General features: G+C 56.1%; 45 protein-coding genes and 2 pseudogenes (1 of these 47 running past the window's edge). 25 read left to right on the top strand and 22 right to left on the bottom strand.

Going from position 1 to position 51,373, the window contains the following annotated elements; genetic code table 11:
* Window positions 1-51: 51 nt before the first annotated feature.
* Window positions 52-123, bottom strand: a pseudogene (locus KUF73_RS31400) (hypothetical protein); the annotation flags it as partial.
* A 334-nt stretch (window positions 124-457) separates the two neighbouring features.
* On the opposite strand from KUF73_RS31400, the gene dksA reads away from it, so the two are divergent.
* From dksA to KUF73_RS15250, 16 genes are all read left to right on the top strand, one after another.
* Window positions 458-898, top strand: a complete 441-nt coding sequence (gene dksA / locus KUF73_RS15325) for an RNA polymerase-binding protein DksA (RefSeq protein ID WP_218438907.1) — start codon at window positions 458-460, stop codon at window positions 896-898.
* A gap of 232 nt (window positions 899-1,130) precedes the next feature.
* Window positions 1,131-2,018: a tRNA glutamyl-Q(34) synthetase GluQRS gene (gluQRS, locus tag KUF73_RS15320; protein WP_218438906.1), complete on the top strand. Its 888-nt coding sequence runs from the start codon at window positions 1,131-1,133 to the stop codon at window positions 2,016-2,018.
* Window positions 2,019-2,095: 77 nt separating this feature from the next.
* A complete protein-coding gene (locus tag KUF73_RS15315; RefSeq protein WP_003176118.1) occupies window positions 2,096-2,272 on the top strand; it encodes a hypothetical protein in 177 nt (58 codons plus the stop codon).
* A complete protein-coding gene (locus tag KUF73_RS15310; RefSeq protein ID WP_218438905.1) occupies window positions 2,256-5,210 on the top strand; it encodes a sensor histidine kinase in 2,955 nt (984 codons plus the stop codon). Before KUF73_RS15315 ends, KUF73_RS15310 begins: the two co-directional genes overlap by 17 nt.
* Window positions 5,211-5,232: 22 nt before the next feature.
* Window positions 5,233-6,669, top strand: a complete 1,437-nt coding sequence (locus KUF73_RS15305; protein WP_218438904.1) for a sigma-54 dependent transcriptional regulator — start codon at window positions 5,233-5,235, stop codon at window positions 6,667-6,669.
* An 819-nt stretch (window positions 6,670-7,488) separates the two neighbouring features.
* Window positions 7,489-8,889: a polynucleotide adenylyltransferase PcnB gene (locus KUF73_RS15300; protein WP_218438903.1), complete on the top strand. Its 1,401-nt coding sequence runs from the start codon at window positions 7,489-7,491 to the stop codon at window positions 8,887-8,889.
* A gap of 3 nt (window positions 8,890-8,892) precedes the next feature.
* Complete coding sequence (gene folK / locus KUF73_RS15295; RefSeq protein WP_218438902.1) at window positions 8,893-9,378, top strand: 2-amino-4-hydroxy-6-hydroxymethyldihydropteridine diphosphokinase; 486 nt, start codon at window positions 8,893-8,895, stop codon at window positions 9,376-9,378.
* A 386-nt stretch (window positions 9,379-9,764) separates the two neighbouring features.
* Entirely contained in the window at window positions 9,765-10,565 is an 801-nt protein-coding gene (gene panB / locus KUF73_RS15290; protein WP_218438901.1) for a 3-methyl-2-oxobutanoate hydroxymethyltransferase, read from the top strand.
* Window positions 10,562-11,422 (top strand): pantoate--beta-alanine ligase, encoded by an 861-nt coding sequence (gene panC / locus KUF73_RS15285; protein WP_218438900.1) that lies wholly within the window; start codon window positions 10,562-10,564, stop codon window positions 11,420-11,422. Before panB ends, panC begins: the two co-directional genes overlap by 4 nt.
* Window positions 11,423-11,571: 149 nt before the next feature.
* Entirely contained in the window at window positions 11,572-11,952 is a 381-nt protein-coding gene (panD, locus tag KUF73_RS15280; protein WP_008153310.1) for an aspartate 1-decarboxylase, read from the top strand.
* A 246-nt stretch (window positions 11,953-12,198) separates the two neighbouring features.
* Window positions 12,199-13,863 carry a glucose-6-phosphate isomerase gene (gene pgi / locus KUF73_RS15275; protein WP_218438899.1) on the top strand — a complete coding sequence of 555 codons (1,665 nt, stop codon included), beginning with the start codon at window positions 12,199-12,201 and terminating at the stop codon, window positions 13,861-13,863.
* A gap of 228 nt (window positions 13,864-14,091) precedes the next feature.
* A complete protein-coding gene (gene acs / locus KUF73_RS15270; protein ID WP_218438898.1) occupies window positions 14,092-16,029 on the top strand; it encodes an acetate--CoA ligase in 1,938 nt (645 codons plus the stop codon).
* Window positions 16,030-16,133: 104 nt separating this feature from the next.
* Window positions 16,134-17,006, top strand: a complete 873-nt coding sequence (locus tag KUF73_RS15265; RefSeq protein WP_218438897.1) for an oxygenase MpaB family protein — start codon at window positions 16,134-16,136, stop codon at window positions 17,004-17,006.
* A 161-nt stretch (window positions 17,007-17,167) separates the two neighbouring features.
* On the top strand, window positions 17,168-18,184 hold the full coding sequence (locus KUF73_RS15260) for a class I SAM-dependent rRNA methyltransferase (protein ID WP_218438896.1): 1,017 nt from the start codon (window positions 17,168-17,170) through the stop codon (window positions 18,182-18,184).
* Window positions 18,185-18,279: 95 nt separating this feature from the next.
* Window positions 18,280-21,234 (top strand): DUF748 domain-containing protein, encoded by a 2,955-nt coding sequence (locus KUF73_RS15255; protein WP_218438895.1) that lies wholly within the window; start codon window positions 18,280-18,282, stop codon window positions 21,232-21,234.
* Window positions 21,234-21,530, top strand: coding sequence for a DUF2845 domain-containing protein (locus KUF73_RS15250; protein WP_218438894.1), 297 nt, complete (start codon window positions 21,234-21,236; stop codon window positions 21,528-21,530). Before KUF73_RS15255 ends, KUF73_RS15250 begins: the two co-directional genes overlap by 1 nt.
* Before the next feature lie 229 nt (window positions 21,531-21,759).
* Here the strand turns inward: KUF73_RS15250 and KUF73_RS15245 are convergent, their stop codons facing one another.
* The gene (locus KUF73_RS15245; RefSeq protein WP_218438893.1) at window positions 21,760-22,113 is read right to left on the bottom strand and encodes a BON domain-containing protein; all 354 of its coding nucleotides are present in this window, start codon (window positions 22,111-22,113) and stop codon (window positions 21,760-21,762) included.
* A gap of 307 nt (window positions 22,114-22,420) precedes the next feature.
* Entirely contained in the window at window positions 22,421-22,837 is a 417-nt protein-coding gene (locus tag KUF73_RS15240) for a pilin (RefSeq protein ID WP_218438892.1), read from the bottom strand.
* Between the two features lie 224 nt (window positions 22,838-23,061).
* Between KUF73_RS15240 and pilB the strand changes: the two genes are divergently transcribed.
* The 5 genes from pilB to yacG are packed head-to-tail and all read left to right on the top strand — an operon-like array spanning window position 23,062 to window position 27,673.
* A complete protein-coding gene (gene pilB, locus KUF73_RS15235) occupies window positions 23,062-24,762 on the top strand; it encodes a type IV-A pilus assembly ATPase PilB (RefSeq protein WP_218438891.1) in 1,701 nt (566 codons plus the stop codon).
* Window positions 24,763-24,764: 2 nt separating this feature from the next.
* Complete coding sequence (locus tag KUF73_RS15230) at window positions 24,765-25,982, top strand: type II secretion system F family protein (protein WP_218438890.1); 1,218 nt, start codon at window positions 24,765-24,767, stop codon at window positions 25,980-25,982.
* A 1-nt stretch (window position 25,983) separates the two neighbouring features.
* The gene (locus tag KUF73_RS15225) at window positions 25,984-26,856 is read left to right on the top strand and encodes an A24 family peptidase (protein WP_218438889.1); all 873 of its coding nucleotides are present in this window, start codon (window positions 25,984-25,986) and stop codon (window positions 26,854-26,856) included.
* A complete protein-coding gene (coaE, locus tag KUF73_RS15220) occupies window positions 26,853-27,476 on the top strand; it encodes a dephospho-CoA kinase (protein WP_218438888.1) in 624 nt (207 codons plus the stop codon). The genes KUF73_RS15225 and coaE overlap by 4 nt, the downstream gene beginning before the upstream one ends.
* Window positions 27,473-27,673, top strand: a complete 201-nt coding sequence (gene yacG, locus KUF73_RS15215) for a DNA gyrase inhibitor YacG (protein WP_056855639.1) — start codon at window positions 27,473-27,475, stop codon at window positions 27,671-27,673. The genes coaE and yacG overlap by 4 nt, the downstream gene beginning before the upstream one ends.
* A 21-nt stretch (window positions 27,674-27,694) precedes the next feature.
* Here yacG and KUF73_RS15210 read toward each other — a convergent pair whose 3' ends face one another.
* Complete coding sequence (locus KUF73_RS15210) at window positions 27,695-28,393, bottom strand: energy-coupling factor ABC transporter permease (protein WP_218438887.1); 699 nt, start codon at window positions 28,391-28,393, stop codon at window positions 27,695-27,697.
* Between the two features lie 137 nt (window positions 28,394-28,530).
* Between KUF73_RS15210 and KUF73_RS15205 the strand changes: the two genes are divergently transcribed.
* Genes KUF73_RS15205 through KUF73_RS15190 form a run of 4 tightly spaced genes read left to right on the top strand, consistent with a single transcriptional unit; the run spans window position 28,531 to window position 31,266 of the window.
* Entirely contained in the window at window positions 28,531-29,157 is a 627-nt protein-coding gene (locus KUF73_RS15205; protein ID WP_218438886.1) for a DUF1780 domain-containing protein, read from the top strand.
* Window positions 29,154-29,681 (top strand): MOSC domain-containing protein, encoded by a 528-nt coding sequence (locus KUF73_RS15200; RefSeq protein ID WP_218438885.1) that lies wholly within the window; start codon window positions 29,154-29,156, stop codon window positions 29,679-29,681. The genes KUF73_RS15205 and KUF73_RS15200 overlap by 4 nt, the downstream gene beginning before the upstream one ends.
* Before the next feature lie 52 nt (window positions 29,682-29,733).
* The gene (locus KUF73_RS15195) at window positions 29,734-29,907 is read left to right on the top strand and encodes a DUF3094 domain-containing protein (RefSeq protein ID WP_085718464.1); all 174 of its coding nucleotides are present in this window, start codon (window positions 29,734-29,736) and stop codon (window positions 29,905-29,907) included.
* Between the two features lie 60 nt (window positions 29,908-29,967).
* Window positions 29,968-31,266 carry an NAD(P)/FAD-dependent oxidoreductase gene (locus tag KUF73_RS15190; RefSeq protein WP_218438884.1) on the top strand — a complete coding sequence of 433 codons (1,299 nt, stop codon included), beginning with the start codon at window positions 29,968-29,970 and terminating at the stop codon, window positions 31,264-31,266.
* A 115-nt stretch (window positions 31,267-31,381) separates the two neighbouring features.
* On the opposite strand, the gene KUF73_RS31725 is transcribed toward KUF73_RS15190, so the two are convergent.
* From KUF73_RS31725 to KUF73_RS15105, 18 genes and pseudogenes are all read right to left on the bottom strand, one after another.
* Entirely contained in the window at window positions 31,382-32,245 is an 864-nt protein-coding gene (locus KUF73_RS31725; RefSeq protein WP_371135483.1) for a methyl-accepting chemotaxis protein, read from the bottom strand.
* Window positions 32,237-33,007: pseudogene (locus tag KUF73_RS31720) on the bottom strand (MCP four helix bundle domain-containing protein); the annotation flags it as partial. The pseudogene KUF73_RS31720 and the gene KUF73_RS31725, both read right to left, overlap by 9 nt.
* A 215-nt stretch (window positions 33,008-33,222) precedes the next feature.
* On the bottom strand, window positions 33,223-35,220 hold the full coding sequence (locus KUF73_RS15180; RefSeq protein WP_218438882.1) for a nucleoside-diphosphate sugar epimerase/dehydratase: 1,998 nt from the start codon (window positions 35,218-35,220) through the stop codon (window positions 33,223-33,225).
* A gap of 51 nt (window positions 35,221-35,271) precedes the next feature.
* Entirely contained in the window at window positions 35,272-36,234 is a 963-nt protein-coding gene (locus KUF73_RS15175; protein WP_218438881.1) for an SDR family oxidoreductase, read from the bottom strand.
* Window positions 36,235-36,241: 7 nt separating this feature from the next.
* Window positions 36,242-37,369 (bottom strand): non-hydrolyzing UDP-N-acetylglucosamine 2-epimerase, encoded by a 1,128-nt coding sequence (gene wecB, locus KUF73_RS15170; protein WP_218438880.1) that lies wholly within the window; start codon window positions 37,367-37,369, stop codon window positions 36,242-36,244.
* Window positions 37,362-38,372 carry a polysaccharide biosynthesis protein gene (locus KUF73_RS15165; protein ID WP_218438879.1) on the bottom strand — a complete coding sequence of 337 codons (1,011 nt, stop codon included), beginning with the start codon at window positions 38,370-38,372 and terminating at the stop codon, window positions 37,362-37,364. The genes wecB and KUF73_RS15165 overlap by 8 nt, the downstream gene beginning before the upstream one ends.
* 18 nt (window positions 38,373-38,390) lie before the next feature.
* On the bottom strand, window positions 38,391-39,248 hold the full coding sequence (locus tag KUF73_RS15160) for an SDR family oxidoreductase (protein ID WP_218438878.1): 858 nt from the start codon (window positions 39,246-39,248) through the stop codon (window positions 38,391-38,393).
* 117 nt (window positions 39,249-39,365) lie between these two features.
* Window positions 39,366-41,879, bottom strand: coding sequence for a hypothetical protein (locus KUF73_RS15155; RefSeq protein WP_218438877.1), 2,514 nt, complete (start codon window positions 41,877-41,879; stop codon window positions 39,366-39,368).
* 64 nt (window positions 41,880-41,943) lie between these two features.
* A complete protein-coding gene (locus tag KUF73_RS15150) occupies window positions 41,944-42,363 on the bottom strand; it encodes a hypothetical protein (protein WP_218438876.1) in 420 nt (139 codons plus the stop codon).
* A gap of 50 nt (window positions 42,364-42,413) precedes the next feature.
* A complete protein-coding gene (locus tag KUF73_RS15145; RefSeq protein ID WP_218438875.1) occupies window positions 42,414-43,625 on the bottom strand; it encodes a glycosyltransferase family 4 protein in 1,212 nt (403 codons plus the stop codon).
* Window positions 43,626-43,630: 5 nt separating this feature from the next.
* Complete coding sequence (locus tag KUF73_RS15140) at window positions 43,631-44,785, bottom strand: glycosyltransferase (RefSeq protein ID WP_218438874.1); 1,155 nt, start codon at window positions 44,783-44,785, stop codon at window positions 43,631-43,633.
* Window positions 44,782-45,738, bottom strand: coding sequence for an NAD(P)-dependent oxidoreductase (locus KUF73_RS15135; RefSeq protein ID WP_218438873.1), 957 nt, complete (start codon window positions 45,736-45,738; stop codon window positions 44,782-44,784). The genes KUF73_RS15140 and KUF73_RS15135 overlap by 4 nt, the downstream gene beginning before the upstream one ends.
* A gap of 30 nt (window positions 45,739-45,768) precedes the next feature.
* Entirely contained in the window at window positions 45,769-46,713 is a 945-nt protein-coding gene (locus KUF73_RS15130) for a glycosyltransferase (RefSeq protein WP_218438872.1), read from the bottom strand.
* Window positions 46,714-46,775: 62 nt separating this feature from the next.
* Window positions 46,776-47,885, bottom strand: a complete 1,110-nt coding sequence (locus KUF73_RS15125; protein WP_256345648.1) for a glycosyltransferase family 2 protein — start codon at window positions 47,883-47,885, stop codon at window positions 46,776-46,778.
* A gap of 34 nt (window positions 47,886-47,919) precedes the next feature.
* Window positions 47,920-49,416, bottom strand: coding sequence for an oligosaccharide flippase family protein (locus KUF73_RS15120; RefSeq protein WP_218438870.1), 1,497 nt, complete (start codon window positions 49,414-49,416; stop codon window positions 47,920-47,922).
* 15 nt (window positions 49,417-49,431) lie between these two features.
* Complete coding sequence (locus KUF73_RS15115) at window positions 49,432-50,211, bottom strand: cephalosporin hydroxylase family protein (protein WP_218438869.1); 780 nt, start codon at window positions 50,209-50,211, stop codon at window positions 49,432-49,434.
* Window positions 50,198-50,920, bottom strand: a complete 723-nt coding sequence (locus KUF73_RS15110) for a WbqC family protein (protein ID WP_218438868.1) — start codon at window positions 50,918-50,920, stop codon at window positions 50,198-50,200. Before KUF73_RS15110 ends, KUF73_RS15115 begins: the two co-directional genes overlap by 14 nt.
* Before the next feature lie 7 nt (window positions 50,921-50,927).
* On the bottom strand, window positions 50,928-51,373 hold the 3' portion of the coding sequence (locus KUF73_RS15105; protein WP_218438867.1) for a GNAT family N-acetyltransferase. The gene runs 67 nt beyond the window's last position; 446 of the gene's 513 nt are visible here — the last part of the coding sequence; its start codon lies off the right edge, out of view; the stop codon is at window positions 50,928-50,930.

Here is a 51,373-nt window from a genome sequence, read left to right as displayed (position 1 = left end):
ACCCGTTATACCGCCGCGCGCGGTATTCCAGAACTGCGTGAGGCCATTTCAGGCYYKYRYCAGCAACGCCATGACATGGAAAGGTTCGATCGCGCGACTGCGAGCACTGTAGGACTGAGCCATTGGCCTTCCTTCAACGGGGAAAAGAATCAATTCTACCCAAGCTCAGGAACGAGCGAGAAGCTAAAGCGGTCAGAGGCGTTATAACCCAGACCGAAAACGACTCAGGCGAGTACCCAAGGTTTGACTAAAATCAATAATTGAGCAGCGCTCCAGAGCCACCAGACGGCGCTTTGCCACTCTTTGCAAGCGTCGCGGGCCGCAGGCTCGACATCCGGGAGTAGCGCGGTCCGATTTGATCTGGTAAGTTCGCCCGCTTGCAGCCGCAGGGCCGGCAGGTGTCGGTGATGGAGCAATCCTGCGCAGATGGATTACAAGAGTAGAGGCGGTCCATTTCATGCCCACCCAAGCAAAGCAGCAACAGCCGACGATCAGCGGCTTCGAACCCTACAAAGAAGTGAAGGGCGAGGAGTACATGGGCAAGCCCATGCGCGCGCACTTCACCAAGGTCCTCAACAAGTGGAAACAGGACTTGATGCAGGAAGTCGACCGCACGGTTGATCACATGAAGGATGAAGCGGCCAACTTCCCGGACCCGGCAGACCGTGCCAGCCAGGAAGAAGAGTTCGCCCTCGAACTGCGAGCCCGCGATCGCGAGCGCAAGTTGATCAAGAAAATCGACAAGACGCTGCAATTGATCGAAGACGAAGAGTACGGCTGGTGCGAGTCCTGCGGCGTCGAAATTGGCGTCAAGCGACTGGAAGCCCGTCCTACGGCCGACATGTGCGTCGACTGCAAGACCTTGGCGGAAATCAAGGAAAAGCAAGTCGGCAAGTAATCGCGACTTGAACGAAAAACGGAGCGTGCGAACGCTCCGTTTTTGTTTCTGTAATCCACCGATACCTGTAGCGTCTATGAAATCGCCATCACTGTAGGAGCGAGCTTGCTCGCGATGAACCTGAGGACGCCGCAGGACATCAGGCTTACAGCGTTGTCGCTGACGACCATCGCGAGCAAGCTCGCTCCTACAAGGTGTTTGGCGCCAGCCCGGAAAAAGTAACATTACCTCCATGACCTCCTCTCCCTACATCGGGCGGTTCGCCCCCACGCCCAGTGGCCATCTGCATTTCGGTTCGCTGGTCGCAGCATTGGCCTCGTACCTCGACGCGCGCTCGGTGGGTGGTCGCTGGTTGATGCGCATGGAAGATCTCGATCCGCCCCGCGAGGAACCTGGTGCTCAAGCAGCGATCCTCAAGGCCCTGGAGAGCTATGGCTTTGAGTGGGATGGCGAAACGGTCCGCCAGAGCGACCGCCACGACGCCTATGCCGAAGTCCTCAATCGCCTGTTCAATCATGGCCTGGCGTATGCGTGCACCTGCTCGCGCAAGCAGCTGGAGCCGTATCACGGCATTTATCCGGGGCTGTGCCGCAATGCCGGGCATGGCACCGAAGACGCCGCCATTCGAGTGCGCGTTCCTGAGCTGGACTATCACTTCAATGACCGGGTGCAGGGCGAATTCCACCAGCACCTGGGCCGGGATGTCGGTGATTTCGTGATTCGCCGCCGCGACGGGCTCTACGCTTATCAACTGGCGGTGGTGCTGGACGATGCCTGGCAAGGCATCACCGATATCGTCCGTGGCGCCGACCTGCTCGACTCCACGCCGCGCCAGCTCTACTTGCAGGAATTGCTTGGCCTGCGGCAACCGCGCTACTTGCACATCCCGCTGATTACCCAGCCCGATGGCAACAAGCTCGGCAAGTCCTACCGCTCGCCGCCGTTGACCGAAGATCAGGCCACACCTTTATTGCTACGGGCCTTGCGCGCACTGGGGCAGAACCCGGGCACCGAACTGGCTTATGCCACGCCACGGGAAGTCCTGAACTGGGGAATCGCCCACTGGGATGCCCTGCTGATCCCGCGCACACTGAACCTGCCCGAGGCGCAGCTACAGTGATCGTACTTGCAGTGGCGCGCCCATCCGTTACCATCGCCGCACGTTTTCGGGCACGCGCATAAAAAAGAGAGGCCGGGATGTACATCTATCGCTTGGTCCTGCTCCTGGTAGTGGGGATTTATCTGTTTTCCCCAGCCATCATGGATTGGTGGATCGACGCCACTGGCGCCTGGTATCGCCCTTATTTGCTCTGGCTGATTCTGATCGTCGTGACCTTCATCCTGCAGAGCCAAAAAGATGCCGATGAGCTTTAGCCTGACCCAGATGATCCTGATCAGTGCCGCGTACCTGGCGGTGCTGTTCGGTGTGGCCTGGATCAGTGAACGGGGCATGATCCCCCGGGCGATCATTCGCCACCCGCTCACCTACACCCTGTCGCTGGGCGTCTATGCCAGTGCCTGGGCGTTTTACGGGACCGTGGGCCTGGCCTATCAGTATGGTTACGGTTTCCTGTCCAGTTACCTCGGGGTTTCCGGGGCGTTCCTGCTGGCACCGGTGTTGCTGTATCCGATCCTGAAGATCACCCGCACCTATCAACTGTCATCTTTGGCCGATTTGTTCGCGTTCCGCTTCCGCAGTACCTGGGCCGGCGCGCTGACCACGATCTTCATGCTGATAGGGGTTCTGCCGCTGCTGGCCCTCCAGATTCAGGCGGTGGCCGACTCCATCGGCATCCTCACCCGCGAGCCGGTGCAGCACCGCGTGGCCCTGAGTTTCTGCGCATTGATCACCCTATTTACGATTTTCTTCGGCTCCCGACACATCGCCACCCGCGAGAAACATGAAGGCCTGGTGTTCGCGATCGCCTTCGAGTCGGTGATCAAGTTGATCGCCATCGGCGGCGTCGGTCTTTATGCGTTGTATGGCGTATTCGACGGCCCACAACAGCTTGAGGTGTGGCTACTGCAAAACCAGACCGCCCTCGCCGCCTTGCACACGCCATTGCAGGAAGGTCCGTGGCGCACGCTGCTGCTGGTGTTCTTCGCCTCGGCGATCGTGATGCCGCACATGTATCACATGACCTTCACCGAAAACCTCAACCCGCGCTCGCTGGTCAGCGCGAGCTGGGGCTTGCCACTGTTCCTGCTGCTGATGAGCCTGGCGGTGCCGCTGATTCTCTGGGCCGGCCTGAAACTCGGTGCCACCACCAACCCGGAATACTTCACCCTGGGTATCGGCATCGCCGCCAATAGCAAAGCCTTGGCATTGTTGGCCTATGTCGGTGGGTTGTCCGCCGCCAGCGGCCTGATTATCGTCACCACTTTGGCGCTGTCAGGGATGGCCCTGAACCACCTGGTGTTGCCGCTGTACCAGCCGCCAGCCGAAGGCAACATCTACCGCTGGCTGAAGTGGACGCGCCGGGCACTCATCGTCGCGATCATCATGGCCGGTTACGGTTTCTATCTGCTGCTGGGCGCTGAGCAGGACCTGGCCAACCTCGGCATCGTCGCCTTCGTCGCGACGTTGCAATTCCTGCCCGGCGTACTGTCAGTGCTGTACTGGCCGACCGCCAACCGCCGCGGCTTTATCGCCGGTTTGCTGGCCGGGATACTGGTATGGCTGGTGACCATGTTGCTACCGCTGGTCGGCAATCTGCAGGGCTTCTACATTCCGCTGCTGAACATGATTTACGTGCTGGACGACACCAGTTGGCACATGGCGGCGATCGCTTCGCTGGCGGCCAACGTGCTGATGTTCACCCTGATCTCACTGTTCACCAACGCCAGCACCGAAGAGGCCAGCGCCGCCGAAGCCTGCGCTGTGGATAACGTACGTCGCCCACAACGCCGCGAGCTGCACGCCGCCTCCCCCCAGGAATTTGCCACGCAACTGGCCAAGCCATTGGGTGCCAAAGCGGCGCAAAAGGAAGTCGAGCAGGCCTTGCGCGACCTTTACCTGCCATTCGACGAGCGCCGGCCTTATGCCTTGCGCCGCTTGCGTGACCGTATCGAAGCCAACCTCTCCGGCCTGATGGGACCGAGCGTTGCCCAGGACATGGTCGAGACATTCCTGCCTTATAAGGCCGGCGGCGAAAACTACGTCACCGAAGACATCCACTTCATCGAAAGCCGCCTTGAGGATTACCACTCACGCCTGACCGGCCTGGCCGCTGAGCTCGATGCCCTGCGCCGTTATCACCGCCAGACTTTGCAGGAATTGCCGATGGGCGTCTGCTCGCTGGCCAAGGATCAGGAAATCCTCATGTGGAACAAAGCCATGGAGGAGCTGACCGGGATCGCCGCGCAGCGTGTGGTCGGTTCGCGCCTGAGCACCATTGCCAACCCGTGGAAAGAGCTGCTGCAAGGTTTCATCAATGTGCCGGACGAACACTTGCATAAACAGCACCTGGCGCTGGATGGTCAGACCCGCTGGTTGAACCTGCACAAAGCGGCAATCGATGAACCGCTCGCGCCCGGTAACAGCGGCCTGGTGTTGCTGGTAGAAGACCTGACCGAAACCCAGATGCTCGAAGACAAGCTGGTGCATTCCGAGCGCCTTGCCAGCATCGGTCGCCTCGCAGCGGGTGTGGCCCATGAAATCGGCAACCCGATCACCGGCATCGCCTGCCTGGCGCAGAACCTGCGCGAAGAGCGCGAGGAAGACGGCGAACTCAAGGAAATCAGCGGGCAGATCCTCGAACAGACCAAACGTGTGTCACGCATCGTGCAATCGCTGATGAGTTTCGCCCATGCCGGTAGTCATCAGCACAGCGACGAGCCCGTCTGTCTGGCCGAAGTGGCCCAGGATGCCATCGGCTTGCTGGCCTTGAACCGACGCAATTTCGAGGTGCAGTTCTACAACTTGTGCGATCCCGATCACTGGGTGGAAGGCGACCCGCAACGGCTTGCCCAAGTATTGATCAACCTGCTCTCAAACGCCCGCGACGCCTCGCCTCCCGGCAGTGCTGTGCGCGTCAAAAGCGAAGCCGGCGAACACACGGTCGATCTGATCGTGGAAGACGAAGGCAGCGGTATTCCGAAGAACATCATGGACCGATTGTTCGAACCCTTCTTCACCACCAAGGACCCTGGCGAAGGCACCGGTCTGGGCCTTGCACTGGTCTATTCCATCGTTGAAGAGCATTATGGACAAATCACCATCGACAGCCCGGCTGATGTTCAGAGCCAACGCGGCACCCGTATCCGGGTGACATTACCGCGTCATGTCGAAGCGACGTCCGCTGTGAACTGAGACCGTCGAGAGAATCGAATCAATGCCGCACATTTTGATCGTCGAAGACGAAACAATTATCCGCTCCGCCTTGCGCCGCCTGCTGGAACGAAACCAGTACCAGGTCAGCGAAGCCGGTTCAGTGCAGGAAGCACAAGAACGCTTCACTATTCCCACGTTCGACCTGATCGTCAGTGACCTGCGTCTGCCAGGCGCACCGGGCACCGAACTGATCAAACTTGGCCAGGGCACTCCGGTGCTGATCATGACCAGTTATGCCAGCCTGCGTTCGGCCGTCGACTCAATGAAGATGGGCGCGGTGGATTACATCGCCAAGCCTTTCGATCACGACGAAATGCTCCAGGCCGTCGCGCGCATCCTGCGTGACCGGCAATCGGTGCAAGCCAGCGGTGAACCGGTTGCCGGCAAAGCCACCAATGGCGCGGCAAAACCGGGTGTCGATAACAGCAACGGCGAAATCGGCATCATCGGCTCATGCCCACCGATGCAGGATCTGTACGTCAAGATCCGCAAAGTTGCGCCGACCGACTCCAATGTCCTGATTCAAGGTGAGTCAGGCACCGGTAAAGAACTGGTAGCGCGCGCACTGCACAACCTCTCCAAACGGGCCAAGGCACCGATGATTTCGGTGAATTGCGCGGCCATTCCGGAAAGCCTGATCGAGTCCGAACTGTTCGGTCACGAAAAAGGTGCGTTTACCGGCGCCAGCGCCGGCCGCGCCGGTCTGGTAGAAGCTGCGGATGGCGGCACCTTGTTCCTCGATGAAATTGGCGAGTTGCCACTGGAAGCCCAGGCGCGACTGCTGCGTGTATTGCAGGAAGGTGAAATCCGTCGAGTGGGTTCGGTTCAATCGCAGAAAGTCGATGTACGCCTGATTGCTGCGACTCACCGTGACCTCAAGAGCCTGGCGAAGATTGGCCAGTTCCGTGAAGACTTGTATTACCGTCTCCATGTGATCGCCTTGAAACTGCCTGCCTTGCGCGAGCGCGGCGCGGACGTCAACGAAATTGCCAATGCGTTCCTGGCGCGGCAGAGCGCGCGGATCAACCGCACGGACCTTAAATTCGCACCCGACGCCGAACAAGCCATTCGCCATTACTCATGGCCAGGCAACGTTCGGGAACTGGAAAACGCGGTCGAGCGTGCAGTGATTCTGTGCGAGAGCCCGGAGATTTCTGCCGAACTGCTGGGTATCGACATCGAACTGGGTGATCTGGAAGACGACGAGTTCATTGGCCTGGCGCCGCAGCAAGGCAGCAATGCCTCCAACAACAGCCATGAGCCGACTGAAGATTTGTCGCTGGAAGACTATTTCCAGCATTTCGTGCTCGAACACCAGGACCACATGACCGAAACCGAGCTGGCGCGCAAACTCGGCGTCAGTCGCAAATGCCTGTGGGAACGCCGTCAGCGCCTGGGCATTCCACGGCGCAAGACCGGGGTGGCCAGCGAGAGCTGAACCGCACCTGTCTCATGTGCGGGTAACACGTGACAATGTGAAAAAACTGTTACCTCAGCTTTTTCACGTAACAGAAGCCGGGGCTTACGGTAACGAAGCCCCGGCTTTTTTTGGCCCGCACAAACCCCACCCACCGACCTAAGCCCTTGTTTTGTTGGGGCTTGCAAAAGTTGGCACGCACCCTGCTATATGTTTGGTACAAGAACAATAACAAGCAATGCAAAAGACAATAAAAATAAGACGAATCGACTCACGCACAATAAAAACAAGACGGCGAGAGGCGCAGCTAACTGATTCTTTTGGAGAGGCGTTGTATTTGGGGCTTGCCCCACGACCAGGCCGAGAACAACAAAAAACTGTCTTAAGACAGAGCCTGTACTGGTTGGATCGCGAGATCACTGCAACACAGCGACCAAAGCAATCCGTTTGCTCTTGGCTCCCGATTGGGAGGGTCATGAAGGAAAGCTTCATGGCGTGGGCACTCAATAAAAACAAAAAGCCCGAAACCAATAACAAAAATAGAGCATGCAACTACTTCTTGGGGAGCTTCGGCTCCCCTTGTAGTTTCCGCGATTCGTAACTCGCTCCCTGTAAATGTAGGAGCGAGCTTGCTCGCGAAAAACCCAAAGGCAACGCTGGGCATCCGGTTTAACGCGTCATCGCTCACGACCTTCGCGAGCAAGCTCGCTCCCAAAGCTTGCGCCTTACAGCTCATATCTGCTGTGTCCTACACCATCCCCCGACTAAATGCTAGAATCCCCGCCCATCATGCGGTCATTCTTCGTTTTTGGCCGAACATTCCTTCAAACAGTGCATCCCATGCTGAAGAAGTTGTTCCAGTCATTCCGCACTCCCGTGCGTCGTACGCAACACATCCGCAGCACGCCTGAAGTGCTCAACAGCGGCCAACATTCGCTGCAAAAGGCGCAATTCAGCCGTTACGCGGTGAACATCGTCGAACGTTTGCAAGGCGCCGGTTACCAGGCTTATCTGGTCGGCGGTTGCGTGCGCGACATGCTGCTCGGCATCACGCCGAAAGACTTTGACGTCGCCACCAGCGCCACCCCCGAACAGGTACGGGCCGAATTCCGCAATGCGCGGATCATCGGTCGCCGGTTCAAACTGGTGCACATCCACTTCGGCCGCGAAATCATTGAAGTCGCGACCTTCCGCGCCAATCATCCGCAAAACGATGAAGAGGAAGACAGTAACCAGTCTTCCCGCAATGAGAGCGGGCGCATCCTGCGCGATAACGTCTACGGCACTCTGGAAGAAGACGCGCAACGTCGCGATTTCACCATCAACGCCCTGTATTACGATCCAGTCAGCGAGCGCATCCTCGACTACGCAAACGGCGTACACGACATTCGCAATCACCTGATCCGTCTGATCGGCGATCCGAAGCAACGCTATCAGGAAGATCCTGTACGCATGCTGCGAGCCGTGCGTTTCGCGGCCAAGTTGAATTTCGGCATCGAAAAACACAGCGCTGCACCGATCCGCGACCTGGCACCGATGCTTCGCGAGATCCCGTCGGCTCGATTGTTCGAAGAAGTGCTCAAGTTGTTCCTCTCCGGCCATGCCGCGGACACCTTCGAGATGCTGGTCGACTTGCAGTTGTTCGATCCGCTGTTCCCGGCCAGTGCCGAGGCGCTCGAATACAACCCGACTTACACCCACACCCTGATCAGCGAAGCGCTGATCAATACCGACTTGCGCATCAAACAGAACAAACCGGTGACCCCGGCGTTCCTGTTTGCGGCTTTGCTCTGGCCTGCCCTGCCGGCGCGCGTACTGCGCTTGCAAGAACGCGGCATGCCGCCGATTCCAGCGATGCAGGAAGCGGCTCATGAACTGATTGCCGAACAATGCCAGCGAATCGCGATTCCGAAACGCTTCACCATGCCGATCCGCGAGATCTGGGACATGCAGGAGCGCCTGCCACGGCGCAGCGGTAAGCGTGCCGACCTGCTGCTGGACAATCCACGGTTCCGTGCCGGTTACGACTTCCTGCTGTTGCGCGAAAGCGCAGGCGAGCAGACCGATGGCCTGGGCGAATGGTGGACCGATTATCAGGATGCCAATGAAAGCGAACGTCGCGACATGATCAGCGACCTCAGCGGCAAGGACGACGGCAGCGGCGCACCGCGCAAGCGTCGTCGCAGCAGTGGCTCCAAGCGCAAACGTGCCGCAGGCGCGTCGAGCACCACGGGCGAATAATCCATGGAACGCATCTACATCGGCATGGGCAGCAATCTGGCCGCCCCCGCCGAACAACTGCGCAGCGCTGTCGGCGCACTGGCGCGGTTGCCGCAATCGGAGCTGGTCGGGGTTTCCGCGTTTTATCAAAGCGACTCGCTGCTTCCCGGCCAACCGCGTTACACCAACGCGGTCGCCGCCATCGACAGCACGCTGCCACCTCTGGAGCTGCTGGACGCGCTGCAAGCCATCGAGAACGAACAGGGCCGCGAACGTCTTGAACGCTGGGGGCCACGTACGCTGGATCTCGATATCGTACTGTTCGGGGACCGGCTGATCGACGAACCTCGCCTAAAAGTCCCGCACTACCATATGCAGGAACGGGCCTTTGTGCTTTATCCGCTGGCAGAGTTGGCACCTGCGGATTTGCGTCTGGCGGATGGTCGCAGCTTGGCCGAACTGCTCAAGGCATGCCCGTTCGTCGGCCTGGAACGCCTCCCCCTGAATTGAGTCGGATCCCTATGGGAGCGAGCCTGCTCGCGATATTGGTCGTACATTCGACAATGATGTGGGCTGACACACCTTCATCGCGAGCAGGCTCGCTCCTACAGTGGTGTGCGGCGAACACAAAAGAACGGCTACCGCCGAACCGAACAAATGTGCTGAAACGCATCAGTCCCCTCCGGTAACACCCCACACGTAACATTGCGGTAACACACCCAATTGACTTCCCGAGTTCTCCTCACGACTATAGGCGTCCCGTTGCCGCCAACACGGCGTTGAAGGGCGCAATCCGGGCCTTAAAAGCACGACAACAGACCGTGCGCCTGTATTTAACGAAGAATCACGCGCGTTACTCGCAGTAGTTTCCACAGCGCCTGAATGAGGAACTTTTCATGCCAGCCATCACCCTGACCACTCTGCAAGGTCTCAAGCAAAAAGGTGAAAAAATCACCATGCTGACCTGCTATGACGCGACCTTCGCCCACGCCTGCAACCAGGCTGGCGTTGAAGTGCTGCTGGTGGGCGACTCCCTCGGCATGGTTTTGCAAGGTCACGACAGCACCCTGCCGGTTACCACTGCCGAAATGGCCTACCACGTGGCCGCCGTCAAACGCGGTAACACCGACGCATTGATCCTCGCCGACCTGCCATTCATGGCCTATGCCACCACCGAACAAGCCATGACCAACAGCGCCCTGTTGATGCAGGCCGGCGCGCACATGGTCAAGGTCGAAGGCGCGTTGTGGCTGGCGGATTCGATCCGTCTGCTCGCCGAACGTGGCATTCCGGTGTGCGCACACATGGGCCTGACGCCGCAATCGGTGAACATCCTCGGCGGCTATAAAGTCCAGGGCCGCAATGAAAACCAGGCACGGCAGATGCGTGCCGATGCGATCTCGCTCGAACAGGCCGGCGCGGCAATGTTGCTGCTCGAATGCGTGCCAAGCGAACTGGCAGAAGAAATCACCCAGGCAGTGAAGATTCCGGTGATTGGTATCGGCGCCGGCCATCGTACTGACGGCCAAGTGCTGGTTCTGCACGACATGTTGGGGTTGTCGATTACCGGCCGCGTACCGAAATTCGTGAAGAACTTCATGGCCGGTCAAGAGAGCATTCACGGCGCCTTGACCGCCTACGTCACCGAAGTCAAAGCCGCGACTTTCCCTGGTATCGAACACGGATTCTCTGCATGAACACCGTAAAAACCGTACGCGAACTGCGGGCCGCCGTGGCCCGTGCCCGCAGTGAAGGCAAACGCATCGCCTTCGTGCCGACCATGGGCAACCTGCACAGTGGCCATGTCGCACTGATCACCAAAGCCTCGCAACGGGCAGATTTCGTGGTCGCGAGCATTTTCGTCAACCCGCTGCAGTTCGGCGCCGGTGAAGACCTCGACAAGTACCCGCGCACCCTTCCTGCCGATCAGGAGAAATTACTCCAGGCCGGTTGCCACTTGCTGTTCGCGCCAACGGTTGAAGAGATGTACCCCGACGGCATGGCAGGCCAAACTCGCGTCAGCGTCCCGCAACTGTCCGAAGGCCTGTGTGGCGCCAGCCGTCCGGGGCATTTCGAGGGTGTGGCGACGGTGGTCAGCAAGCTGTTCAACATGGTCCAGCCGGACCTGGCGATCTTCGGCCAGAAAGACTTCCAGCAACTGGCAGTCATTCGTGCGCTGGTGCATGACCTGAACATGCCGATCCAGATCATCGGCGAGCCGACCGTTCGTGCGGCCGATGGCCTGGCGCTGTCGTCGCGCAATGGTTTCCTCAGCGAAGAGCATCGGGCCATTGCGCCGGTGGTGTATCGCACGCTGAGCGCGATCGCCGAGTCGATCAAGCAAGGGGAACGTGACTTCCCGGCATTGATCAACGCGCAGCTCAAACAGCTTGAAGCCGCAGGTCTGCGTCCGGATTACCTGGAAATTCGTAATGCGCTGAATTTGCGTCCGGCGACTGCGGAAGATCGGGATATGGTGATTCTGGTGGCTGCTTTCCTGGGCACGACGCGGTTGATTGATAACCTGCACCTGAACCTCGATTCACCCGCTTAAAAGGCAAAATCAAAAGATCGCAGCCTTCGGCAGCTCCTACATGGAATTGTGTGGGCGCTGCCGAAGGCTGCGATCTTTTGCGTTGTATTGCCGCCCACAAAGCCTTTGGGCACAATGCCCGCCGTTCGATTCCGACCTGGGAAACACTCATGCACGCCATCATGCTCAAAGCCAAGCTGCATCGCGCCGAAGTCACCCACGCTGTCCTCGATTACGAAGGTTCCTGTGCCATCGACGGTGAATGGCTGGACCTGTCCGGCATCCGTGAGTATGAACAGATCCAGATCTACAACATCGACAACGGCGAGCGTTTTACCACCTACGCCATTCGTGGCGAAGAAGGTTCGCGCATGATCTCGGTCAACGGTGCCGCCGCCCACAAGGCCAAGGTCGGCGATCGCGTGATCATCTGCGCTTACGCCCATTACAGCGAAGCCGAACTGCTCAACTTCAAGCCGCGCATGCTCTACATGGCACCGGGCAATGAACTGAGCCACACCAGCAATGCCATTCCGGTGCAGGTCGCCTGACCGCACCCGCAATTCTGCACACTGGAAAAGCCCGCCTGTTGCCCTCGCCTGCCGTACCGGTATAAAAAAGTACCGGTCGCAGGTCAGACAAAGCCAAGACAGATCACCCCGTGAGGTTTACTGTTACCGGCCTGCGCCATTTAATCGTGCACGCAGGCAGACCGGACTTCGTCTAAATTGTGGCCAGGACATTCCGGGACTTTCAGTGTCTCAAAGGCAGTTCAAGTAAAAAGGAAACCCGCAGCGATGGCGTACTACCGCACTCCTAAAGACGTTACCGCTCTGCCTGCCTGGCAAGCGTTGAATGACCACCGCCAAGCCATGCAGGATTTCAGCATGCGCGAGGCTTTCAATGCCGATCCGCAGCGCTTTACCCAATTTACCCTCAGCAGCTGTGGCCTGTTTCTCGACTACTCGAAAAACCTGATCAATGCCGAGACCCGCAATCTGCTGGTGGGCCTGGCCAACGAAGTCGACCTCAAAGGCGCGATCAAGTCGCTGTTCGACGGCGAAATCGTCAACGCCTCGGAAGGACGTCCGGCCCTGCACACCGCCCTGCGCCGCCCGGTTGGCGACAAGTTGTCGGTCAACGGCGTCAACGTGATGCCTGAAGTGCATCGCGTGCTGAATCAGATGACCGATCTAGTGGGCCGTATCCACGACGGTCTGTGGCGCGGTTACACCGAGAAGCCAATCACCGACGTGGTGAACATCGGTATCGGTGGCTCGTTCCTCGGCCCCGAGCTGGTATCCGAAGCGCTGTTGTCCTACGCCCAGAAAGGCGTGCGCTGTCACTATCTGGCGAACATCGATGGCAGTGAGTTCCACGAACTGACCATGACGTTGCGCGCCGAGACCACGCTGTTCATCGTCTCGTCAAAATCCTTCAACACCCTCGAAACCCTGAAAAACGCCCAGGCCGCCCGCGCCTGGTATCTGGCCCAGGGTGGTTCGGAAGCCGAGCTGCATCGTCACTTCATCGCGGTATCGAGCAACAACGCCGCCGCCGTGGCATTCGGCATCCGTGAAGAGAACATCTTCCCGATGTGGGACTGGGTGGGCGGGCGTTACTCGCTGTGGTCGGCCATCGGTCTGCCGATTGCCCTGGCCATCGGCATGTCGAACTTCAAGGAACTGCTGTCCGGTGCCTACACCATGGACCAGCATTTCCTGACTACGCCGTTCGAACAGAACATGCCGGTGCTGCTGGCCCTGCTCGGCGTGTGGTACGGCAACTTTTGGGGCGCGCAAAGCCACGCGATCCTGCCGTACGACCACTACCTGCGTAATATCACCAAGCACTTGCAACAGCTGGACATGGAATCCAACGGCAAGCGCGTGCGTCAGGACGGCACCCCCGTCGCCACCGACACCGGTCCGGTGATCTGGGGCGGCGTTGGTTGCAATGGCCAGCACGCCTACCACCAGTTGCTGCACCAGGGCACCCAACTGATCCCGGCCGACTTCATCGTGCCGATCGTCAGCTTCAACCCGGTGTCCGACCACCACCAGTGGCTGTACGCCAACTGCCTGTCGCAAAGCCAGGCGCTGATGCTCGGCAAGACCCTTGCCGAAGCTGAAACCGAGCTGCGTGACAAAGGCATGAGCGAAGCCGAGGTGCAGAAACTCGCACCGCACAAGGTGATCCCGGGCAACCGTCCGAGCAACACGCTGGTGGTCGAGCGCATCAGCCCGCGTCGCCTCGGTGCACTGGTGGCGATGTACGAACACAAAGTCTTCGTGCAAAGCGTGATCTGGGGCATCAATGCCTTCGATCAGTGGGGCGTGGAGTTGGGCAAGGAATTGGGCAAAGGCGTCTACAACCGCCTGGTCGGCAGCGAGGAATCCCCGGCTGATGATCCGTCCACCCAAGGGCTGATCAACTACTTCCGTGGTCGCCACCGCGGCTGATAGGCTGAAGGGGCGGTTTACTCGCCCCTTCAACTTGCAACATGGACAGTTCCACGGCACCGGGTTTACTGCAAAATCGGTGGCGTGCGCTATCACTGTGTAGGAGCTGCCGAAGGCTGCGATCTTTTGATCTTGTTTGTAAAATCAAAAGATCGCAGCCTTCGGCAGCTCCTACGAGGGTCGCGCAGCTCCCCCTCTTGTCGCCCACAACAAGAATAAGGAACCGTCATGTTCGATATCAGCACGTTCCCCAAAGCCGATGCCGTCCGCCGGGCTGCACAATTGAGTCAAGACGACTATCACCGCCTGTACCGCGAATCCATTGAACACCCCAGCACCTTCTGGGCCGAACAGGCCACCCGCTTCCTCGACTGGAGCGCACCGTGGCAGACCGTCCAGCGCTATGACCTGAAAACCGGTGAGGCCAGCTGGTTTGCGGGCGGCCAGTTGAACGTCAGCTACAACTGCATCGACCGTCATCTGGAACAACGCGGCGATCAAACTGCGATCATCTGGGAAGGCGACGACCCCGCCGAATCCACCCAGGTCACTTACAAAAAACTCCATCACAACGTCTGTCGCCTGGCCAACGTGCTCAAAAGCCGTGGCGTGAAGAAAGGCGACCGGGTGTGCATTTACATGCCGATGATCCCCGAAGCGGCCTACGCCATGCTCGCCTGCGCGCGCATCGGTGCGGTGCATTCGGTGGTGTTCGGTGGTTTCTCCCCCGACTCCCTGCGCGACCGCATTCTCGACGCCGACTGCCGCACCGTGATCACCGCCGATGAAGGCGTGCGCGGCGGCAAATTCGTGCCACTGAAACAGAACGTCGACAAAGCCCTGCAAAGCTGCCCGGACGTCAGCACCGTGGTGGTCGTTGAACGCACCCAGAATCAGGTGAACTGGGTCGAAGGCCGCGACATCTGGTATCACCAGGCACTGCGCGATGTCAGCGACGATTGCCCGCCTGAGCCGATGGACGCCGAAGACCCACTGTTCATCCTCTACACCTCCGGCAGCACCGGCAAACCCAAAGGCGTATTGCACACCACCGGGGGTTACCTGCTGCAAGCAGCGATGACCTTCAAATACGTGCTCGATTATCGCGACGGCGAGGTGTTCTGGTGTACGGCCGATGTTGGCTGGGTGACCGGTCACAGCTACATCGTCTATGGCCCACTGGCCAACGGCGCCACCACACTGATTTTCGAAGGCGTACCGAGTTATCCCAGCTGCGCGCGTTTCTGGCAGGTGATCGACAAGCACAAGGTCAACATCTTCTATACCGCCCCCACGGCCCTGCGCGCGCTGATGCGTGAAGGCCCCGAACCCTTGAAGGAAACGTCCCGCGCCAGCGTCAGACTGCTCGGCACCGTCGGTGAGCCGATCAACCCGGAAGCGTGGGAATGGTATTTCCATTCCGTCGGCGAAGAGCGTTGCCCGATCGTCGACACCTGGTGGCAGACCGAAACCGGCGGCATCATGCTTAGCCCGCTGGTCAGCGCCCAACGCATCAAACCCGGCTGCGCCACACAACCGATGTTCGGCGTGCAACCGGTGCTGCTCGACGAGCACGGCAAGGAAATCAAAGGCGCCGGCAGCGGCGTGCTGGCGATCAAGTCGAGCTGGCCGGCGCAGATCCGTAGCGTGTACGGCGATCCGCAAAGGATGGTCGACACTTACTTCAAGCCCTACCCCGGCTACTACTTCACCGGTGACGGCGCACGGCGCGATGAAGACGGCGATTACTGGATCACCGGGCGCATTGACGATGTGATCAACGTTTCCGGGCATCGCATCGGCACCGCCGAAGTGGAAAGCGCCCTGGTGCTGCATGACAGCATCGCCGAGGCGGCAGTGGTCGGTTATCCCCACGATGTCAAAGGCCAGGGCATTTACGCTTTCGTCACGCCCATGAACGGCATCGAGCCGGGCGATGAACTGAAAAAAGAGCTGCTGGCCCTGGTCAGCAAGGAAATCGGCAGCTTCGCCAAACCCGACCTGATCCAGTGGGCCCCGGCCTTGCCGAAAACCCGTTCAGGTAAGATCATGCGGCGCATTCTGCGCAAGATCGCCTGCAACGAACTGGATAGCCTGGGGGATACCTCGACCCTCGCCGACCCGAGCGTGGTACAAGGCTTGATCGAAAAACGCCTGAACCAATAACTCACTCTGTAGGAGCTGCCGCAGGCTGCGATCTTTTGACTTTGCTTTTTAAAATCAAAAGATCGCAGCCTGCGGCAGCTCCTACAGAGAAATACCGGGGCACCATGGAATTCATTCGCACCCGCATCGAAAGCCAGGTCATGAGCCTGACTGGTCTGTCCCTGGGCAAGCTCGACCTGGAAAACCCCAAGGGCGATCCCGGCCTGTTCGGGCCAGACTCGGTCAGCTGGCAAGTCCATGGTGACTTCAGCAGCATGCTCATCGGCGGCATCAGTGCGCTGATGCTGCAAGCGTTGCACCCGTTGGCTCTGGCCGGCGTGTGGGACCATTCGAATTTTCGCGAAGACATGCTGGGCCGTCTGCGCCGTACCGGGCAGTTCATTTCCGGCACCACCTTCGGCTCGCGCCAGGACGCCGACTGGTTGATCGAGAAAGTCCGCACCATCCATCTGCAAATCACCGGCACGGCGCCCGATGGCCGCCCTTACGCCGCCAGTGACCCCGATCTATTAACTTGGGTGCACGTGGCCGAGGTCAGCAACTTCCTGGCCGCGCATTTGCGTTATCGCAACCCGCACCTGTCCCTGGGCGATCAGGACCGCTACTACGCCGAAATCGCATTGATCGCTGAACGCCTGGGCGCCCGCGATGTGCCTCGCTCCCGGCAGGAAATTTCCGATTATCTTGAGCGCATTCGCCCGCAACTGCTGTGCGACGAACGCAGTCGTGAAGTGCTGCGACTATTGCTGAACGCACCGTCCCCCAGCCGATTGGCCAAGCCTTTCGGTGGGTTGATGATGCAGGCCGGTATCGACCTGCTGCCGGACTGGGCCAGTGACATGCTCGGCGTCAGCCAGAACCCGCTGCAACGCAAACTGATCCGCGCCAGCGTCAATCGCAGTGCGCCGATGCTGCGCTGGGCAGTGCGTAACGGCTCGGTGCATCGGGCCAAGCGACGTATGGGGCTTTTGACCTGACCCCATCCTTGTGGGAGCGTGGCTTGCCCGCGATGGCCGCACCGCGGTTCAACCGACGAACCGCGTTATCGTTCATCGCGGGCAAGCCACGCTCCCACAGGTTCTTCATCGCTCAAGCTGTTAAACTCCCGCGCCCCAATCACCTCCTGCAAGGCGCCCGCATGTCTTCCTTGAATCAGGCGCTGCGCGCCGCCCTCGAACATCGCCAAGACCTGCTTGCTGAGCTGCATCAGCAAGGCACCGACTGCTATCGCCTGTTCCACGGTAGCCAGGAAGGCGCCGGCGGCCTGACCATCGACCGCTACGGTCCGCAACTGTTGGTGCAAAGCTTTCACCAGTCGCTGGATCGCGATGCGCTGCTGCAACTGCACGAGACCGTTAATCAACACCTGGGCCTCGACCTGCTGCTGGTCTACAACGATCGCTCCCGTGGCAACTCGCGCGTTGATCGTGAGGACACCGTCTACCAAGCTGAAGACACAGCGCTGCAAGACCTCGTCGGCCACGAATGGGGCCTCAATTACCGGGTGCGCGGGCGCCACGCCGGGCAGGATCCGTTGTTGTTCCTCGACCTGCGCAACACTCGCGGCTGGGTCAAGGATCACAGCAAAAATAAAAGTGTGCTGAACCTGTTTGCCTACACCTGCGGCGTCGGCTTAAGCGCTGCGGCCGGTGGCGCGAGTGAGGTCTGCAACCTGGACTTCGCCGAAGGCAACCTGGCAGTCGGTCGTGAAAACGGTCTGCTGAATCCACAGCTGCCGACCATGGAATTCATCCAGTCCGATTACTTCCCGGCCATCCGCCAATTGGCCGGCCTGCCCATCAGCCAGCGGCGCGGGCAAAAACTGCCAAGCTATCAGCGCCTGGAACAGCGCCAATACGACCTGGTCCTGCTTGATCCGCCAGCCTGGGCCAAGAGCGCGTTTGGCACCGTGGACTTGCTGCGCGACTATCAGAGCCTGCTCAAACCGGCGCTGCTGACCACCGCTGATAATGGCGTGCTGATCTGCTGCAACAACCTGGCAAAAGTCAGCATGGACGACTGGCGCGAGCAGGTTCTGCGCTGTGCCGAGAAAGCCGGCCGACCTGTACGCGAATGGACGGTGATGAAGCCGGGCGGCGATTTCCCGTCGATGGATCAACAGCCACCACTAAAGACGCTCATCCTGCAGCTCTGAACTAACAGGACAATTCCTACACTCATTTCTGATCAGGGCGATTACTTCGGAACCGGAAACGCGTGCCATACTCCAAGGCACTTCGGTTCAGACAGATGAAGCCACACATGTACAAAGGATTGATTCGCGCCATCGGCGCCTTGTTGACTGCTCTGGCCCTCTACAGCCTGCTGGGCTTTCTGATTTTGCCGGGCATTGCCTTGCGCATTGCCAACCAACAACTGGCCAACTACGCCACGACGCCCGCCACGATCCAGCGGATCGAACTCAACCCGTTCAGCCTCGAAGTGACACTTTGGGGCCTGAACATCGGCGAACCCGGCAAGGAACAGATCGGCTTCGAACGCCTGTACGCCAACCTGCAACTCGATAGTATCTGGACCAAGGCGCTGCACCTGTCCGATATCGAACTGGAAAAATCCAAGACCGAAATCGTCTTCGGCAAAGACGGCAAGCTCAACTTGCTCGGCTTGTTCAAACTGCCCCCAAGTGCACCGACGCCAGCCGACCCCAACGCCAAACCGTTCCCGCTGCGGGTAGACCGGATCAAACTCGCTGGTGGTGCCGTGCACTTCAAGGATGAACGCCCCAGCGAAACCATCGAATTCCTCTACGACAAACTCGATTTCGAGCTGAAGAACCTCAGCACACTGCCCGAAGACAGTGCTGACATGACGTTGGTGGCCGTCGGTCCAAACGGTGGGCAGATCGACTGGACCGGCAATTTCAGCCTGATCCCGATCGCCTCCGAAGGTAAGTTGAAAGTCACCGACGGCAAGATGAAGGCCTTTTGGCCCTATGTGCGCGACGCGGTGCCACTGGAACTCGAAAGCGGCGTCTACAGCCTCAGCACCGATTACAAACTCAACCTGTCCAAGGAAACCGAACTGCTGCTCAACAACGTCGCACTGAGCGTTGCTCCGTTTGCGATCAAAGCGCCGGATGGTCGGCCGCTGGTGAAACTTGAGCGGCTGGATGTCAGCGAAACCACGGTTGATCTGGCCAAGCAGCAAGTGGTGGTCGGCAAGATCCGCAGCCATAAACTGGAAACCTGGGCGGCCCTGGAAGCCGATGGCCAGCTCGATTGGCAGAAACTGTTTGCCAGCCAGCCCTCCAAACCGGCCGCCAAGGCCAAAGCCGAACCGGCCAGCACGCCAGCGTCAGCCGATTCACCGAAGCCCGAGCCTGCGCCACCGAGTAAGCCATGGCAGGTGCTGCTGAACGATGTGCAACTGCGCGACTATCAAGTGCATCTGGCCGATCGCAAGGCGCAACCCGCCGTGGCACTGGAACTGGGGCCGCTGAATCTCGACCTGCAGAAATTCGACAGCCTCAATGGCTCGCCGTTTACGCTCAAACTCGACACCGGCGTGGGCAAGCAGGGCAAGCTGATAGCCGATGGCGAGGTCAACCTGGCCCCGATCAGCGCCAAACTCAACGTACAAACCAAGGACATCGACCTTCGCATCGCTCAGTCCTACATCACGCCATTCATTCGCCTGGAACTGCGCAGCGGCATGCTCGGCAGCGATCTGGCGGTCAACCTGAAAAGCACTGAGCCGCTGGCCTTCAACGTCACCGGCCGTGCTCAGGTCGATCAGTTGCATACCCTCGACACCCTGAAAACCCGCGACTTCCTGAAGTGGCAGCAAGTGGTGGTCGAAGGCCTGAACTATCAGCACGGCGACAGCCTGTCGATCGACAAGATCAACCTGCTGCAGCCATATGCGCGCTTTATGATCAACGATGACCGCACCACCAACATCGATGATCTGCTGATCCCGCAACCGCCCGACACCGGAGCCAAGACCGCCGCTGCCAAACCCGCTGCCAGCAAGGACAAGCCGCTGGGTATCCACATCGGGGGAATTGCCATCAATGACGGCTCGGCCAACTTCGCCGACTTCAGCCTGACGCCAAACTTTGCGACCGCCATTCAACAACTCAACGGGCAAATCGGCACCATCGAAAGCCGTCAGGCGAAACCGGCCAGCGTCGATATCAAAGGCAAGGTCGACCGCTATGCACCGGTGACCATCAAAGGCGCGGTCAATCCCTTCGACCCGATGGCCAGCCTCGACATCGCCACCAGTTTCAAACGCGTGGAACTGACCACGCTGACGCCCTACTCCGGTAAATTCGCCGGTTACCGCATCCGCAAGGGCCGACTCAATCTTGATCTGCACTACTTGATCACCAAGGGCCAGCTCAAGGCCGAAAACAAGGTGGTGGTCGAGCAACTGCAACTGGGCGAAAAAGTCGACAGCCCGGACGCCGTGAGCCTGCCGCTGAAGCTGGCGATTGCCTTGCTCAAGGACGTCGATGGCAAGATTTCCATCGAACTGCCGGTGACCGGCGACTTGAACAATCCGCAGTTCAGCGTCATGCCGATTGTCTGGCAGACCTTGCGCAACCTGATCGTCAAGGCGGCCGCTGCGCCATTCAAGCTTATTGGCGGGTTGGTCAGCGGTGGGGGTTCGGAAGACTTGGGCAGCGTCTCGTTCGCGCCGGGTTCCAGCGATTTGAGCAAAGACGCCGAAGGTGCACTGGTCAAGCTGTCCAACGCTCTCAAGGAACGCCCGGCCCTGCGCCTGGAAATCGAAGGCACGGCGGCTCAGAGCAGCGACGGCCCGCTGATCGCCGAGCAACGCCTGGAACGGGAATACCAGTACAACTATTACAAAATGCTCCAGCGTCGCGGCGACAAGGTGCCAGCCCAGGCTTCATTGCTGGAAGTGCCGGACAACGAGAAAGGTCCGCTTCTCGAAGGCATATACCGCACACGCCTGAAGGTTCAGCCGCCTGCCGAATGGAAGGACCTGGGCAAAGAGGAGCGCACAGCCAAAATGCGCGCCGACGTGATCAAGTTCTGGAGTTCCAGTGACGTGTTGCTGCGTCAATTGGGGCAGGACCGCGCCAGCAGCATCAAAGACTATATCGTCGACAAGGGCCAGCTTGCCGATGACCGCGTGTACTTCATCGATGCCCAGTTGGGCGAAGCAGAAAAGGACGGCAAGGTCATCACGCCATTGCATCTGGACGCTGATTGATGTTCAGGAAACTGCTACTGGGCCTGGCGCTGACAATGGCGACGCATCAGGCCTCGGCGGCGGACACCTTGCGCTGCGGCAGTCAGTTGATCAGCGTCGGCGACCGCTCCAGCGAAGTGCTGCACAAATGCGGTGAACCCGTCAGCCGTGATCTGCTGGGTTACAAGCGCAGTGCCAATCGGCGGGAAGAGTTTCAGGTCGAAGAGTGGACCTACGGGCCGAATGGCGGAATGTACCAGTACCTGCGTTTTGAGGGTAATACGTTGGTGCAGATCACCAGCAAGCGCGGAAGCTAAGCAAAAGATCGCAGCATGCGGCAGCTCCTTCATGGATCACATTTCAATGTAGGAGCTGCCGCAGGCTGCGATCTTTTGATCTTCGCAAATAGAACAGGCCCCGACACGAATGCCGGGGCCTGTAATGGCCACATCCTTATGGCCGTTCGCATGAACTCCTCAGATGCGGCAGACGTATGACTCGGCCCGTCTACCGCGCCTTCTCCCAGTCCAGGCGAGAAGTCTTGCCTTAATCGGCTTTCAGGCCGTCAGCGGAGACCGCTTTGACGCCTTTGATTTTCTTGGTGATCGCCACGGCAGTGGCTTTCTGAGCGTCAGTCACCGCAACGGTGGACGACAGGGACACGACGCCTTTGTTGGTTTCAACTTTGATATCGGTGCCAGGAATGCCTTTTTCAGTTACCAGGTCACTTTTGACTTTGGTGGTAATCCAGGTATCGGAAGTAGCTTCCTTGGCTTTGGTCATTTCACCGGCCGCCAGCGTCATTGGGGCCTGAGTGGCTTGAGTTTGTGCAAATGCAGCATTAGCCATGGTCAGGGTCAACGCGGTTACAGTAGCGGCAGCGATAGCGAACTTCTTCATACGAGTAACTCCTGTTTTTCTGGAAATTCTGCTGGGTGTCTTTTCAGCAGGGTTACCAGAGATATTGCGAACGCTGTGCCAACTTTGAGACAAACAATAAATTCTTATAAATCAACAACTTAAAAAACATGCGATTTCTCGAAATCATGCAAAATGCATGACTTCGAAATTCCCTACATGCAAGTTGCGGGTTTTTCGGCAGGCCTAAAGCCATGAATTGTCGGGGTTTTCCTGTACCGCTACGCAGTTGGCAAAAAAATGCCCCGTCATTGCAGGCGAGGCATTTTTCAGCGATGCCGGACGGTGATTATTTACCGCTGGCGACGCAACCTTTAGGCGAATAGTCCGCATTGACGGTGGTCGCGCAAGACCAGCCAGTTGTCGCGCTACGGGTCAGCGTAATGGTCTGATTAAGGACCGGCGCAGGCGCATTAAGGATGGTGCAACCAATCGTGCCTGTACCATCCGCGGCTTTGCCGGATGCTGTCGTTGTGCAGTTAGTACTGGTTGCGGTGCCCCCGACCTTCGTCAAATCAGGATCGGTCCCTTGATTGATAACGTCCTCGAATGGCACCTTCAATGCCGAGATCTCCGCCAGCCCAGCCGTTACCTTGGCACGCGCCTGGTACTTCGAATAAGCCGGTATCGCGAACGTCGCGAGAATCCCGATGATCGCCACCACGATCAACAACTCGATCAGGGTAAAACCTTTTTGATTGTTCATAGACAGCCTCCGTGCATGAGTCGAAATCTCATGATCTAAAGCTGTCGCAGCACAGCCCATGCCAGCCCTCGCGCGCCCTGCTGACGGGGCGCGCGATCGCAACAACGCCCTTTCCTACCCCCAGGATCCGCACTATCTGACACTTTTTGTCACCTCACGGTCGCTGGTTTGGTTCCGCCGGTTGACTAGGCTATAAGTCATGAACTGTCTCGTCCGGTATCCCAATGAATGACATCGCCCTCAGCGGTTTGGCCAAGCAATTGGTTCTGGCCGAGCTGCTTACCGACAAAAGCGCGCAACAGGCGTACCAGCAGGCCCAACGCAATCGCATCTCCCTCGTCAGTTACCTGGTGCAGAACAAACTGGTGAAAAGCCGTCAGGTCGCCGAGATTGCTTCAGAGCACTTCGGCATGGCCCTGATGGACCTCCACGCCCTGGACAAGGAAACCCAGCCCAAGGGCCTGGTCAGCGAGAAACTGGTCCGTCAGCACCACGCGCTGCCCCTCTGGCGCCGTGGCAACAAGTTGTTCGTGGGTATTTCCGATCCGACCAATCACCAGGCCATCAATGACATCCAGTTCAGCACCGGGCTGACCACCGAAGCGATCCTGGTCGAAGACGACAAACTCAGCGATGCCATCGAGAAGTTCTTCGATAGCCATGGCACCGGCCTGGAGGACATGGCCGATGTTGACCTCGACGGCCTGGACGTCGAGACGAGCGATGACAAGCGTCAAGACACCATCGCCGGCCAGGATGCCGATGACGCGCCGGTGGTGCGCTTCGTCCACAAAATGTTGCTCGACGCGATCAAGAGCGGTTCGTCCGACCTGCATTTCGAGCCTTACGAAAAAAACTACCGCGTGCGCATGCGTACCGACGGCATGCTGCGGGAAGTCGCCAAGCCGCCGATTCAACTGGCCAGCCGCATCGCCGCACGGCTCAAAGTCATGGCCAGCCTCGACATCTCCGAGCGCCGCCGGCCTCAGGATGGGCGCATCAAGATGCGTTTGTCGAAAAGCAAATCCATCGACTTCCGGGTCAACACCTTGCCGACCCTTTGGGGCGAGAAAGTGGTGATCCGGATTCTCGACCCGTCCAGCGCGCAAATGGGCATCGACGCCCTCGGCTACGAGCCCGACCAGAAAGACCTGTATATGGCCGCGCTCCGGCAGCCTCAGGGGATGATTCTGGTGACCGGCCCTACCGGCTCCGGCAAGACCGTGTCGCTCTACACCGGTCTCAACATTCTCAATACCGTGGACATCAACATCTCCACCGCCGAAGACCCGGTGGAGATCAACATGGAGGGCATCAATCAGGTCAACGTCAATCCGAAACAGGGCATGGATTTCGCCCAGGCGCTCCGCTCCTTTTTGCGCCAGGACCCGGACGTGATAATGGTCGGCGAAATCCGTGACCTCGAAACCGCCGAAATCGCCATTAAGGCTGCCCAAACCGGCCACTTGGTGCTGTCGACCCTGCACACCAACAGCGCCGCGCAAACCCTGACCCGATTGCACAACATGGGCATCCAGGGCTTCAACATCGCCACCTCCGTCAGCCTGATCATCGCCCAGCGCCTTGCGCGCAAGTTGTGCAGCCACTGCCGGGTTCCACTGGAAATCCCCCGAGAGACATTGCTCAAGGAAGGCTTCCCCGAGGAACGCATCGGCACATTCACGATCTATGAGCCGGTCGGTTGCGATCACTGCAACGGCGGTTACAAAGGGCGAGTGGGGATTTATGAAGTGGTGAAGAACACAGCGGACTTGCAACGGCTGATCATGGCCGAAGGTAACTCCCTGCAAATCGATGACCAGATGCGCAAGGACGGCTTCAACGACCTGCGCACCTCTGGGCTGCTCAAAGCCATGCAGGGCATCACCAGCCTGGAAGAAATCAACCGGGTCACCAAGGACTGAACATGGCGGTCAAAGCAGCGAAAATCAGCGTGTACGCCTGGGAAGGCACCGACCGTAAAGGCACGAAAATCACCGGCGAGTTGAGCGGTCAGAACCCGGCACTGATCAAGGCGCAGTTGCGCAAACAAGGCATCAACCCCGGCAAGGTTCGTAAAAAAACCACCTCGCTTTTCAACCTGGGCAAGCGCATCAAGGCCCAGGACATTGCCCTGTTCACACGGCAAATGGCGACCATGATGAAAGCCGGCGTGCCATTGCTGCAGTCGTTCGACATCATCGGCGAAGGCTTCGACAACCCGGCCATGCGAACACTGGTAGACGAGGTGAAACAGGAAGTCGCGGCGGGCAACAGCTTCGCCGCTGCCCTGCGCAAAAAACCTCAATACTTCGACGAGTTGTACTGCAACCTGGTAGATGCCGGCGAACAGGCTGGCGCCCTGGATACCCTGCTGGAGCGCGTGGCCACCTATAAGGAAAAGAGCGAAAGCCTGAAGGCCAAGATCAAAAAAGCCATGACCTACCCGCTGGTGGTGGTGTTCGTCGCGATCATTGTGACCGGGATTCTGCTGGTCAAAGTGGTGCCGCAGTTTCAGTCGGTGTTCGAAGGCTTCGGGGCCGAACTGCCCGCTTTCACCGTAATGGTCATCGGGCTGTCGCGGTTCATGCAGGACTGGTGGTGGATGATGCTCGGGGTTTTGATTGTGGCGTTCTTCGGTCTGCGTCATGCCTTCAGGACATCGCAAGGCTTTCGCGACCGCACGGACACCTGGCTGCTGAAACTGCCGCTGGTGGGCACCTTGATGTACAAGTCCGCCGTGGCCCGTTTCGCCCGTACGCTGTCGACCACCTTCGCCGCTGGCGTGCCCTTGGTGGAAGCCCTGGACTCAGTGGCCGGGGCCACTGGCAACATCGTGTTCAAGCGCGCGGTGCAGCGCATCAAGCAGGACGTTTCGACGGGTATGCAGTTGAATTTCTCCATGCGTACCTCGGGAATCTTTCCGAACATGGCCATTCAGATGACCGCCATTGGTGAAGAATCCGGCGCCCTGGACGAAATGCTCGACAAGGTCGCGGGTTTCTACGAGGACGAGGTCGACAATATGGTCGATAACCTCACCAGCCTGATGGAGCCGTTCATCATGGTGGTGCTGGGTGTTATCGTCGGAGGCCTGGTAGTTGCGATGTACCTGCCTATCTTCCAACTCGGCTCAGCGATCTGACATGCCCTTGAACGAAATACTTGCCCAATACCCGCTGGCCTTCATCGTCATTGCCGGAGTGATCGGACTGCTGGTCGGCAGTTTCCTTAATGTGCTGATCTGGCGCCTTCCAAAGATGCTTGAGCGCGAGTGGCGTGTGCAGGCCCATGACATTCTCGGGCTGCCCAGCGAAACGCCACTGCCCACCTACAACCTGATGCTGCCGCATTCCCAGTGCCCGCACTGCGCTCATCGGATTCGTGCCTGGGAAAACATTCCGCTACTCAGTTTTGTATTGTTGCGCGGGCGCTGCTCGGCCTGCGCGACGCCAATCAGCAAACGCTATCCGTTGATCGAACTGGCGTGCGGCCTGTTGTCGGCATTCATCGCCTGGCACTTCGGTTTCGGCTGGCCAGCCTGTATGACGCTGGTGCTGACTTGGGGTTTGTTGGCCATGTGCCTGATCGATGCCGAGCATCAATTGTTGCCGGACGTCCTGGTGCTGCCGCTGATGTGGCTGGGATTGATCGTCAACAGCCTCGGGCTGTTCGTGCCACTGCAAGACGCATTGTGGGGTGCCATCGCTGGTTATATGGCGCTGTGGTCGGTGTTCTGGCTGTTCAAGCTGATCACCGGCAAGGACGGCATGGGCTACGGTGATTTCAAGTTGCTGGCGATGTTTGGCGCCTGGGGCGGCTGGCAGATCTTGCCGCTGACCATCCTCCTGTCATCGCTGGTTGGCGCGGTGATCGGCCTGATTTATCTGCGCCTGCGCAACGCGAAAACCTCGACACCAATCCCCTTCGGCCCCTATCTGGCCATTGCCGGCTGGATTGCCTTGCTCTGGGGTGTTCAAATAACCGACTTCTATTGGCAGTTTGTCGGTTTGAAATGAATACCCCTGTGGAAAAACCCTGGATTCTCGGCCTGACCGGCGGCATCGGCAGCGGCAAAAGCGCAGCAGCCCAGCATTTCATCGATCTGGGCGTGCACGTGGTCGATGCCGATCATGCCGCACGCTGGGTGGTGGAGCCGGGGCGGCCGGCGCTGGCGAAGATCGCCGAACACTTCGGGCCCGGCGTGCTGCAGGCAGACGGGCAACTGGACCGCGCTGCATTGCGCAAACTGATCTTCGAAGTACCGGATGAGCGCCGCTGGCTGGAAGCTTTGCTGCACCCGCTGATCGCCGAGGAGATCGCTCATCATCTGGCGCTGGCAAAATCAGCGTATGCGATTCTGGTTTCGCCGCTGCTGATTGAGTCCGGGCAGTACGCCATGACTCAGCGAGTGTTGGTGATCGACGCGCCCGAACAGCTCCAGATCGAACGTACTTTGCAGCGTGACCAGACCAGCGAACAGCAGGTCCAGGCGATCCTCAAGGCACAATCCAGCCGCCAGGATCGTGTCAGTCATGCCAATGAGGTGGTGGTCAATGACCGCGACCTCGCCTGGTTGCACAGCGAGGTCGACCGCCTGCATCACTATTACCTTACTTTGCGTGGAGGCCAATCATGAGCCAGACCCCAACCGTCGAATGCCCGACTTGCGGCGCCCCTGTCGAATGGAGCGCCGAGAGCAAATTCCGGCCATTCTGCTCCGACCGTTGCAAACTGATCGACCTGGGCGCCTGGGCGTCGGAAGAACACAAGATCCCGGTGGCACCGGATGCCGAAGATGAGTTGTTCAGCGGCGATTTCGATCCGCGTCACTGATTCATAGCAATGACGACGATTTCAGCGCTGTGGCGGTTTGGGATCGTCGTCATTCCACGGTGCCGAGAGGTAGCGCGTACGGTTGAAGGTTTCCAGCCACTCGGGACAAAAAACCACCAGCGCGCTGACCACCATCCCGTTGATGAATGCCTCCGGAAAAATCAGCAGCCACAGATAACCGACAAAATCCTCCAGCCAGTACGGCATCGCGAAAATCTCGTCGAACCACAGTAACCACAGCGCCAGCAGCAGACACAGCAACGCCGAGAGCGCCGCCGCAAAAAAACCGGAAACGAAGATATACACAAAAGGATTGCGCGGTTGTGCACGCTCCACCAGGATCGCGCAGCACTCGGTGACCAGCACCGGCAACACAATCAACAGCGCGCCGTTCACCCCCATCGCCAGCAGATCCTGACGCCCCAACAGCACAAGACCGATTTGCGCCACCAGGCCGCCGAGAATCGCCAGCGGCCAGTCCAGCAGCAGCGTCACCGCCGTCATACCGAGGAAGTGATAAGACACACCGGTATCAAAATCCCGCCGTACCAGCCACAACATGAACAACGCAAACACTGTCCCGAACAGCAAATGCTGACGTCGGCTGTCGGTAAACAATTCGACCCACGGCGCACGCCAGATCGCCCAGAGCAGCACCGGCACATAAATCAGCCAACCGACCGTCAATGTCTGCGGCGAGAGCAGTTCTGCACCGATCATGTGGCTAACCCTTTGTGCTCCACCGCAGGCCCCTTGTTTGATACCAACCGTTGCCAAGCAGTCTACTACGGCGACGAAGTGGCTTCAGTCGATGCAAAGCTTTCTGCTTGTCGCATTTGAACGCTAAGCTTGGGCCTATGGATGACTCAGATTATTTACGCCTGCTGACCATCGCGGCCGAGCAAGCCAACGCGTTCCTGTCCAATGCCCGCAAATGGGAGCGCGAGCGTTGGGTCTGCCAGCGCCTGCTGCAAGGGCTGAACATTCCCTACCGCACTGATGAATTCGCCCCGGCCGGGGAGCCGCCGGACGTGCTGTTTCGCGATGCAAACTTTGAAGTTTTTTTTGTGCTCGACGAAGGCCGGCGCCTCAACGACGAATGGCGCGACGAACTGCAACGCCGGCGCAGCGCGTTTTCCCTGAGCCAGCTGGTAAGGCGCGAAGCCAAACCCCGGCGCATCCCGGCCAACGAGTTCTTGCTGCGACTGGCGCCGACCTTGCGCAAAAAAGCTCACAACTACAAAGAACGCGGTATGGACCTGGGCGAATTGGACATCATCGCCTTCGCCAGCCTCAAGCGCGAAGTACTCGACCTCAACAGCCATTTCCCGCCGCCCACCGAATACCTGCGTCAGGGCTGGCGCTCACTGTCGCTGGTGGGGCCGACGTTCGCCCGGGTCTTGTTCGCCCATCCGGATGCACCGGACTTCCTGCGCAGTAACCTGGGGCGCAGCATTGTTTTCGACGTCGGGATCAGCCTGTGAGTCCATTGCAGGAACTGATTGCCGAAGTCCCGCAAACCGGCCGTGTGCGCTGGATCGGCGTGCGCCCGGAACCTCGTGTGCCGATGATCGAACTTGAGGCCGTGGAAGCGCGGCTTGAAGCCGGTTTAACCGGTGATCGCGCCCGTCCAGGCGTACGCAATGCTCGGCAGGTAACGTTGATTCAGTGGGAGCATCTGGCGGTAATCAGTTCGCTCATGGGGCGCCCGGACGATCAACCGATCAAGCCTGGAGATCTGCGGCGCAATCTCGTTATCAGTGGAATCAATTTATTCAGCCTCAAGGGGCGTCGCTTCAAAATCGGCCAGGCGATTTTCGAAACCACTGGCTGGTGCCAGCCCTGCGCGCGTCTGCAAAACAACCTGGGGCCCGGGACCTTTCAGGCCGTTCGCGGACATGGCGGAATCACTGCCCGAGTGTTACAAAGTGGCATCATTCGCCTAGGCGATACGGTCAGCGTCGAGCCAATTCCCGACAGCGGCTATGCTCCGTTCAACGTTCGTTAAATCAGCCTGTAGCTTCTACACATTCAGCAACGTCTACCTGACGAGGCCCAATATGACCAGCCGCCTGAACCCCGACGACCAGAAGCATGTCGAAGAGTACCTGCATCTGTCCCAGCACCAAGTCGAGCGCCGGCCTTTTCGGCCGTGGATGCTCCTTGTGCTGGTGTTAGCAGTGACCATTGGTCTGGGCCTGTTGAGCCGACTTATCAGTTACCTGACGCTATGAGCTGCCTCGCGCTCGCTCGGGTAATTGCACCGATTTCTTTTAGCCTTGTGAGATATCCCCATGACTCATCGTATTGTCATCGTTGGCGGCGGCGCCGGCGGTCTGGAGTTGGCTACCCGTCTGGGTAAGACTCTGGGCAAGCGTGGCACGGCCAGTGTGATGCTGGTCGACGCGAACCTGACCCACATCTGGAAACCGTTGTTGCATGAAGTGGCTGCCGGATCGCTGAACTCTTCCGAAGACGAACTCAACTATGTTGCCCAAGCGAAATGGAACCACTTCGAGTTCCAACTGGGGCGCATGAGCGGGCTCGATCGCGCGCAGAAAAAAATCCAGCTGGCCGCCACCTATGACGAAGCCGGGCTGGAACTGGTGCCTGCGCGTGAAGTGCCATACGACTCGCTGGTGATCTCCGTTGGTAGCACCACCAACGATTTCGGCACCCAGGGTGCGGCGCAGCATTGCCTGTTCCTCGACACTCGCAAACAGGCCGAGCGTTTCCACCAGCAATTGCTCAACCACTACCTGCGCGCACACGCTGGGCAGACCGACAAGGTCGAGCAGATCAGCGTGGCCATCGTCGGCGCTGGTGCCACCGGCGTAGAACTGGCCGCCGAGTTGCACAACGCCGCCCATGAACTGGCCGCCTATGGCCTGGACCGGATCAAACCGGAAAACATGCACATCACCCTGATCGAGGCCGGGCCACGGGTGTTGCCAGCGCTGCCGGAGCGGATCGGCGGGCCTGTGCATAAAACCCTGGAGAAACTCGGGGTCAACGTCATGACCAACGCGGCAGTCAGCGAAGTGACGTCGGACAGCCTGATCACCGCCGATGGCAAAGTGATCAACGCCAGCCTGAAAGTCTGGGCCGCGGGTATTCGTGCGCCGGGTTTCCTCAAGGACATCGATGGCCTGGAAACCAACCGTATCAATCAGCTGCAAGTGCTGCCGACCCTGCAAACCACCCGCGACGAAAACATCTTCGCCTTCGGTGACTGCGCGGCCTGCCCGCAGCCGGGTACCGACCGCAATGTGCCGCCTCGCGCCCAGGCTGCGCATCAACAGGCGTCGTTGCTCGCCAAATCGCTGAAACTGCGGATCGAAGGCAAGGCGCTTCCGGAGTACAAATACACCGACTATGGCTCGCTGATTTCGCTGTCGCGTTTTTCGGCTGTGGGTAACTTGATGGGCAACCTCACTGGCAGCGTGATGCTGGAAGGTTGGCTGGCGCGAATGTTTTACGTGTCGCTGTACCGCATGCACCAGGTGGCGTTGTACGGACCGTTCCGCACGGCGATGCTGATGCTGGGCAGCAAGATCGGGCGCGGAACCGAGCCACGGCTCAAACTGCACTGATAACCTGACCACTGTAGGAGTTGCCGAAGGCTGCGATCTATTGATCTTGCCGTTCAAAAAGCAACGTCAAAAGATCGCAGCCTTCGGCAGCTCCTACAGAAACCGTCCCGCAGTTTTACACCCGGAAACGCCGCACCATGCCCTGCAACGCATTGGCCAGTTGCGACAGCTCATGGCTCGACGCACTGGTCTGATTAGCCCCAGCAGCGGATCGTACCGACAGATCGCGAATATTCACCAGATTGCGATCAACCTCACGCGCCACTTGCGCCTGTTCTTCAGCGGCACTGGCGATTACCAGGTTGCGTTCATGAATCTGATGCACCGATGCGGTGATGGTTTGCAACGCATCACCTGCGCGCTCGGCTAGCACCAGCGTACTGGCGGCACGAGAGACGCTGGTGTTCATGGCATCCAGGGCCTGACTCGAACCGTTGCGCATGCCTTGCACCATTTGTTCGATTTCCTGGGTCGATTGCTGCGTGCGATAAGCCAGCGCCCGTACTTCATCAGCCACCACCGCAAATCCGCGACCGCTCTCACCCGCCCGCGCCGCTTCAATCGCTGCGTTAAGCGCCAGCAGGTTGGTTTGCTCGGCGATGGCACGAATCACATCCAGCACTTTGCCGATATCCTGTGATTGATTGGCCAACGACTGGACCAGCTCACCGGTGCTTTGCACGTCGTTGGCGAGTGAACTGATCGCACTGGCCGTTTCGCTGACTCGTTCCTGCCCCAGATGCGCCGACTCACTGGACTGGCGGGTGGCATCCGATGTGGACACTGCGTTACGCGCGACCTCTTCCACGGCGGCGGTCATTTCATTGACTGCCGTGGCAGCCTGTTCAATTTCGTTGTTCTGTTGTTGCAGGCCCTGGGTGCTATCGAGGGTGACGGCATTCAGCTCATCGGCCGCCGTAGCCAATTGCGTCGCCGAACCGCTGATACCCTGCAAGGTTTCCCGCAAGTTCTGCTGCATGGTCGCCAACGCCTTGAGCAAACGACTCACTTCGTCATTGCCGTGGGTTTCGATAGGACGGGTCAAATCACCCTGTGCCACGTGTTCTGCGGCGGTCACGGCTTCAGTCAGGGGGCGCACGATGCTACGGGTCAGCAGCATGGCCAGGCCTACTGTCGCCAGCGCTGCCAGGGCGACAAACAGACTGACGATCATGCGCGACGTTTCGTAGTGGTCTTTGGATTTGTCGCTTTCAGCGGCGACTTGTTTGGTGAACAGATCCGCCAAATCACTGAGTTGTTTGCCGGAACCATCGACGACGGTTTTCATGTCGACCAGCAATAATTTGGTCAGCTCGTCGCGACGTCCCTGCTCGGCCAGGGAGAAAGATTGGGCGATACCGGCACGATAGGCGGTGAAGGTACTTTTGAACTGTTCGTACAACGCCTTGCCTTCAGCTGTGGTGACCAGCTTGTCGTAGGCGGCAATCTTTTCGCTCAGATCCTTGTCGCGGGTATCCATCTGGCTACGGTATTGCGCAATGTTCTTCGGGTCCTGGTCCAGGGCCATGCGCAGAGAGATCGTACGAATGCGCAGCATGATCTCGCGAATTTCGTCACCGCCGCGAATGCTCGGCAGCCACTGTTTCTCCACCGCCACCTCGCTGTTGCGGATGCTCGACATTTGCCCCAACGCAAATATTCCGAGCAGCGCCACTAGCACCGCGATCAAGGCAAACCCCAGTGCAGCACGGGGGGCAATATTCAACTGACGAAGAAACATAACGAATGCCTTTGTTTTTGTTGGCTGGAGTGCAGGGCCGTGCACCGACAGCTCGTTATCGGCAAGTCGTACGATGACTTGAAGTCGGTGAGGTGCTTTTTCGCACGCAAAAAAAAGGCACCTTCGAAAGGTGCCTTCTGCGAACAGCGCCGTGGGCGTCTGCTCTCAAGATTTGATTCCAGCGTTAACGGGTTTCAAAAATGGTGGCGTATCTATCAATCGCCCTCAGAACTCTCTATCGCCTGTCGACGTTGATGAATCAGGTCGACAATATGGCACTCAGGCACGTAGCCGTTGACCGTACTGCACAGCAGCGTGCGGACCTGCCCATAGTCATCCTCCGCGACAGCCTTCAATAGGGCAGAAATCGCCAGCTTGAAGTCCTCCCACGGTAGATGTTCCTCGTCGGCACGCATGATCATCGAGTGTTCGGTCGGGCTTACGTTGTCGCCGATCAACAGCTCCTCATAGAGCTTTTCGCCACGGCGCAACCCGGTAAATTCGATCGCAATGTCACCGTTAGGGCGCTCCGGACTACGCAAGGAAAGGCCGGACAGGTGGACCATTTTTTCCGCTAGGTCGGCAATCTTCACCGGTTGCCCCATGTCGAGCACGAACACGTCCCCGCCCTGGCCCATGGAGCCCGCCTGGATCACCAGTTGCGCGGCCTCGGGAATGGTCATGAAATAGCGGGTCATGTTTGGATGAGTCACCGTGATCGGCCCGCCACCCTTGATTTGCTCGCGGAACAGCGGGATCACAGAACCGGACGAGCCCAGCACGTTGCCGAAACGCACCATGGTGAACCGGGTGGTGTTGGCGCAAGGCGCCGTGATGTGCTCACCCAGCAGCAGCGGATGGGACTCACGACTGAGCGCCTGCAGCGTCATTTCAGCCAGCCGCTTGGTGCTCCCCATGACATTGGTAGGCCGCACCGCCTTGTCGGTGGAAATCAGCACGAAGTGCTCGACCCCCGCTTGCACGGCCGCCTGCGCGGTCTGCAAGGTTCCGAGAACATTGTTCAGCACGCCTTCGGCAACGTTATGCTCGACGATCGGCACGTGTTTATAGGCCGCCGCGTGATACACCGTTTTCACGCTCCAGGTGCGCATCACATCCAGCAGCCGCTCACTGTTGCGAATCGAACCGAGGATCGGCACCAGCTCCAGGGTCAGCCCCTCGCTGTGAATCAGCTTTTCCAACTCGATCTGGATGGTGTAGAGATTGAATTCGCTGTGCTCGAAAAGGACCAGCGCCGTTGGCTTGCTGGTAAGGATTTGCCGGCACAGTTCCGAACCGATCGAGCCGCCGGCCCCTGTGACCATGACTACGTGATCACGGATGCAGCGCTCGAAAAGCGTTTGCTGGGCCGCAACCGTGTCTCGTCCAAGCAGGTCGACGATATCGACTTCCTGAAGATCGCTGACACTGACCCGGCCACTGGCCAGGTCCATGAACCCTGGAATCGTCCGCACATGCACGGGATAAGATTCAAGCGCGGCGAGGATCTCACGCCGTCTGGCGCGCGACGCCGAGGGGATGGCCAGCAATACTTCCGTTGCGCCGGTATCCTCGATCATCTGGTCAATATCCGCTGACGTGTAGACCTTGAGCCCGGCGATCACCCGACTCGCAATACTTACGTCATCGTCGATAAAGGCCACCGGACGAATCGCCTTGCCCATGCGCAGTGCTGCAGCCAACTGATTGCCGGCAGCCCCGCCACCATAGATTGCGACCTTGGGAGAGGTGTCATCCTGGCGCAGGAAGGGCACGTGCTGTCCGGCAAGAAGCCAGTCGCCGAGAAAATACTGGCGCATGAACAAGCGCAGGCCGCCAATCATTAACAAACTCAACCACCAGTAATTGATGATCAGCGAGCGAGGTACCAATACATCCGGGCGGTACAAATAAACGTAGACCGTCAACATCAGGGCCGACAATGTTACGGCCTTGAAGATACTGATCAGGGCGTCATTGCCAAAATAACGCATCACCGCACGATACAAGCCGAGGTGGATAAAGATGGGGATCGCAATGACCGGCGCGGCGACGAACAACCAGGCATAACTGCCGAGAGGATTGACTGGCCGCTCAATCCCCAGACGCACGACAAACGCCAGCCAGAGCGCAGCCCAGACCAGCACAACATCAACCAGCAACTGCAAGGCACGCTTGTAGCTTCGTGGCAGGCTTAATAAACGCTCACGCATTACAAGATTTTCCTTTGCTCGACTTCCTGTTAGCAAACCACACGCTCCCTCTCACACCCGCTGCTCCAGAAAGTCTTTCGCGGTCTTGGCCAACGCACCATCCACACCGATCGCCGGCGTCCAGTCGAGCAATGCTTTGGTTTTCCGGATATCGACCTGCAGCGATCCACAGAGACGCTGGGACAAGGCCTTCTTCCCCAGCAGTTGCGCAGTGGTGCTCAACAGCCACATCGGCAATGGCAACAGTCGCGCCGGCCGACCCAAAGCCCGGCCCATACGCCGCAGCAGTTCGCTGGTGGACAGGTCCTCATCGTCACTGACCAGGAAAACCTGGTTGGCCGCGCCGGGATGCTGGATGCAGGTCACTACCAGGTCGACGAGATTGTCCAATGCCACCAGGCTGCGCTTGTTGGTAATGGCACCCAACGGCAATGGCACACCCTTATTGAGCCAACCCATCATGTTGCGAAAGTTGGCCTTCACCCCAGGGCCATAAACCAGTACCGGGCGAATAATCACCACTTCCATGCCGGTTTTCGCCGCCAGGGCCTGCAATGCCTGCTCGGCCTCCAGCTTGGAGACGCCATAGGGATCCAGAGGGGCGGGCTGGTCATCGGCCGTATAAGGGTGGCCGGGCAGCGTGCCTTCACCGTTGACCTTGATTGAACTCAGGTAGATGAATCGACGAACCCCGGCCTGGGCTGCCTGCTCCGCCAGACGTAACGTCCCCTGCACATTGGCACGCCGAAAAGCGGCCAGTGGATCGGCTTCGTTCTCGTTCATGACATGAACGCGGGCGGCAGAGTGAATCACCACCTCGACGTTCTCAAGCGGCACTTGCCAGTCGGTGTCCGGCTCAAGTCCGGGCACCTGACTGACCTCCAGGCCGATCGGCACCTGCGTCGGTACCCGTCGATAGACTGAGCGCAGCGAAAACCGCTGATCTGCCAGCAGATTAGCCTGGACCGCAGCCCCGACAAAACCGCTGGCCCCCGTTAAAAGGACTCGCATCATAGTGGGCTCAAGCCTTGCTCCACACCGTGCGATTGATGTAGTCGGTATAACTCAGCACCACACGAACCACCTGCAACGACACCGGCCCACCTTTATAGTCAGGCACCAGTGGCACTTTGCGCTGCTCGCGAGAATGCTGGCTGGTGATCACACGCACCGCATCCATCACGGAACCGCGCTTCAGGCCGCTCATGATCAGCGTGCCTTCATCCATCCCTTCTGGACGCTCATGGGCATTGCGCAGGGTGACGGCAGGCAGATTCAGCAGCGAAGCTTCTTCGGTGATGGTGCCGCTATCGGAAAGCACGCAGAACGCCGACATTTGCAGCTTGATGTAATCCAGCAGACCAAACGGCTTAACGAAGCGGATCAACGGGTGATCAAGCGATTCACCCAAGGCTTCGAGACGTTTGCGCGTACGAGGATGAGTCGACACGATCACTGGAAAACCATAGTGATCAGCCAGGGCCCGCAGGGTATCCAGCAGATCGCGCAGATTGTCCGGCGTATCGACGTTTTCTTCACGATGGGCGCTGACAATAAAGAACTTGTCCTGCTCCAGGCCACTGCGCGCCAGCACATCGGACTGCTCGATCTTCGGCATGTAGTAGTCGAGGACTTCCTGCATGTGCGAGCCGGTTTTGATGATTGTTTCCGGGCGAATACCCTCGGCAATCAGGTAACGGCGAGCATGCTCGGTGAGCACCATGTTGATGTCACTGAGGTGGTCCAGCACCTTGCGGTTCAGTTCTTCAGGCACACGCTGATCGAAGCAGCGGTTACCCGCCTCCATATGAAACACCGGGATCTTGCGACGCTTGGCGGAAATCACCGCCAGGCAGGTATTGGTGTCGCCATACAGCAGCAATGCATCAGGCTTTTCCAGCTCGAAGATTTCATCCGACTTGGCGATGACTTCGGCGATGGTCTTGGCGGCGGTATCGCCGGCAGCACCGAGGAAGTGATCCGGCTTGCGGATCTCCAGGTCGTCGAAAAACACCTGATTGAGTTCGTAATCGTAGTTCTGCCCGGAGTGCACCAGGACATGATCGACCTGGCGATCCAGTTCAGCGATAACACGGCTCATCTTGATCAGCTCGGGACGCGTGCCAACCAGCGTCATGACCTTAAGCATTGAGCTGCTCCTTGATGTAGTCGAGCTTGAGCAGAAGCTCCTTGATCCCCGATACGTCCAGGCGTGTCGTGTTGTGGGAGGTGTAATCGTCCAGCTCGGAGATCCGCTGTTCACCTTCGACAAAGTACTTCTTGTAGTTCAGGTCACGGTTATCCGCCGGAATCCGGTAGTAACGCCCCATGTCCTCGGCCTTGGCCATTTCTTCGCGGGACACCAGCGATTCGTAGAGTTTTTCGCCGTGGCGAGTACCGATGACCTTGACCTCGTTGGTTTTGCCGAACAGCTGCTTGAGCGCCTCGGCCAGGTCGCCGACGGTAGAGGCCGGGGCTTTCTGGATGAACAAATCACCTTGCTGACCATGCTCGAAAGCGTGCAGAACCAGATCGACCGAGTCTTCAAGCGACATGAGGAAGCGGGTCATTTCCGGGTCTGTAACCGTCAGCACTTCACCTTTGTAAAGTTGATCGACGAACAACGGAATCACCGAGCCACGCGAGGCCATGACGTTGCCATAACGCGTCGCACAGATAACCGGGCCCGTGGTCGGGATCATGCGCGACTTGGCCACCATCAACTTCTCGGCCATCGCCTTGGAGATGCCCATGGCGTTGATCGGATAGACCGCTTTGTCAGTGCTCAACACCACAACCCGCTTAACACCGCTGGCGATGGCGGCGTTCAGTACGTTCTCGGTGCCGAGTACGTTGGTGCGCACCGCTTCCATTGGATAGAACTCGCAGGATGGAACCTGCTTCAAGGCCGCGGCGTGGAAGATGTAATCCACACCGACCATGGCCTGGGCCAAGCTGTCGTAATCTCGAACATCGCCGATGTAGAACTTGACCTTGTCATTGGCCAAGGCAATGCGCATGTCTTCCTGCTTCTTCTCGTCACGACTGAAAATGCGAATCTCGCGCACAGCGGTATTGAGAAAACGCTTGAGGACCGTATGGCCGAAAGAACCGGTACCACCGGTGATCATCAATACCTTGTCGTCGAACATGTAAACCTTCCGAATTCGTTAGCGAGTGGCGTGCATCAGCTCAATAAGCTGAGGCCAGATTGGGGCTTTGTACCCGGTCGCCTGGGTGAAGCGTTCGCTGTTGAGCGAGCGATCAATCACCAATGTGGCGTCTGGGCGGATCTCGATAGTCTTGCCATATTGATTGGCAATAAGGGTCAACAAGTCCAGCTTGGCTATCGGCTCTGCGGCGACATGATACAGGCCATTTAGCTCCGGGTGCGGCAGGACGAAGTCTTTCATCACCCGAGCCAGCTCAACGGTGGGCAAACCGGAGAAGATAGCTTCGGAAAAACCGCGCACACTCCCCTCCTGAGCCAGAAACCAGTCCACCAGAGAGTAACTGGAACCCAACTCGTGCCCGATGATCGAGGTTCGCAGAGTGATTGCATTCGGTAGATCGTGCAGCTCGCCAATGTACTTGGACTTGCCATACAGGTCTTCGGCATCCGAAAGATCGCTTTCCAGATAGCCGCCTTTGCTGCCAGAGAAGACGCAATCGGTACTGACCTGGATCAGGCGCGCACCGCTCAGCGCACAGAGCCGCGCCAGTCGGTGCGGCAACATGGCGTTGATCGGCAGCGCCGTCAGCGGGTCCTTGGCATCAGCCAGCTGCTTGATCAAGCCGACACAATTGATAACCACGTCCGGACGCACCTGGGTAAACGCAGCCACAAGCGCGTCCTGATCCAGCACATCAACGCCAGAGAGCAAGCGCTCGCGGCTTGCTTCGGGGAAGTTCCTCTTCCCCGCCGAGCTGCGCAATGTCCCCCAGACCTCATGCTCTGGATCAGAGCTGAATGTCCTGAAGACCGCACTGCCCAGCATGCCAGTGATACCCAGCACCAAAATTTTCATGCGAACTCTCAGAATATTTTACACAGTCAAACAAATATACATCGACTCAGGAAGCGAATCGAGAGCGCCTATAGTCGAGAATCCCCACGGCAACACCTGGGAGGACGATCAAACACTTTATTCTTCATTTTTTCTATCAACTAATACTCCATCATTCTCACTTTCTGCCTTCCCACTCCTGTACTGGGAAAGAACCGTAAGAATAATACCCCAGAGAAAAAACGTTATTATTCCAGGATAAGGCTGGCGCATGCCTACCTTCAACATGTTGTCCGCAAGCACAAAAAACAGAACCACACCCAGCACACCGAGCACCTCAGAGGACGCCCAGATACGGAAAGTGTTACGCACCGCATTCCACACTGTAAACGCTACTAATCCTAAAAGCGGTAAAACCGCTAGAAAGCCAAAATTATAGATAAAATCGAGATAATAATTATGCGCGCTCGGAAACTTGGTTCTATCCGGAGCGCCCGCATGACCTAGCCAAAACGAGCTGAAACTGTCGAAGATCTGGGAGAGATAGAAATGCCAATATACCAGTCGTTCATCACGGTTATTTAGAACTGTAGGCGCCTCTGTAATTTCCTTCGCCGATATGTGGACACCAAAAATATTAGCAACGCCAGAAACACCGGGAATGCTAGAAACGAACGACAGATCGATGCCGAACTTCGCCCGCAAGAATGCACCATTGACAAAGGCAAGACTCATGGCGATACCCAGACCCACCATTAGCACCATCGACGCACCATGCCAAATGCCTTTTCTTAATAGCAAGCTGCGAATAAAGAAAACCAGCACTCCCGTCACAATCAAAGCGTACGCAAGCATAGAAAACGCGAAGGCTGCATACATCCCAATGATAACTGACAACAGCAACAACCCCTTCCGATAACCCGCCTCCTCGGACAGAGCAAACAATGCAATGACATACCCGCCGGCAAAAATAACTGGCACATATTGCAAGTGCTGATAAATGCTAAACAAGTACACGGACGGAGACAAAATTCCGATATTTTTTGCCATCGTCGATATAGTTTCTAACGGCACGAAAATCAAAAGAATGAAAAACCACACTTTAGCCATCTTTGAAATAGCGCCCTTCTCCATGCCATATTGCTGCCCAAGCACAAGCGCAAACACAGGGAGAATATACTGAACAAGCAAAATCAACTTTGATTGCGTTTCGATACCGGACTCTGCTGCCAACAGCAAGCTTGTAAATAACATCCCCATAAACAGAAAAAATACGGTAATCAGCGACAAGCGAGCTTTTGTGTAACCACCCAAAATGACAATGCCTGCATAACATGCCAGCACTGAAACCGGAATAGGCAATAATGCCAGCTTTCCTTCACTGGAAAAATAAGGGTGTTCCCCTTGATAAATCCCGCCAGACAACTGGAAAAACAAAGGAATAAACAATACAAATGCTAAACCTGGCAAAATCCATCGCCCCGCCGTTTTTAACACTTTGGCACTGAAAAGACCGTCCTTTTCGCTTACGTAGAATACTAACGACAATATAGCCCCCAACAAGTAAAGCCCAGCCAACGAGGTGGCTCCCAGGCCGTAAAAAAGAAACGGGATACAACCGATAAGCAAGATATTGGCTAGCATATCAGAACCAAAAGCATCCTGACTTTCGCTATTTTGCAGTAAGCGTAACCGTACTCGTTGAGCTTTAACCATGATTGCCCCCCCCGTAAGCGAGCAACCTACCGCCAACCAAAACAATCCTCCCTTTCCGGTCCACAGCAGTAATTCCGGCCGCAGTAGCGCCATCGCAGCAACCAGTACCCCCACTAATAGTGAGCCCCCAACGATCAGGTTTACCCACCGCACCAAAGGACTCGAACGTCCGGAATTGCTCTCGTTACGCACCAAGGTTGGCCCCAACGCCTGGGTAAATACCGCCCCGAGTATGCCCCCGAGAGCGAAGGCCGAGAAAAGGTCACCGGCCATATGCCTTCCAACCAGAAGAACAATAAAAAGCCTGAACACGTAGACTGAAACACCGATCGCTGCCGTCGAACCAAAATGCGGCAACAGTAGTTTTAAATACTTCTTCCCATGAGGAGTTTTTTTGAATGCCGCCGCGAACATCTGAGGACGAATGCACCAACAAAGCGGCGTAACGGCCCATACAGCCAGCACCCAGAGGCCAACGGTGCTATCAAAAGAAAGCGCCAACAACACCAAGAGGCTTGCTACGCCCTGGGTAAGAAAAAAACGTACCGCCTGCGTAGACTGATGATCGTGCTCCTGCTCGCTGAGAAAGACTTCCGCCAACCATTCACACGCGCGGCGCACAATCAACAACAGGACAAACAGCCAACCTGAAGCCACCAACCCGATACTGAGCACAAAGGCCAAAGCACCGAGAGGAATTACCAATAAACAACGCAAGCGCAAAATGTAAGCGCTGTCTACGACCCTCGTTCTGGCCAGAATGATGCTTCGGGCATTACCGGAAAACGAGTAAAAAAGCGCCACCGTAGCACCGTGGACAATACCGAAGTCCGCAGCCAGGTCCGGCCTGCCAAATAGGCTCAAGCCAATCATGATCAGCATCATGGCGAAGGTGTTGGCCATGAATGCGGCAGGAAAAATGAATAGATTTTTCAAATGTCAGGCACCTGAATTCGAGAGTATCCTGAGTTTTTTCAACTCAGCGTAGGTCATCCAAGCGTCAAAGCCGCACATTCATATCACATATCAAAATAGTGATCAAAGCAGGCACGACCGCATGCCCAACCTTCCCTTTAGCCTGCACTCTTGCGCCTCGACGAACTAGCGCTGTGCGTGTGCTCAGCAGATCAAATGCTCTGTTGAGGAAGACGAGAAGCACAAAATTTAAAACACAGAGCGGCAGTACTATAAAACAGCGCGATCGCAGGATATAGGCGCTGTCTACCTGCCTATTTCCGGCTAGGAAGATGCTCCTGGCATTACCGGAAAATGAGTAAAAGAGAGCTACAGTAGCGGCGTAGACAATACCGAAGTCCCAAGCTAATTCCGGCCTGCCGAACAGACTCAAGCCAATCATGATTAGGATCATGGCGAAAATATTGGCCATGAACACATCAGGAAAAATGAATAATTTTTTCACAAGGGCCTGGTACCAAAATATAAGTCTGTGGCAAAACAACACTCGTCTTCTTAGCGTTGAAGTAGATCTATCAGGCGTCGAACTTGGTTACCCATGTCGAAATGCTGTTCAAAATAGGCTCGGCCAGATCGCCCCATCGTTTCTCTTTCGACTTCATCCAGACTGTGCATCTCACGGATAGCAGCCACTAACGGCGACACCTGTTCAGCCGGTGAGGAAAGCCCCGCACGAGCTTCTAGGACAATGCGAGCCCCCTCACCGTTCAAACAGGCAATGATCGGCCTTCCTGCCGCCAGATAAGCTTGAATTTTGCTCGGAATGGTTTGGCTGAAAATACGCTCATCATTGAGCGAAACCAGTAGCGCGGCGGAGCGCGAAAAAATACCCGGCATCGCTTCAGCGGGAAAGCGACCTGGCAAAATCAGATTATCCAGACCGTGAGCCTGTTTCTGCGCCTTGAGCCAATCCAAGCGACTACCGCTGCCAATAAGCACCAAACGGATATCACCCTCATCACGCAGTTGAATTGCCACTTGCAACAGGGTGTCCAAAGCTTGGGCCGTGCCAAGATTGCCAGCAAATACCACGCAAAAATTCTGCTCAAGTACCGAGGACAGCTCATGCGGAATTGGCACATCGGCTCGGGGTGAAAAGGTATCTATTGAATTAGGGTAATAAACAATTTTATCTCGAGCGGCGTAGTGAGCCACAGGATCGATGAACGCATGAGATTGAACCAGCAATCGATCACAGCCGGAGTAGATCGACCTGACCAATGAGCCAACCACTTTCAACAAAAATCGGTTTTTCACAAACCCCGTTGCCGCGAGACTCTCTGGCCACAGATCCTGTATCCACAAAGCAAGGTGCGCCTTCTTCAACCATTTGAGGGCGATGGCGGGTATTGCCTGGGTGATAGGCGACGGAGCGAACACCAAAATGGCATCAAACTCTCGCTTTCTCAGTAGCCAGGGGAAAAGAGCCAGCCCAGCAATGACAAACGACAAATAATTGAGAACCATATTTTTAGCTCCGCCTTTGCCGCGCGGCCATAACGGCACTCTCACAACATCGACGCAATCAAGATACCGTTCTCGCTGACAACCCCAAGCGCGATAACCAGGAAAAATTTCCCCGTCCGGATAGTTGGGCTTACCAGTAGCCACCACCACTTCATGCCCTTGGGTGACAAGTACCCGAACGATATCATTGATAATGAAGTGTTCAGGGCTGAAATATTGGGAAACGATGAGTAACTTCACAGTCTTCAGACCCTATTAACAGCGTTTCGAGACTCGAATACTAGCTTGCTATACAGCACAAGAACTTGCTGGGTCAGTCCGTCCCAAGTGTAACGAGACAGTATCGCGGCGCGCAGTCGTTGACCTTGAGCACTCAAGCGCTCTGGGTCTTGAAGCATGAACCGCATCCCTTCGGCAAGGGCGTCGACATCCACGGCGACGACACGACCACCATCCAATTCTTGTACTTCATCGAAACCACATTGATCAGTCAATAACACGGGAGTACCGCACAACCCTGCCTCAAGCGCCACTAGAGACATCGCCTCCTGACGGGACGGTACTACCAACAAGCTAGCCGCAGCCAGGGCATCCTGTTTCTCCTGACCGGCCAGGAAACCAGTAAAGGAAATGCGATTGGATAACCCGGTCTCAATAACAGAGTTTCTTAGCTGCGCGCTCAACTCGCCATCGGGTCCTGCGAACACCAAATGAACATTCCCCAACTGTTTGGCGATCTTGGCGAAGGCGGCAAGGAGCAGATCTGGACCTTTGATCGGACTCAGACGACCAAGAAACAAGATAATTTGTCGGTTGTGAAGACTATGAGCGTCTCTGAAGGCTTGTGGATTGGTAATGGATTGAGTGGGTTGGACGCCGTTTGGCAGAAGCTCTACCCGTGAGTCATCGACGCCATATTCAGTGAATTGCTCGCGTTCAAGGTTAGTCACCGCCAGGCAGCGAGAAGCCCCTTGCACAATACGTTTGCCCACCACCCGGTTGTAAATTTTCTTCAGTAACGCTGATCGACCAAAGACCCTTAACGACCCGGCGGGACAATAAACGTAGGGGCGACCCAACTTAAGGGCAATTAAACAAACCATGGCGCCAAGGACACTCCAGTGTCCGGTGACGTGAATGACGTCCGCATCAGCCACAAGACCCTTTATCCGCCGATAGGAAACCAGAGGCGTCAAAAATCTCCGGATCAGTGTCGGCACGGCAACGAGTTCAATGTTCCTAAGCTCTGCTTTACGCTTGTCTCCCAACCCCAATTCTGTACAAAGCACTGTACAGGCGACGTTGGCACGGTGCAGCGCCAAGGCCAACTGGAAAGTACGCTCCGCCGTTCCGCCACCGAGAGAAGGATCGATGGCGTCCGACACATGCAAAATTTTCAAGAGGTGCAATTCTCGGCTAGATAGTTTTGTGCGAAATATTGAAGTTCCGCCTCGAAATCCACCGATCGACGAAATCCCCAAGAATACAATTTTCCGGCATCGTAAATTAACCGAGGGTCGGCTTGGGAACGCCCCACCAACTTGAGCAAGGTTTTCAGTACAGTGGCAGGCAAACACAGTCCGGAGTCAGGCATGGGCTTACCCAACACCGCACCTAGAATAGAGTCAACCGCCTGGTAATGATTGGTTGGTTCATCATCTGCTGAAATCAAAAAAACATTCCCCTCCAGGGGTCTTTTCCCGAAAGCCAGAAAAACGATCGCAGCCACAACCTCATTGACACTCACCAGATGCATATGACGTTGGCCATGAATGAAACGGAACAGTCTTCTCGAAAAAAAGCTGTTCCCTGCAATCGTGCCAGCCAATTTCAACAGATTTTGACCTCCGCGACCAAAAACGGCAGTAGGCCGTAAAATGCCTAGATCGGCGATGCCGTGCAGTTCGCGGTGAAAAATTTTCTCCGCATTCAGCTTTTGTCGCTCGTAATCTGTGACGGGATGCTCTGTCGTTGACTCGCTGACTACTCGTTGCGGCGGGACGCCGACAACCATTGCAGTACTGATATGCAGCACGCGGTGTACGCCTGCCTGCTTGGCAGCTTTGGCAAGATTGCCAATGCCTTCGGAGTAACGTTCATCAGACAGTTGACCTGAAGGATGGGCGAGATTGATCAACAATCGAGCATCCGCCAGGAATGCTCCGAGACTGATGGGATCGAAAAGATCGCCAACATGGGTCTCAACGCCCTCCACCGCATTTCGACCTACATTGCGAGTCAATATGCGGACCGTCACCCCCTGCCCTATCAGCATTGGAAGAAGATGCTGACCTATAAAGCCAAAAGCACCGGTCAAACAAATGACATGCCTTTCTATTGCCATAACCGGCATGTCTCCCTTGAAATTTGGTGTCAAATTAGCTCAGCGAAGCAAGGAATTTTTCCAACGAACAAGTCGATGGAGGCTACGATTGAACAGGCTATTAAGAATTATCTTGCCCGTCCGAAGACGAGTAAAGTTACGTGGGTAGATTATAAAAGCTTGTTGAAACGCCTGCCAGCCTAGAAAAAAACGGCCCGCACGAGTTTGCAATTGTGCTACGGCAATCCACGCATTACTGAGCGCCACAGCCTTCAACGGTTCGAGCTCGGGCGGCAATTTTCCGGATTCAATAAACCCAGAGATGATTTGCAAAGGCTCCAACGCTTTTTTCTCATCGGCCACTGCAAAGGTCTGGGACTGCTCATGCACACGGAAACAAGCCAATACTTCTGGCACCCTTACAAAGCGACCCTGCAGCCCCAACCTTAGCCAATAATCATAATCAGGCATCTGTCGGTAAGCACTATTCCATTGACCAGTCGCTTCAAATGCTTGACGAGTCATAAAAACCCCAGGGCCGGGATGACAGATTAACTGACTGAACATATCGCGAAAGTCAAAGTCCGGGGCTGTAACTTTTCGGATCAATCGAGATGAAGGGTCAAACAAATTAAAATCACAATACGTGAGGACCGCGTCATCCTGTAAAAAACGCAAAGAAGTACTAACAGCATTGGGTAAAAGTTCATCATCGGCACTTAGGTACGAAAGCACATCGCCCTTTGCCATACCCCAGCCTTTATTGAGCGTCTTGGCTTGCCCCATATTTACATGCGATTGCCAACGAAAGGCATCACCATACCGCTCAAGAACCTCCCGAGTATTGTCAGTAGATCCGTCATCTAGAACGATCAATTCTATGTTCGGATAGTCTTGACATAAAACACTTTCAATCGCTCGCTCAAGAAATGAAGCATAGTTAAAAGCCGGAATCACGATTGAAACAAGCCTAGCTTCTGCTTCCAACCCAACCAACTCTCTCACTTAGGCTCCCCCAAAAACGTATCGCGCGTCGCACCAATATAAAAACAGGAATGCAACTAGAATCAATGTAACTCTTCACACTGCTGCGAGAAAGCAAATATATCATTAGGAACAACAGTACTATTCTGTATCTGAGGCTGCGATTTCGATCGCCACTTTGACCTGAATTTATTAAACGCGAAAGCGCTAGCGTAATAAAAATAGCCAAATAGACTCACATCACAGACACGGCGAATTGACTTCCAGTTCGCCAACACTCGGAAGCCATACTTTCCATACATTACACTTTCGATAAACGCCCACATACCGTTATGATTGAGCTTAATATCGCGATAAAAATCAGGAAAGCTATCCTTTGCAACAAAAACAACATCAAGAAGCAAAGTAATTTTTTGACTTATATCCTTCGGAAGACCTTCATGAACCTGGTAACCATCGCATTCTTTCATAAACGCATTCAATGGACCAGATCCGACTCCTTTCAGTAAAACAGATCCAGCGTTAGACTTGGATGAGTGCCCGCTTATTGTAACCGGTACACCAAGATCAATTGAAACCGGAGAAAAGACAGGAATAGCGTAAGACATGTATACATCAGGCGCTGTTGTCTTAAAATAACTACCAGTGGCACTCTTGATCGCCTCAAGAACATCCCGCCGAACAGCGGAATGATACAAATGAGGTAAAGGCAAGTAATTACAAAGCCCCCATTTCAATGCAAATTTCACCAACCGATGCAAATCCAACTCTTTCACAGCACCGAGTGGTGACAATTCAATTCTTGGTGGCTGATCACCAATAGGCCAAATATAAACATGTGTTGGCCAACTATACACAGGAGCGGCAGATTTTGAAATCTCATCCAACAAACATCTAACCCCTCCCTTACTTACAGCATCATCATCGCCAATAATGCATACATACTCACCCAAAGCATGTCCGACTGCAAACTCCCAGTGTTCAGTCATAGCCAGACGTACGCCAGGGTTAATATAACGAATACGCCCACCACCCAAGGACTCAACAAGCTCCTTGGTACCATCCTCACTGACATTATCACTAACAATTATTTCAACATCATCGACAGCCTGGCTCAAAATTGACTTCAACGTATAAGCCAATGTCTCAACCCGCTCTCGCGTAGGCACTATCAAAGACAATTTCACCGACATAATAAAACCACCGCTAAACAATAAAACATACAAACTAGTTAAAAATCAAAGCGACTGACTTTACAATATAGCGTCTAACCAATGGTGCCGCCAATGAGCACGCTACAACTGCACCACCGCAAACCCCAACTATAAAGAAAATACGTCCAACACCTCCTACCCCATCAATATCAATAAGAGAGGCCAACCAAACAAAACCAAAACCAACTGCCGCTGGGATACATACATCTTCAAAAAACCAACGCCATTTTTCTTCCGTGAGAATTCGCCGAAACATGAAGCTCATCCCAATGGCAATGTAGCCTATATTGAGTACGAGCCAAACATATGCAGCACCGATTCCCCCGTAGACAGGTGCAACAACAATAATAGCAGGAACAACAAAAAGCGCGGCCACTGCATTGACTCTGACCCCCAAACTGGTCCAACCATGAGCTAATTGAGCCTGATAAGGGATCCACAGCAAGCCATTCAACAATGACCCCATAGCCAAGATAGAAACCAAAGGAGCGGATTTCTCCGCAAGCTGGGGATTTTGAGTCCAAAGGGTTATTATCTGGACGCCAAAGAAAATCAAAGTACTTGCTAGAGCTACCAGCAATACAGTTACTAACTGCGCACCTTGGTGAAAAGACTTAGATAAATTGCTGATATCTTTTTGTGCATACAACTCCGAAAACCGCGGAAAGAAAGCCTGCGTTATAGGCATGACAAACATAAACAAACCACTGGATATTAATGCCGCAAAGGTGTAGCTGCCGAACTCAGACAATGAAAGAATCTTTGACAAAATAATTTTGTCAGCCTGTGTCAAAAGTAACGCAAAAAAAGTAGTCAGCATCATACCAACGGCAAAACTTCCGACCTGCCGCAAAGACTCAACTGAAAACTGTGCAGTTGCCGATATAGAAGGTAGCTTCTTATAGACAAGAAAAGACAAAATCAACACAGTTAAAATAGAGGCGACGCCCTGCCATATAAAAAAGGCGCGAATATCCGACTGCACCCAAATCAAAACCAGGACAGCACCACCACTTCTTAGAGTAGCCATTGCAGCCCCAACCAAATTAACAACCACTTGCTGTTGTAGTCCGACAAGGCTACTACGATATACATTTTCAATAAGTCTTAACGATGCGACAACGCCCATTATAAAGAGAGATTGAGAAACATCTTGAAGGGGCAAAGTATCAACTTTTAGCCAACCTTCTGCCAACCAACCAGAAACACCCCATGCTGAACAAATTATAATTACAGCGAATATGCACACCAAAAATTCAATACTTCGTAGCAAATCCCATATTGACTTCGCAGAATGAGCCCCTCCCGTATGCCTGGCCATCTCGCGACTAAGAGTGGGCGCCATCCCCATATCCAAGATGGTCAGCCATGCCTGAAGCGCAGTAAACAATCCAATAAGTCCGTAGGACTCAATCCCCAAATATTTTATATAGATAGGAACAAAGGCAAGACTAATAAGCGCTGACCAGCCCTGACCCAAAAAATTTGAAATTATATTACTGCGCATCATAACGAGACCACGCGCTTATTTAACTCGCTTCAAAAAGCCATCAGGTGCCACGCTTATCTGAAGCTTATGATCTATTTTCTTGTCGATTTCAAATTCAGCATGCGTCTTCAAGTATTCCTTAACAGCGCTTTTAGGGCTGTTCCCTGGACCCCATGGGCGCTCCTGAATCAAATCTACAGGCATGTCTTCGATCAAGGTATCAAATACCACGCAGTAACTTCCTACGCTAACCAGATCAGCATAAGCCTCGAGTTCTGCGAGAACATGGTCATGTGTATGGTTCGAATCTAGGCAGACCAAGATACGCTTGTAACCTTTAGCATATTCACGGACTTTTGAAATCGTATCAGTATCGATACTCGACCCCTGAACCATTTCAATCATATGCGACATGGGGTGAGCTTTAATCGCATCATGGTTATGCTGACGAATATCGATATCAATACCCAGCACACGACGCTTACTAGCCTGTGGATCAAGGGTTTTACCTTGTTCAACAGCTTCGCAATAGTCGAGCATCGCCAGCATCGAGGCGCTAAAAATCAATGACCCGCCATGAGCGATGCCAGTCTCTATGATCAAATCCGGTTTGATATCCCAGATCAACTCCTGCATTGCCCAGGTATCATTAGGAAACTGAATCGCCGGACGACCGAACCAGGAAAAATTATAGGCCCACTTGTGCCGGCTGATTTCACGCACCCAAACACGGGACAGCGCTTGCAGATCGGTATCAGCGCCCAGCGCTTCAATGTTTTCTGCGACTTCCTGACGAAACTGATCATGCGGATTCATTTTTAAAGCTTCTCCAATCTGTAGTTCCAGAATTTATTGACTCAAGCCCGAGCTTGCCACAGTTCGCCACCAGATCCAGGGCGGAAACATAGGGCGTAAAATCGCCATGCGCTTGGGGGTAGGGCATGCAGTTATAAGCCATATATTCGACGGCAACGCCCGAACGCTCGAACAGCTCATGATCGAGGTAGCGTCCGGCGCCATGACCAGTGATGTATTTGTCCCCTTCCAGACGCTTTACCACTGAAAGGACACGATCACTGCTACTTCCCGGAATATCCAAGGACTGCACATCGATAAAACGACAGTTAACATCCAAGCCAAAATACTCGACCAGCGCCATCAACGACGCACGAGCCAGTGCTCCGACATCTGCATAATCGCCAGCATAAACATTTGCAACGAGCTCAAGGGCATCCTGACGAAATGGAGCGTTTGCAAAGCTGTTTTCCAGCAACGCTATATGTGTGTCTCGCCATTTCGAAGTCGGAGGCACCTGAACTTCATTTATCTTTTGACCTAAATGAAGGTCCACTAAAGGGACCGTCATCCATCGTATACCTTGGGGTGTCTTTATTTGTACCCGGTTGACAAAGCTGCCTTTGGAAAACTGCACGTCATCGTAATGAACAAAAACGTCCGCCAGGCGAACTTGTTCCAAGAGACCTACCCATGGAAAAAGCATCGATTGTGAAATGACGATGTTCATAATTCACTTAACTCAAAAAGAGCTCCATAAGCACCACATCATGCCAAGCCCCTGAAATGAACACGTGATTCGAGAGCATTCCACAGTGTGCAAAGCCAGCTTTTTCATAACACTTTATTGCTGCGGCATTGTCGCCTCTAACTTTCAGCCAGATTTTCCCAAGCCCCCAAGTGTCACGCATATAGGCGCTGGCCAAAGCAAGCACCTCACTGCCAATACCACGCCCTTGGGCACTGGAAGCCAAGCAAATACCCAGCTCTGTATTACGACTGACAAAATCGGTGTTTTTAAACTGTAAAAACCCCAAGGCCGTATCGTCGGCAGGGTCCGCCAGAATAAAAATGAAACTATCGGAAGCCCCCGAAAATCCTTTCAGCCATTCACGTACCTGGTTTTCATCGCTGCCCCGCGGGCGGGCCAACAACTGCGCTTGCAAAGAAACGTCGTTGCGCA

It is taken from the genome of Pseudomonas sp. PD9R, from assembly GCF_019200975.1.
Lineage (GTDB): Bacteria > Pseudomonadota > Gammaproteobacteria > Pseudomonadales > Pseudomonadaceae > Aquipseudomonas.
Note: the sequence above shows the minus strand (reverse complement) of the source record. Positions and strands in the feature narration are given on the sequence as shown.

Coding starts and splice junctions, on each gene's coding strand:
- dksA (WP_218438907.1), top strand. CDS start 458: ATGCCCACCCAAGCAAAGCAGCAACAGCCGACGATCAGCGGCTTCGAA.
- gluQRS (WP_218438906.1), top strand. CDS start 1,131: ATGACCTCCTCTCCCTACATCGGGCGGTTCGCCCCCACGCCCAGTGGC.
- KUF73_RS15315 (WP_003176118.1), top strand. CDS start 2,096: ATGTACATCTATCGCTTGGTCCTGCTCCTGGTAGTGGGGATTTATCTG.
- KUF73_RS15310 (WP_218438905.1), top strand. CDS start 2,256: ATGCCGATGAGCTTTAGCCTGACCCAGATGATCCTGATCAGTGCCGCG.
- KUF73_RS15305 (WP_218438904.1), top strand. CDS start 5,233: ATGCCGCACATTTTGATCGTCGAAGACGAAACAATTATCCGCTCCGCC.
- KUF73_RS15300 (WP_218438903.1), top strand. CDS start 7,489: ATGCTGAAGAAGTTGTTCCAGTCATTCCGCACTCCCGTGCGTCGTACG.
- folK (WP_218438902.1), top strand. CDS start 8,893: ATGGAACGCATCTACATCGGCATGGGCAGCAATCTGGCCGCCCCCGCC.
- panB (WP_218438901.1), top strand. CDS start 9,765: ATGCCAGCCATCACCCTGACCACTCTGCAAGGTCTCAAGCAAAAAGGT.
- panC (WP_218438900.1), top strand. CDS start 10,562: ATGAACACCGTAAAAACCGTACGCGAACTGCGGGCCGCCGTGGCCCGT.
- panD (WP_008153310.1), top strand. CDS start 11,572: ATGCACGCCATCATGCTCAAAGCCAAGCTGCATCGCGCCGAAGTCACC.
- pgi (WP_218438899.1), top strand. CDS start 12,199: ATGGCGTACTACCGCACTCCTAAAGACGTTACCGCTCTGCCTGCCTGG.
- acs (WP_218438898.1), top strand. CDS start 14,092: ATGTTCGATATCAGCACGTTCCCCAAAGCCGATGCCGTCCGCCGGGCT.
- KUF73_RS15265 (WP_218438897.1), top strand. CDS start 16,134: ATGGAATTCATTCGCACCCGCATCGAAAGCCAGGTCATGAGCCTGACT.
- KUF73_RS15260 (WP_218438896.1), top strand. CDS start 17,168: ATGTCTTCCTTGAATCAGGCGCTGCGCGCCGCCCTCGAACATCGCCAA.
- KUF73_RS15255 (WP_218438895.1), top strand. CDS start 18,280: ATGAAGCCACACATGTACAAAGGATTGATTCGCGCCATCGGCGCCTTG.
- KUF73_RS15250 (WP_218438894.1), top strand. CDS start 21,234: ATGTTCAGGAAACTGCTACTGGGCCTGGCGCTGACAATGGCGACGCAT.
- KUF73_RS15245 (WP_218438893.1), bottom strand. CDS start 22,113: ATGAAGAAGTTCGCTATCGCTGCCGCTACTGTAACCGCGTTGACCCTG.
- KUF73_RS15240 (WP_218438892.1), bottom strand. CDS start 22,837: ATGAACAATCAAAAAGGTTTTACCCTGATCGAGTTGTTGATCGTGGTG.
- pilB (WP_218438891.1), top strand. CDS start 23,062: ATGAATGACATCGCCCTCAGCGGTTTGGCCAAGCAATTGGTTCTGGCC.
- KUF73_RS15230 (WP_218438890.1), top strand. CDS start 24,765: ATGGCGGTCAAAGCAGCGAAAATCAGCGTGTACGCCTGGGAAGGCACC.
- KUF73_RS15225 (WP_218438889.1), top strand. CDS start 25,984: ATGCCCTTGAACGAAATACTTGCCCAATACCCGCTGGCCTTCATCGTC.
- coaE (WP_218438888.1), top strand. CDS start 26,853: ATGAATACCCCTGTGGAAAAACCCTGGATTCTCGGCCTGACCGGCGGC.
- yacG (WP_056855639.1), top strand. CDS start 27,473: ATGAGCCAGACCCCAACCGTCGAATGCCCGACTTGCGGCGCCCCTGTC.
- KUF73_RS15210 (WP_218438887.1), bottom strand. CDS start 28,393: ATGATCGGTGCAGAACTGCTCTCGCCGCAGACATTGACGGTCGGTTGG.
- KUF73_RS15205 (WP_218438886.1), top strand. CDS start 28,531: ATGGATGACTCAGATTATTTACGCCTGCTGACCATCGCGGCCGAGCAA.
- KUF73_RS15195 (WP_085718464.1), top strand. CDS start 29,734: ATGACCAGCCGCCTGAACCCCGACGACCAGAAGCATGTCGAAGAGTAC.
- KUF73_RS15190 (WP_218438884.1), top strand. CDS start 29,968: ATGACTCATCGTATTGTCATCGTTGGCGGCGGCGCCGGCGGTCTGGAG.
- KUF73_RS31725 (WP_371135483.1), bottom strand. CDS start 32,245: ATGCAGCAGAACTTGCGGGAAACCTTGCAGGGTATCAGCGGTTCGGCG.
- KUF73_RS15180 (WP_218438882.1), bottom strand. CDS start 35,220: ATGCGTGAGCGTTTATTAAGCCTGCCACGAAGCTACAAGCGTGCCTTG.
- KUF73_RS15175 (WP_218438881.1), bottom strand. CDS start 36,234: ATGATGCGAGTCCTTTTAACGGGGGCCAGCGGTTTTGTCGGGGCTGCG.
- wecB (WP_218438880.1), bottom strand. CDS start 37,369: ATGCTTAAGGTCATGACGCTGGTTGGCACGCGTCCCGAGCTGATCAAG.
- KUF73_RS15165 (WP_218438879.1), bottom strand. CDS start 38,372: ATGTTCGACGACAAGGTATTGATGATCACCGGTGGTACCGGTTCTTTC.
- KUF73_RS15160 (WP_218438878.1), bottom strand. CDS start 39,248: ATGAAAATTTTGGTGCTGGGTATCACTGGCATGCTGGGCAGTGCGGTC.
- KUF73_RS15135 (WP_218438873.1), bottom strand. CDS start 45,738: ATGCCGGTTATGGCAATAGAAAGGCATGTCATTTGTTTGACCGGTGCT.
- KUF73_RS15125 (WP_256345648.1), bottom strand. CDS start 47,885: ATGTCGGTGAAATTGTCTTTGATAGTGCCTACGCGAGAGCGGGTTGAG.
- KUF73_RS15120 (WP_218438870.1), bottom strand. CDS start 49,416: ATGATGCGCAGTAATATAATTTCAAATTTTTTGGGTCAGGGCTGGTCA.
- KUF73_RS15115 (WP_218438869.1), bottom strand. CDS start 50,211: ATGAATCCGCATGATCAGTTTCGTCAGGAAGTCGCAGAAAACATTGAA.
- KUF73_RS15110 (WP_218438868.1), bottom strand. CDS start 50,920: ATGAACATCGTCATTTCACAATCGATGCTTTTTCCATGGGTAGGTCTC.